Consider the following 55,380-nt stretch of genomic DNA (forward strand, 5'->3'; position numbering starts at 1 on the left):
TGGCGTGGTCATGGGGATCGGTCTCCTCGGCGAAAGTGGCGCCGCGAACACCTTGCAATTCCCACAACACATGCGGCATGGCCACACTTGGGAAGGCCAGGTTATTCCAACCCGTGGCCTTCGTGTCGTCAGCGTAATAGCTGCGCAGATAGGTGTAGAGATAGTCAGCGCCCGAACCCTTGGAGCCGTCGGCACGCGAGCGTGCGATAACGGTCAAATCAGGCGGGGCCGCGCCGAACCAATCCTTGGCCTGACGTGGATCCATGGCAATCTTCATGGTGTCACCGACCTTGTCGGTGGCAAACATCAGATTGTTCTTGATCTGCAGTTCGGTCAAACCGATGTCTCGCATGCGGTTGTAACGCATGAAAGCAGCAGAGTGGCAGTTCAGGCAGTAGTTGACGAACAGCTTGGCGCCATTCTGCAGCGCCGCCATATCCTGCATCTTTTCTCTAGGGAACTTGTCCCATTCGATGCCGCCCGCAGCAGCGAACGCGCCGGACACCAAGCCAAAGCAAGTCAGCAAAGTCGCGATGAGTTTTTTCATTCTTTGTACTCCGTGGCTCAGTGGGCGTGGAAGGTCACACGGTCAGGTACAGCCTTTGGCGTACCCAGCTTGCTCCACCAAGGCATCAAGAGGAAGAAGCCGAAGTAGTACAGCGTGCCAATCTGGGACACCAGCGTACCCATATCGGTAGGCGGCTGAATGCCCAGATAACCCAGGATCAAGAAGAGCACCACGAACACGGCGTAAACATACTTGTGCCAGTCAGGGCGATAGCGGATCGATTTGACCGGGCTGTGATCCAGCCAAGGCAGCACGAACAAAATCACGACCGCGCCGCCCATCACGACCACGCCCCAGAACTTGGCGTCGAACGTCTTCAGCAGCGCGGCTGCCACCAAGGCAGCAACCAAGACCACCACTTTGGCCTTGCCAGAGAAACTACCCTTCAAGACCGCCAAGATCGCCGACAGGCCAATGATGCCGACCAGCACGTTGATCAGCGTGTCATTGGTGGCACGCAGCATCGAGTAGAACGGCGTGAAATACCAGACCGGCGCAATGTGAGCCGGAGTCTTCAGCGGATCGGCTGGGATGAAGTTGTTGTACTCGAGGAAGTAGCCACCCATCTCAGGCGCGAAGAACACGATGGACGTGAATACGATCAAGAACAGGCTAAGGGCATAGATGTCATGCACGCTGTAGTACGGATGGAAAGGAATGCCATCCAGCGGGTGTCCATTGGCATCCTTGGGCGCCTTGGGGCCCTTGATTTCAACGCCGTCAGGGTTGTTCGAACCCACTTCGTGCAGCGCAATGATGTGCGCGACCACCAAGCCCAGCAGCACCAGCGGCACCGCAATCACGTGGAAGGCAAAGAAGCGATTCAGCGTCGCGTCACCCACCACAAAGTCACCGCGAATCAGCAAAGCCAGATCGGGGCCAATAAAGGGCACGGCAGCGAACAAGTTCACGATCACCTGCGCGCCCCAGTAGGACATCTGGCCCCACGGCAGCAGATAACCCATGAAGGCTTCGGCCATCAGGCACAAGAAGATGCCGCAACCGAAGATCCACACCAACTCGCGCGGCTTGCGGTAGGAGCCATAAATCAGGCCCCGGTACATATGCAAGTAGACGATGATGAAAAACGCCGAGGCACCGGTCGAGTGCATATAGCGGATCAACCAACCCCAAGGCACATCACGCATGATGTACTCGACCGAGGCGAACGCCAGCGCCGCGTCGGGCTTGTAATGCATCACCAGGAAAATACCTGAGACGATTTGAATCACCAGCACCACCAAGGCCAGCGAGCCGAAGATGTACCACCAGTTGAAGTTTTTCGGAGCGTAGTACTCCGACAAATGCTCTTTGTACAGCTTGCTCGCAGGGAAGCGGTTATCCACCCAAGTCAGGAGTTGCTCACCCATTGGTGCGCCTGCGGGAGCTTCTTTGAATTCAGCCATGTTGACCTCTGTCCTTTAGCCTAATGCGGCGATTACGCCGGCTTGTCTTCACCAATGATGATCTTGGTGTCGGACAGGTACATATGCGGAGGCACTTCGAGGTTATCGGGCGCCGGCTTGTTCTTGAACACGCGACCTGCCAAGTCAAAGGTCGAACCGTGGCATGGGCACAAAAAGCCACCGCGCCAGTCGTCCGGCAGCGAAGGCTGAGGGCCGGCCGTGAACTTCTCGCTGGGCGAGCAACCCAGGTGCGAGCAAATACCAACCGCCACCATGAACTCGGGCTTGATCGAACGAGCCTCGTTCCTGGCGTATTCCGGCGTCGGGAACGCAGTCCGTTTGGACATGGGATCGGCCAATTCGCCGTCATGCCCGCTCAGGGCGGCCACTTGCTCGGGCGTGCGGCGCACGATCCAAACAGGCTTGCCACGCCATTCGACGGTCAATTTCTCGCCCGGCTTGATGGCACTGATATCGACTTCCACCGCGGCTCCGGCGGCCTTAGCGCGCTCGGACGGGGCGAAAGAACTGACGAAAGGTACTGCGACGGCTACACCGCCAACGGCGCCGGCGCAACTTGTGGCTATTAGCCATGTACGCTTACCGTGGTCCACTTGCTGGTCACTCATGGGCATCCTCAAACGAGACTTCACTTCTGATCGGGGTCAACCCGAGATTCTAACGGACGGCATCGCCTATTCGCGGCGCCATCGTTACACCGATGTATTTTCACACGACAATGTCGGCGCTTTACGCAATCTAGGGCGGCCAATCATCATGCATACGACAAGCTGCTGAAGGAATGTCCGTCCAATTACTCATCGGCCCCAGGGGCCTTCATCGGAGCGATTTATGGGAATGTTGTCAGAATTCAGGGAATTTGCCGTCAAGGGCAATGTGGTTGATCTGGCTGTGGGCGTGATCATCGGTGGCGCGTTTGGCAAGATTGTCGACTCCATCGTCAAGGACTTGATCATGCCGGTCATTGGCCGCATCGTCGGCGGTTTGGATTTCTCGAACTACTTCATCACCCTGGGCAGTATTCCGGCCGATTACAAGGGCCCCGCCACCTACGAAGCCCTCAGCAAGGCCGGCGTACCCCTTTTCGCCTACGGCAGCTTCATCACCGTGCTGCTGAACTTCATCATTCTGGCCTTCATCATTTTCATGATGATTCGGCAAATCAATCGCCTCAAACGAGCCGAGCCAGCAGCGCCCGAAGCTGCTGCCGTCACACCCGAAGACATCGTCTTGCTGCGCGAAATTCGGGATTCCTTGAAGCGCTAAGCAGGGGTCACCATTGGCGGCCACATGTGTAAGTGAAAGTTTCAGCGCAATAAGGCGTTAGCTAATTGACACGTGGGGCCTGCCAACGCGCTGAACCAAGCCCCGGCGGGCGATATAAGCTCGATAATTGCTGCTATAGACTGTGGCAATCAAGCTACAAAGATCGCCCACCGACCCCATGAATGCGCCCGAACTCAGCCGACTGAACCCTCATCTGGAAGCCGCCGTCCAGCGCGTTCGCACGGCAGGTGACCAAGCGGCCGAACGCTGCGCGGAAGGTTTGGGACTGTCAGCTCTCTCTGCCGGGCAAGTGAAACGCCGCGAAGCACTGTTGGCGGCGCAGTATTTGTTCCGTAAACAGCAGGCCTTGTTTGGTCAGCAGTTCTACTTGTCGCTGCGCACGCAGTTGGACCAGGAGCAAACCGTCAAAGCGGGCGCTCGGCCTACTGGCAAGAAGGACTGGGGTGAGCTGTCCTTGATGGATGACGAGCAGGTCGACGCTCTGGTAGTGGGCGACCGCATCGGCCTGGCCATCGGGCATCAAAGCGAGTGGGAGTTGCGCGAGGTCGAGTCCTATATGGGAGGCCTGAGCATCGGAGAGCGCAATCCACTGCGCCCCGAATTGATCGGCCAGGCCTTGCTGACCGCCGTTCAGGCGGTCACCGACGAGGCCGACACCCGGCAAATCCTGATCGATGAATTGACCCGCGCCTTGGCACAGGAAATGCGCGTTTGCTACGCCGATATTGCCGAGTTGTTCCGCAACCGAGGCCTGCGCCCGCAAGACTTACGCGTTAGAGGCTCCGAGGCCAGCCCATCCAGCCGCGCGCATGGACTATCGGCGCACAGCCAAGCAGGCGCGCTGGACGAAGGGGTCAGCACCGGCGGCGGCAGATTTGGCAGCTCGGGACATGGCGGCGGGACTTTCGGTGGACATGGTGACGGTCACAGCAGAGGTCACAGCAGCGGCTACAACAGTGGTCATGGCAGCGGACATAGCACCGGCTTTGGCGGTGGCGGTGGCGGTGGCGGTGGCGGTCAGTTTGGCGGCGGGCCGCAAGGCTACACAGCCCAAGGCTCGGGCGGCCTGGGCGCCGTCGATGCTCAGCTGATGGACTTGTTGCGCCGCTTGGCCCAAGTGCCAGCCGGGCCAGCCGGCCCAGGTGGTGCAGGACCGGCCGGCTGGGCCACCACCGGCGACAACCCAGCGGGCGACGGCTACGCTCAGCCAGTCGATCTGGCCAACAGCGCTCGCTGGAGCGAAGACTTCAGCGCCTCCAGCTGGCAAGGCGCGGCACCACCCAATTTGATCCATCTGCACCGAGAGGAGCTGCGCGAAGCAGCCACCGGCCGCCTTGATCACATGGTGATCGACGTCGTCAGCAGTCTGTTTGATCAAGTGCTGTCCGACCCCAAAGTGCCGCCACAGATGGCGCGGCTGCTGGCCAGCCTGCAACTGCCGGTCTTGCGGGCAGCACTGGGTGATCAGACCTTCTTCTCGTCCCGCCGCCATCCGGTACGCCGCTTCATCAACCGCATGGCATCGCTCGCCTGTGCCTTCGACGACTTTAGCGAAGACCCCGGGCTGGCCTTCTTGGCCCATGTGCGGGAACTGGTGCAGGAAGTTGCTAACGGCGACTTCGACCGCATGGATGTTTACGAGAGCAAGCTCGATGCGCTCGAACAGTTCATTGCAGAGCAGGTCGGCAAGGCGCTTAGCTCACAAGGGGATGCCGCCGCCCTGCTGGCTCGTAAAGAAGTTGATCTGCGCCTGCAGCAGATGTATGCGAAGCAGCTGCAATCCGCCTTGACGCCAGTCGCCATGCCGGACTTCATCCGCGACTTTTTGTCGCAGGCCTGGAGTCAGGTCATTGTGCTGGTCAGCCGCGACAGCGCCAGCGCGCCGGAGCGCACGCAACGCATCAGGCAATTTGGCCGCGACTTGGTCATGAGTGTGCAGCCCAAGGCCGGCACGGCGCAAAGACAGCTCTTTTTAGGCGCCCTACCCAAGCTGATGCAAACCCTCAACGAAGGCCTGGATTTGATCGCCTGGCCCGAGCCTGCTCGCAACGCCTTTTTCGGTCAGTTGCTGCCCGCCCATGCCGAATCACTGAAGGGCCAGGCCCTCAGCGCGCTCGAAGCCAATTTGCTTTCCAAGCAACTCGACGGCGTTTTCGGCAGCGCGCCACCGGCCGAACAAGATTTAGGTGCCGATAGCGTGGGCGCAATGCCTCAAGATGCCGACCTGTCGGCGCGCTTGAGTGCCGCCGAGGCCACGTCGCTGGGCCTGATCAAAGAGTCCGGCGTTGATTGGTCGGGTGAAATCGACATCGATCTGAGCGCCGACGCGCCCTTGCAAGCCGTGGACATCAGCATCGAGGGCCTGCCAGCCTCTACTGATGCCCCCGAACCCAGCGAAGGCGAGTTGCTGATCGAACATCTGCAACTGGGCTTTGCCTATCAAATGCATACCGGCGACCGCTGGCACAAGGTAAGACTGGCCCATATCAGCGCCGGCCGCAGCTTCTTCATCTTCACACAAGGCGCCAAGCATCAGGAAACAGTCACCATGACGGCGCGCATGCTCAAACGTTTGTGCGAGGCTAAGCGCATGCGCGCGTTTGAAAACGCCTACCTGATGGAGCGGGCCATCTCCCGTGCGCGTAAACAGTTAGCAGCCATCAAGGTCTGAACCCGCGCCGGTCAGCGCGCAGCCCGTTCAGGGCAATAACTGGCAAGCCATGCGCAGCGCCGCCTTGAAGCTGGCGGGGTCGGCACGGCCGCTGCCGGCCAAATCAAAGGCGGTGCCATGATCCGGGCTGGTGCGCACAAAAGGCAGGCCCAAGGTCACATTGACGCCTTGCTCAACGCCCAGGTACTTGACCGGGATCAGCCCGTGGTCATGGGTCATGGCCACCACCACATCGAACTCGCCCGGGTGCGCGGCGCTGTGGCGTGCGCGCATGAACACGGTGTCGGGCGCGAACGGGCCAGTGGCGTCTAGACCCTCTGCACGCGCCCGCGCAATGGCCGGCGCAATATGCAGAATTTCTTCATCTCCGAACAAGCCCCCCTCACCCGCGTGAGGATTCAATCCGGCCACCGCAATGCGCGGCGCGGCGATGCCGAAACGCAGCAACGCCGCCTGCGCGATCCGCAAGGTTTCCAGCACGCGGTCGGCATTGATCAAGTCGATGGCGCGCCGCAGCGCGCAGTGAATCGTCACCAACACCACCCGCAACTCATCATTGGCCAACATCATGCGCACGGGCAGCGCTGCGCCGCCGCCGGCAGCCAGCGCCTGCAGCATCTCCGTGTGGCCCGGATAGCCTATGCCTGCCGCATGCAAGGCCTCCTTGTGGATGGGCGCCGTCACCAAGGCATCGGCCGAGCCCGCTTGTATGGCACCCACAGCCGCCTCGATGCACAGGGCAGCTGCCGCGCCCGCCTTCGCATCAATCTGCCCGATGGCGCAATCCAGCAGCCCCTGGGGCAAGCCCTCGGGCTGCCATACCGCCACACAGTTCGGCGGCAGATCGCCCAACTCTTGCAGTGAAGTCAGGCGCAGCAAAGGCCGCTGCACGCCCGCCCAAGTCATCGCGCGGCGCATCACTGCAACATCGCCGACCACACAGAGCTGCGCGACCATGCCCGGCTCCGGACGGCCCAGCGCCATGGCGACAATCTCCGGTCCAATGCCGCACAGATCACCCATGGTGACCAAGACCCGCTTATTCGCCTGTACCTTGCTCATGCCGGGTTCGCAATATCGATAAATTGCTGAGTCACGCCCAACTCGCTCGCCAGGTGAGCGGCCAGGGCCTGCACGCCATAGCGCTCGGTCGCATGATGACCGGCGGCTACAAAAGCCACCCCGGTCTCGGCCGCCAAATGGGCTTGCGGCTCGGAGATTTCACCGGTCACAAACACATCAACGCCGGCCGCGATGGCCGCCTCGAAATAGCTCTGCGCGCCACCCGAGCACCAGCCAAGCCGCCGCAAGGGGCGACCATCACCGGGAGCAGCCAGCACCGTCCGCCCCAACTGGCGCTCCAGATGCGAGCTCAATTCGAGCAGGCTTTGGGGTGCAGCGAGACTGCCCGCAAAACCCAAGTCTTGCTCGCCAAAACGCGCATCCGCTTGCCAATCCATCAGCCGTCCGAGTTGCGCGTTATTGCCGTATTCGGCGTGCGCATCCAGCGGCAAATGATAGGCAAACAAATTGACATCGGCTGCCAACAAGCGCGCCAGGCGCTGCTTCATCCAGCCGGTGACGCGACCATCCTGGCCGCGCCAGAACAAGCCATGGTGGACCAAAATCGCATCGGCGCCGGCGGCGATCGCGGCCTCGATCAGGCCCAGGCTGGCGGTGACCCCGCAGACGATGTGCCGAATCTCAGACCGGCCCTCGACCTGCAAGCCATTCGGCCCATAATCCTTGAACCGGTCGACCTCCAGCAGGCGTTTCAGATGGAGATCGATGACGTGGCGTTGAGGCATAGGGAGACTTTGAGAGTGCGTAAGCTTTGGTTGATTTTCGCTCAGACCACGACCGTGGCGATGGCCATTCTTTTTGTGCTGAGCACACTCAAGCCCGAATGGCTGCGCCCGGCCGCGAGCGCCAACTTGCCCGCCTTCAATCAAGCAGCCCTGTCCGCCGCCTACCCGCCCGCCACCGCAGCCAGCAGCGGCCAGCGCGCCGGCTACAGCATGGCCTCCCGGCGCGCCGCGCCCGCAGTCGTCAGCATCACGGCCAGCAAGGCGCCGCCGCGCAATAGCGAAGCCCAAGACCCCTGGTTCAGGTTCCACTTCGGTCAACGCGGTCGAGGCAAAGAGGCGATGCGCCCGCAAACTGGCCTGGGCTCGGGCGTGATCGTCTCGGCCGACGGTTATTTACTGACCAACAACCATGTAGTCGAGGGCGCGTCCGACATCGAGGTGATGTTGACCGATGGCCGCCAAGCGCGCGCCGCGCTGGTCGGCACCGACCCTGAAAGCGATCTGGCGGTGCTGAAGATCGAGCTCGAGCGCCTGCCCGTGATCCACCTTGGCACGGCCGACAGCCTTCAGGTCGGCGATGTGGTGCTGGCCATTGGCAACCCCTTCAATGTCGGGCAGACGGTGACTTCGGGCATCGTCAGCGCCCTTGGGCGCAGTCAGCTGGGCATCAACACCTTCGAGAATTTCATTCAAACCGATGCGGCCATCAACCCCGGCAACTCGGGTGGTGCGCTGGTCGATGTGGACGGCAATTTGGTCGGCATCAACACCGCCATCTACTCGCGCAACGGCGGCAGCCTCGGCATCGGTTTCGCCATTCCCATCAGCTCGGCGCGCCTGGTGATGGACGCCTTGCTGCGTGACGGTCAGGTCGCTCGGGGCTGGATAGGCGTGCAAACCCGTGAGCTCACGCCCGAGTTCGCCGAAGCCTTCAAGCTGCCGCTGGTGTCGGGCGTGCTGATCAGCGGCGTGCTGGCCAATGCACCGGCCGCCAAGGCCGGCGTCAAGCCAGGCGATGTGTTGACCAAGGTTGGAGGCACCGCCGTGCAAAGCCCGGCTCAATTGCTGGCGGCTGTGGCCGCGCTACCGCCCTTGAAGCCGGCGACGCTGGCGGTTCAGCGCGGCGAGCGGCAGATGGAGATCGAAGTGATGATCGGGCAGCGGCCCAAGCCACCGACGCAGGTTCAGCAGCTAGAGGGTCCGGGCGGCGAGCGCTGAGCGCAAGGACTCAGGTGCCTTCGTCCGGCGCCTTGGAGTATTGATTGAAATAGCCGGCCGCGAAGACGCCAAGCTCATACAAGATGCACATCGGTATCGCCAGCGCCAGCTGCGACACCACATCGGGCGGCGTGATGATGGCGGCAATCACGAAGGCCAGGACGATGAAGTAGCCGCGAAACTCGCGCAACTTCTCGACCGTCACCAAACCCATGCGGACCAGCAAGACCACCACCACCGGCACCTCGAATGCCGCGCCGAAGGCGATGAACATCGACATCACAAAGCTCAGATAGGCCTCGATATCGGGCGCTGCGGTGATGCTTTTGGGCGCAAAGCTCTGGATGAATTTGAAAACCTGCCCGAACACGAAGAAGTAGCAAAACGCCACGCCTATGAAGAACAGCACGGTGCTGGAAAACACCAAGGGCAGCACCAGACGTTTTTCATGCGAGTACAGGCCAGGCGCCACAAAAGCCCAGATTTGGTACAGCACGATAGGCAAGGCGATCAAAAAGGCCGCCATCAAGGTGATCTTCAAAGGCACCAAAAAAGGCGAAATCACATTCGTGGCGATCAGCGTCGAGCCGGCCGGCAACTGCGCGACCAGCGGCGCGGCCAGCATGTCGTACAGGGCCGAGGGACCGGGGAAAAAGGCCAAGACACCAAAGGCAATCGCCACGGCAATCGACGCCCGCACCAAGCGGTCACGCAGTTCGATCAGGTGGGAGACAAAGGGTTGTTCCGTGCCGGCGAGTTCATCGTCCGGTTTGCTGTCATTGCTCATGCGATGGGGTCGTCGTTATCTGGCTTGATTCAAGGTGGGGTCGAACGACGTAACGCGGCGCCTGCAGGGCGATAACGAGCAACCCGCGCGGCACCGGACTGCGCATGCCTGCGCACGCCGAGCTGCTGCTTGTACCACTGCGGCGTAGCTCCTCGCTTCAAGCGCCAGTTCTTCTTGGGCCGCTTGTAAGCCGTGGCGCCAAAGGAGTTACCCTCGTAAGCATGGCTGCCAAGGTCGCCTCCAATGCTGTTGTCGCCGAGATCGGACCAGGTCTGCGCGAACGCTTGATTGGCACCGTCCACCTCTTGCTGAACGGCCTGCCCCACATCGCGAGCGGCCGTTTCCATCTCGGTCTTCATTTTTTTGAGCTCTTCGAGCTCGATCGAGCGGCTCACCTCGGCCTTGACGTCAGACACATAGCGCTGTGCCTTCCCGATCAAATGCCCGACGGTACGCGCCACCCTTGGCAGGCGCTCGGGACCGATGACGATCAGAGCCACTGCGCCAATCAGCGCCAGCTTGTCAAATCCGAAGTCAATCATGCAGCGTCAGACCGGCAGTCCATCAAGACTTGGTCTTGGCCTCGACGTCAACCGTGTTGCTGTCGGCCGTCTTGTTGCTGGTGACTTGTTGCGCAGGGGCAGTCGACGTCGGGGCCGCGTCTGCGCCACCGTCCTTCATGCCATCTTTAAAGCCCTTGACGGCACCGCCCAGATCGCTGCCGATGTTCTTGAGCTTTTTGGTGCCAAACACCAACACCACAATCACCAGCACGATCAGCCAGTGCCAAATACTAAACGAACCCATTATTCAACTCCTACAGACAATCTTGGCATTCTAGTTGGGCCACATGACAAATCGCCCCAGGGTGACATATGACGATGTCACAGATCAAAGCTTGCTAAATGCTTGGTCAGCCTTTCAACCAAGGGCGCGGCCCACCCATCACATGCATATGCAGGTGGTAGACCTCTTGGCCGCCATCGGGGCCGGTGTTGATGACGGTGCGAAAGCCATTCGTCACGCCCAGTTCCCGCATCAGCTTGGGCGCCAGCACCGCCATATGGCCCAGCAATAGCTGATGCTCAGGCCCCAAATCGCTCATCATCGCGATGTGCTGCTTGGGCACGATCAGCACATGCACCGGCGCCCAAGGGTGGATGTCATGAAAGGCCAGCACCAACTCATCCTCGTAAGCCTTGCGGCTGGGGATCTGGCCGGCGATGATTTTGCAGAACAGGCAATTGGGGTCGTGTGGCATGGCAGGAGACTCGTTTTGGGGGTCAAACAATCACAGTGCTCAGATCAAGTCGGCATCGCCCGGCCGCCATTCATCGCTGTCCAGCCGCGCACGATGCGATACAGAAACCAGATCGACACCAGGGCCCAAGCTATCCAGCCCGGCACAAAAAGAAGCAAGAACAAGGGGCTGGTCAACGCATAGAGCACGCCCGCCCACCGCACACTGCGTAGGCGCCAGCTGAAATGCGAGGCCTGCCAACTGCCCTTTGCTTCATCGCGTTTGATCAGATCGATCAGCACAGCCACCAGCAACAAAAAGACGCTGGCCTGCACGCCGGGCAGCACCGCCCCCACCGCCACCACGGCATGCAGCAAGTAGCTCAGCACCCCCACGGTGTGCAGGCTGCGCTCGCGCGCGCCGTCCAAAACGACCGCGTTCTCCACCGACTCCTTGGCTTCAGTCATTCGGCTCTTCCTCTTGCGCCTTTGAGCGCTGGGCGAACTCTTGCAAGCCCGACAAACTCTCGCGACGGGCCAGTTCGGCCAGCACTTGCTCGGGCTTCAAACCAAAATGGCTCAGCGCGATGATGGAGTGAAACCACAAATCGGCCACTTCATAGAGCAGCTTTTGGGGGTCACCGTCCTTGGCCGCCATCACCGTTTCGGTCGCCTCCTCGCCGATTTTTTTCAAAATCGAATCCAAGCCCTTGTCGAACAGCTTGGCCACATAGCTGCTGGCGGGGTCGCCGCCATTGCCGGGCTTGCGTGATTCGATCACGGCGGCGATGCGGGCCAAGGTGTTGTCACTGCCGACGCGCTGAATATCATTCATTTGTAAATTTGCTCAGGGTTCTTCAGCACCGGCTCGACAGCCTGCCAGTTCGGCGCCGCGCCGCCCTGCTCCAGGCGTTGATAAAAACAGGAATGCCGTCCGGTGTGACAGGCAATGCCAGGTTGGTGGCCGTTCTGGGTGATTTTCAACAGCAGCACGTCGTTGTCGCAGTCGAGCCGCATCTCATGCACCGTCTGCGTGTGGCCGGACTCTTCGCCCTTGTGCCAGAGTTTGGCGCGCGAGCGGCTCCAATACACGGCCTCCCCGAGTTCCTGGGTGCGCGCCAGCGCGGCGCGGTTCATCCAGGCGAACATGACCACGTCCCCGCTCGCCCGCTCCTGCGCGATCACCGGCACTAGGCCGTCCGCATCCCACTTGATTTGATCCAACCAGTTCATGAGCTTCAGTGTAGTTGAGGGGTCAGCTCAGATGGGTCGCCCCCTCAAAGCCCCGCTCGCCGGCAAACCAATCCAGCACCGGAATCGTGCCCGGCAAGACCGGCTGCACCTGCACCGGCAGGCTTTGCCAAGCCATGGCCTGCTGCTCACGCATCTCGAACTCGCCTGTCCACTCGAACACCTTGCAAAAGTGCAACCGTACGCGCGCATGCGGGTAGTCCATCACCAGCTCTTGCCAGGGGTGGGCCGCACCGATCTCGATGCCGAGCTCCTCATGCAGCTCGCGGCGCAGCGCCTGCTCGACGGTTTCACCCGCTTCCAGCTTGCCACCGGGGAATTCCCAGAAACCGGCATAGACCTTGCCCACCGGCCGACTGGTCAACAAGAAGCGCCCTTCGCGGCCCTCAGCATCACGCTCGACCAGCACACCTACCGCCACCTCGACCGGCACACGCTCTGCAGCACTCGACTCAGCCATGATGATCCAAGCCTTCGCGCCCCGCCAAATCGCGGGCGAATTGGTAGGCCACCCGGCCCGAGCGCGAGCCGCGCTCCAGCGCCCAAACCAGCGCGGGCTGACGGGACGCTGCAATCGCCGGCTCGGGCACGCTGAAGTAACGCAACCATTGAGCGGCAATGGCCAGATATTCATCCTGGCTAAAGGAATAAAAGCTCAGCCACAGGCCGAAGCGCTCGGACAGCGAGATCTTCTCTTCGATCGCCTCGCCCGGATGCACCTCGCCGTCGAGCTGGTGGGTGTAGCTCAGGTTGTCCTTGATTTGCTCGGGCAAAAGGTGGCGGCGATTGCTGGTGGCGTAGATCAAGACGTTGTCGCTGGCTGCCGCCACCGACCCGTCCAACATCGACTTCAAGGCCTTGTAGCCGAGTTCGCCCTCGTCGAAGCTCAAGTCGTCACAGAAGATCACAAAGCGCTCGGGGCGCTCGGCCACCAAGTCCACCAGATCGGGCAGGTCCACCAAATCGGCCTTGTCGACCTCGATCAGACGCAGGCCCCGCGGCGCGAATTCATTCAGGCAAGCCTTGATCAACGAGCTTTTGCCGGTGCCGCGAGCGCCGGTCAACAACACATTATTGGCCAAGCGGCCGGACACAAACTGCTCGGTGTTTTGCAGCAAGCGCTGCTTTTGCGTGTCCACTTCCAAGAGCTCGCTCAGCCGGATGCTGGCCGCATGCCGCACCGGCTCCAGCACCGGCACACCGCGCCGGCGCCGGTAACGAAACGCCGCCGCTGCCTGCCAGTCGGGCGCGGTCAACGCAGGCGGCAGCAGGGTCTCAACGCGAGCCAGCAATGACTCGGCTCGTTGCAGAAAACCCTGCAGGGAAACTTGTATTGATTCGTCCATGGTCAGCGCGCTTTCAAGGGCTGGCCAGTGTAGCGGCGAGCCCCAGCGGGCCCGAGTTTCAGCTGAGCAGCATGCGCAGCGCCGAGTCCAACTGCTCGATCGGGCTGCGCTTGAAGCCACTGCGCGCATAGCGCTGCAGTCGTCCGATGATGAAGCTGACGAGTACCGAGGCTTGCGCGTTGGCGTCTACCGTCGGCGTGCTGGATCCCTTCGCTTCGGCCGCGTTGCGCAGCACTTGGCGCAGCGTTGACTCCACACGATCGAAAAACTGATTCATGCGCAGCACCAGGCGTTCGTTCTCATACACCAGGGCGTCGCCCACCATCACCCTGGTCATGCCGGGGTTGCGTTCGCCAAACTGCAAGAGCATGGAGACAATTTTTTGCGCCTGCAGCAGGCCCGACCCTTCGCGCTCGCTGATCTGATTCAGGAGGGTGAAGATGCTGCTTTCGATGAATTCGATCAGGCCCTCGAACATCTGAGCCTTGCTGGCGAAGTGACGGTACAAGGCCGCTTCGCTGACCTCAAGCTTGGCCGCCAAAGCTGCGGTGGTCACGCGATCAGCGCCCGGCTGCTCCAACATGCTGGCCAGCGTCTGCAGAATCTGCACCCGGCGCTCACCCGGCCGCGGCCGCTTTCGCGGTGCCGAAGCTGTGGCAGCGGCAGTGGGCAATGCGGAAGCGACAAGATTCAGTTTTGGCTCTGGAGCTGACATGGGCATAGCGGCTTGGGGTTGTTCGCAAAAATTGTCGCGTCACGAAAGCGCTCGGCCCATGACGGCAGCCGGCGGCCGATTCTGGCACAGCCGCGTGACACTCAATCCCGCAGCCAACCCAGGCGGCGCGCTTCATAGATCGCCTCCACCTTAGAGCGCACATGCAGTTTGCGATAAACCCGTTTGACGTAAGTCATCACCGTGTGCGGAGACACCGCCATAAAGCCGGCGATCTCATCAAAAGTGAAGCCCTTGGCGGCCAGATTCAAAACCTTTGATTCCTGCTCCGACAAGGCCACGGCATCTTCGTCCAAGGACGCCGCTGGCCCAGTACCACGATCCGCATGGGCGGTGGGCGCCAAGCGTTTGAGCAAACGCCGCGCAATCAGGGGGCTGATCGGGCTGCCGCCGCAGCGCAAGCTGCGCAATTGTTCAGGCAGATCGAGCGCCAGGCTGTCCTTGAGCAAATAGCCGCTGGCTCCGGCCTCGATACTGGCCAAGACATGCTGCTCATCGCCAAACACCGAGATCACCATCACCTCGCACTCGGGCCGCGTCTGCGCGGCATGGCGAATCAAATCGATGCCACTGCCGCCAGGCAGATCCAGATCGACCAGCAATACATCCGGCCGGTACTGGTCAAACATCTTGCGGCCCTGCGGCAGATCATGCGCCAGCCCCAGCAAGTTGATGTCGGCCACATGCGCCAGCGAAAGCGCGAAAGCCTCGCGAAAGCGGGCCTGATCTTCAACGACAAGCACGGAGAAAACACTCATGAGCGCTTCACGATTTGAGTTTGCAAACGAGTAAACGGACGTTGTACGGTACCGCAAGGTTAGGCGCAGCGCCTCGTCCATGCAGGCCTCAAACTGGGGGGATGGTCAGCAAGGCACCGAGCCGGTTAATGCGCCTATCCACATAGACCGGCCTGCGGCGCAAGCCCTTGTGCGCCTCCGGGCCGAGTGGATTGTTGCGGGAGCGATGCAGCCAGCGCTGCATCCAGACCGTGCGCATGCCCACCCGACGGGCGGCCTTTTGATGCACCAGCGTGTCTTCCACCAGCACACAGTCCCCTGCCCGAAGCTGCAGCCCAGCCAGCAAGTGGCGGAACATGCGCGCATCGGGCTTGGGGCGTAACTGGCCAAACATACGCATTTGCTCGAAGGCGATCACACCCTCAAAACAATGCGAAATTCCCAGCACGGCCAATACCCGTTCGGCATAGGCCAAAGGCGCATTGGTCAACAAGAATTTGCGCCCGGGCAGACGCTTGAGTGCCGCCAGATCATGAGCATGGCCGTGCAGCAAGGCGTCCACGCCCGGCAATTGATGGGTGTGGTGCAAAAAATGTGCCGGCTGCACGCCGTGGTGACGCACCAAACCCAATAGCGTCGCGCCGTAACGATGCCAGTACAACGCGCGCAGGCGGTTGGCCTCATCGCGCGGCACGCCGACATGGGTTTCGATGTAATCGGTCATCGCCACATTGAGCGCCCGGAAGACATGAGCGGACGCGTTATGCAGCGTGTTGTCGAGATCGAAGAACCAGACTGGGGTCATTGGAACCCCTCGCTCAAGGAGTACCTTGATCGGTCCCCCGAGGGGACGGCGATGCTTGCCGGTTCGACCGGCAAGCACATCGCCACGCGGGCCGGCTCGGCGGGCTGAGGCCGGACACGAACAGTCCCTGCGGACTGTTCGTGCCTGCCGAAGGCCAAGGGCCTCTGGCCCTTGGCGGCCCAGCGCTCAGCCCAAAATGCCGGAGACACTCGTAGTCTCAGTGAGACCGAATCATGGTTCCATAGGCTTGGTCACTCAATATCTCCAGCAACATCGCATGCGGCACGCGGCCGTCGATGATGTGGACCGCATTGACGCCGCTCCGGGCCGCTTCCAGTGCCGAGGCGATTTTGGGCAGCATGCCGCCCGACAGCGTGCCGTCGGCAAACAACTCGTCGATCTCACGCGCGCTCAGGTCGGTCAGCAAATTGCCGGCCTTGTCCAGCACGCCGGGCGTGTTGGTCAAGAGCACCAGCTTTTCCGCCTTGAGGATTTCGGCCAACTTGCCGGCCACCACATCGGCATTGATGTTGTAGCTCTCGTTGTGCTCGCCAAAACCGATCGGGCTGATGACGGGAATAAATTGGTCGTCCTGCAGCGCCTTGACCACGCTCGGGTCGATGCTGACGATGTCGCCGACCTGGCCGATATCGTGTTCTTTGGCCGGGTCATCCTTGTCCAGCATCTTGAGCTTCTTGGCGCGGATCATGCCGCCGTCGCGGCCCGTTAGGCCCACGGCCTTGCCGCCGGCCACATTGATCAGGCCGACGATGTCTTGCTGCACTTGGCCGGCCAAGACCCACTCCACCACTTCCATGGTTTCTTCGTCGGTGACGCGCATGCCTTGGATGAAATGGCCCTTCTTGCCGAGGCGAGTCAGGGCACCTTCGATCTGCGGGCCACCGCCATGTACGACCACCGGGTTCAGGCCGACCAACTTCAAAAGCACCACATCCTCGGCGAAGTCCTGCTGCAGGGCCGGGTCGGTCATCGCGTTGCCGCCGTATTTGATGACGATGGTCTTGCCATGAAATTTGCGGATATAGGGCAGCGCCTGCGAGAGGATCTCGGCCTTTTCGCGCGGAGCGATATGGGAGACATCGGTGCTGTGGGCCGAGCTGGCTTCGTTCTTCATGGCTGATCCAGACAAAAACAAGGGTGTGAAGTCACAAATTCTGGCGGGATTGTAGGGTGCGTCTGGCGCTGAAGCTCGGGCTTGCGGACACAATTCGAGCCGCTGCACAGGCGGCATTTCATCTGCCAAAGAAGGAAGAATTTTGATCGCGATTTTGCAAAGAGTGCGCCACGCCGAGGTCGAAGTCGCCGGGCAAATCATGGGGGCCATTGGCCCCGGCCTGCTGATGCTGGTCTGCGCCGAGCCGGGCGACAGCGAGGCGCAGGCCGAGAAACTGATCAACAAGGTTTTGAAGCTGCGCATCTTCGGCGATGCAGCCGGAAAAATGAATCTGAGCCTGCAGGACGTGGGGGGCGGCCTCTTGATCGTCTCTCAATTCACGCTGGCGGCCGACTGCAGCGGCGGCAATCGGCCCAGCTTCACCGGCGCAGCCAGGCCCGAAGCGGGCCAGCGCCTATATGACCATTGCCTCAACTATGCCCGCGGCCTGCACCCGGTGGTGGCCGGCGGTGAATTCGGCGCCGATATGCAAGTGAGCCTGCTGAACGACGGACCGGTGACGATTCCGCTGCGAGTCAATTAGCCAGCGTTTGTTGCCTGCTGGAGCCGCGCAATGCGCTGCTCCATCGGCGGGTGGCTGGAGAACAGCGCCATCAGGCCGCTGGGCCGTGCGCTGATACCCATCGCCTGCATGGACTTGGGCATCTCGCCGGGGTCCAGCCCACCCAGCCGGGCCAAGGCATTCATCATCGGCTGCTTACGGCCCATCAATTGCGCCGCACCGGCATCGGCCCTGAATTCACGCTGACGTGAGAACCAGGCGACGATCATTGCCGCCACCACGCCCAGCACGATGTCCATCACGATGGTGGTGATGAAGTAGCCCATGCCAGGCCCGTCGTTCTGATTGCGCAACACAAATTTATCGACCAGATAGCCAATCACGCGCGAGATGAAGACCACAAAGGTATTCATAACGCCTTGAATCAAGGCCATGGTGACCATATCGCCATTGGCCACATGGGCGATCTCATGGCCGAGAACGGCTTCCACCTCTTCTCGCGTCATCGACTGCAGCAGGCCGGTCGACACCGCCACCAAGGCCGAGTTCTTGAATGCGCCGGTCGCAAATGCATTCGGCGGGCCCTCGTAAATGCCCACCTCGGGCATCTTGATGCCGGCCTTGGCAGAGAAGCGCTCCACGGTCGTCACCAACCACATATGGGTCGTGTCGCCGGAGTCGTTGATGAGTTTGACGCCGGCGGTCCACTTGGCCATCGGCTTGCTGATCAGCAGCGAAATAAAGGCGCCGCCAAAACCCATCACCAGCGCGAAGCCCAAGAGGCTGGTGAGGTTGAGGCCGTTGGCCGTGAGGAAACGGTTCAGGCCCAAGAGGTGAACGGCCAAGCCCAACACCAGCATGACGCCAAGATTGGTCAACAAAAACAGGGCAATGCGTTTCATGAACGGCCTTTTTACAAAATTTCCGGCTTATTGCCGAGGGGACTTAAACACTTTCGGTGACAAACTGAGGCTCCGACTGCCATGGCCAAGGCAAGTCCCCCCGGGCCTCCCATGTTGAGGCCCGGGGGGACTTGAATAAAGCAGCCAATCCAAGAGCTTGCTTCCTCTTTTTACGAACAAGCCTCTTGTCAGCCGTGTTCAAACAGTCTGCGCAACCAAAGGCGTGCCTGCGCCGAGTTCCAAACAGCGGCCTTGCTGCCATTGCGCCTGCAACTGCTGCATCAGCACCTCGGTCTCTTGCCGCTGCGTCGCCAAGGTGTTCTGCATGGCATCGATTTCACTCAAACGCTCTTGCAAGCTTTGCATTACCAAATCATGCGGCATCTCGCGCCCTTGATGGCCGGCCAGGCGACGCAAAGTGTCCAGCGAAAAACCCAGGCGCTGCGCGGTCTGAATCACCAGCAAGCGCTGCAAGGTTTCTTCGTCATAACTGCGATAGCCATTGGCGCCGCGCTTGGCCGGCGGCAACAAACCGCTGGATTCATAGAACCGAATCGCCGACGTGGCCATCCCGGTGCGCTGCGCCAAATCTCCAATCTTCATTACATTTAGCCCCTGCCCGAACGTTCAAAAAAAATTGCTTGACCTTCAAGTCGGCTTGAAGCTTAGCATGGCGACCATGAACACAAACCTCACCATCAACGGCCAGCGCCACAGCTTGGATATTGAACCCGAGACCCCGCTGCTGTGGGTGCTGCGCGACGAGTTGGGCCTGACTGGAACCAAGTTCGGCTGCGGCGTCGCCAGCTGCGGTGCCTGCACGGTCGAGGTAGACGGCGTAGCAACCCGCTCTTGTGTAATGCCCATCATGGCGCTGGAAGGCAAGAGCATACGAACCATCGAGGCCGAACCCGACCGCATCACCGCCGCCTTGCAAGCGGCCTGGATTGAACAGCAAGTCCCCCAATGCGGCTACTGTCAGAGCGGCATGATCATGGCTGCAGCCAGCTTGCTGCGAGCTAAACCCCGGCCTACAGACGCCGACATCGACGCCAACATCAGCAATATCTGCCGCTGCGGCACCTACCAGCGCATTCGAGCGGGCATACATCTCGCCGCAGCTCAGCTGAACGGAGCTTCAGCATGAAGCGCCGTGGTTTTTTGATCGCCGGCGGCCTGCTGGGCGGCGGCGTTTTGTTGGGCGTGAGCCTGACGACACCGCCCTCGGCCCGCTCGCGCCTGGGCGACAAGCACAGTTTCCCCACCAGCGGCGAGCAAGTCGCGCTGAACGGCTGGGTCAAGATCATGCCGGACGGTCGCGTCATCGTCGCCTCGCCGCGCGCCGAGATGGGCCAAGGCGTGCACACCGCTTTGGCGATGCTGGTCGCCGAGGAGATGGACGCCGACTGGGCCAGCGTCAGCACCGAGCAGGCGCCTGTCGCCCAAATCTATGCCAACACCGCGCTGCTGCTCAATGTGCTGCCCTTCGCCAGCGATGATGACAGCCTGCTGGCTCGCATCGCGCGTCGCTCCGTACAAAAAGTCGGTTATGCGCTGAGTCTGCAAGTCACCGGTGGCTCCTCCAGCGTACGCGATGCCTGGGCCCCGATGCGCTTGGCCGGCGCGACGGCCAGAGCGATGCTGGTCGACGCCGCCGCGCAAGCCTGGGGCGTGGCAGCCGAGACTTGCAGCGTGCGGGCCGGCGTGGTCAGCCATCCGCCCAGCGGCCGCAGCATCGGCTTTGGCGAGTTGGCGGCTGCCACAGCAAAAATTGCACCGCGCAGCGATGTGAAGCTCAAAGACCCCAGCGAATTCCGCCTGATCGGCAAGCCCACCGCGCGCACCGACATCCCGGCCAAGGTCAATGGCAGTGCCGAGTTCGGCATCGACGTCAAACCCGTTGGCCTGCTGTTTGCCGCGATTCGCCAATGCCCGGTCTTGGGCGGCAAGGTCTTGCGCTTTGATGCGAGTGCGGCCAAGGCCGCGCGCGGCGTAGCGGACGCTTTTGTGATTCAAGACCAAGCCGTGGTCGTCGTGGCCGACCGCTATTGGCGCGCCAAGTCCGCGCTGGAGGCTCAGAACGTCGAATGGGACGAAGGCCCCAACGCCAAGCTAGCCTCGGCGCAGATCAGCGCTCAGTTGCAAGCCGCATTGACCGGCAGTGACACTGGCAGCGGTTTTCGCAGCCAAGGCGATGCCGACAAGGCCTTGAGCCAAGCCTCGCGCAAATTGGAGGCGACTTACTCGGCGCCATTCTTGGCCCATGCGGCGATGGAGCCGATCAACTGCACCGCCCAGTTCAAGGACGGGCATTTGACCGTCTGGTGCGGCACCCAAGTCGCGTCGCTGGCACGTTGGCGCGCCGCCAAGATTGCCGGCCTGGACAGCGAACAGGTGACGCTGCATGTGCCGCTCTTGGGCGGCGGCTTCGGCCGCCGGCTGGAGCTCGACATGATCGAGCAGGCGGTGCTGATCGCGATGCGAACAAAGGGTCAGCCGGTCAAGCTGATCTGGTCGCGTGAAGAAGACATGCAGCACGATATGTACCGCCCAGCCGCGATGGCCAGCTTCGCCGCCGCGCTGGACGAGCAGGGCCAAGCCCTTGCCTGGCTGAATCGGGTAGCTGCGCCCTCGATAGGCCTGTCCACCACCGAACGTCTGCTACCCGCCTTTGCCGCGGACTCGCCGGACAAAAACCAGATCGAAGGCGCGTTTGACCTGCCCTACGCAATTCCTCACTTGAGCGTGCGCCAACTGCGCGTGAAGACCCCTGTGCCGGTGGGCTCCTGGCGCAGCGTCGGCCACTCCTACAACGCCTTCTTCACCGAAGGCTTCATCGATGAGCTGGCCCATGCGGCCGGCAAGGGCCCGCTTGAATACCGCCGCGTCCTGCTGGCCGAAAAGCCCCGCCACCGCGCGGTGCTGGAGTTAGCTGCCGCCAAGGCCGGCTGGGGCCAAGCCTTGCCCGCCGGCCGAGCACTCGGCATTGCCGTGCATGAAAGCTTTGGATCCTGGTGCGCCCAGGTCGCCGAAGTGTCCGTGCAAGACGGCCAGCCGCGCGTGCACCGGTTCGTCTGCGCGATCGACTGCGGCGTGGTCGTCAACCCCGACACGGTGGAGGCGCAGATGCAAAGTGCGATCGTCTACGGCCTGTCGGCCGCCTTGTTCGGCGAGATCACCATCAAGAACGGCCGCATCGAGCAGAGCAACTTCCCCAGCTATGAAGTTATTCGGATAGCGCAGATGCCGGTGATCGAGGTCCACATCATGCCGAGCAGCGCGCCTCCGGGCGGCGTCGGCGAGCCGGGCACCCCGCCTATCGCTCCGGCAGTCGCGAACGCCTTGTTCGCGCTGACCGGCCAGCGCCTGCGCCGGCTGCCGCTGAAGCTCTAAGAGGCCGTATGGCCTGTCAGTTGGAGTTTTCGCTGGTGATTTGCCAATCGCCGGCTTTGCCCTTGATCAGCGCCAAGGTCTTGTCGTTCTTCATTTTCAAGGCGTCGGCGCGGTAGTCTTGCTTGAAGCTCGCGGTGGCGGTGTTGCCCTCAAGCTTGACCTGCACATCGCTGAGCACCACCGAAATTTCCTTCTTGCTGGAAATACGCGCAACCCGGTCCGCTTCCCAGGCCTTGCGGCTGGCGGCCTTGCCCTTGAAATCGGGGGCGTAGGCGGCGAAATAGGCAAACATATCGCGCTTGCTCCAGGCCGCAGCCCAGGCGTCAACCGCTGTTCGAACTGCTTGGCTGTCGCTGGCCGAGGTGTCGACCTTGGCCGTAGCGGCCGCTGCCGCCGGCTTGGCCGCTGCAGCAAGGGCAGGAGCAGGGGCTGTGGCGGGTTGGGCCGCTTTGCTTGTGCTACTGGCGTTGGTCGTGCTGGGCGTGTTGGCAGCAACCTTGGCGGGCTGACCCGACAGGCTGGACAGCACGGCCGAAGTGAGCGGATCAGCAGGCTTCGCAGATTCAGCGCTGGCTTTTGCCGCCACTGCCGCAGCAGCAGGTGCAGCAGGGCTCTTGGCAGGAGCAGGGGCAGGCGCCGCAGCGACGGCTGCAGGGCTAGGTGCGGGAGTCGGTTTTGCCGCTGGCGGGCTGGTACGAGCCGGCGCGCCGGGCTCGAAGACATTCTGGACTGCCGCGATTTTCAGCGGCAGTGCCAGGTCATTCTTGTCCAGTGACAGCGATTTGGCATAGGCTTTTTCGGCCAGGCGCGCATGGATGTCGCCCAGGTTTTGATAGGCGGTGGCGTAGTCGGGGTTGGCCCTGACCGCTTGCTCCAACGATTGCCTGGCCTTTTCATAGTCGCCCTGGTTGGCGTAGAGCACGGCCAGATTGTTGTAAGGGCCAGGCATCTCCGGGTTGCTCGCGACCAACTTCTTGAACACCTCGATCGCCTCGGGGTTGCGCCCCAGCAGGGACAGGGCGATTCCGCGCTGCAAGCGCAGGCGCGCGTCGCCAGGTTTAGCCTTGAGCAAGTCGTCCGCCTTCTTCAAACCCTCGGCAACCTTGCCGCCGGCCAACATCGCCTGCACATCGGCCACATCATCGGCACGCGCCGAAGCCGACATGCCCAGAGCCAAAGCGCAAGCGAGGCAGATCGGCCCCAAGCTAGGCCAAGACAATGACTTTGGTGCGATCCGAGCTGTTGACATGTGCGTGGCCTTGAATAGAAAGAAAGTGCGAGAAATGGGATGACTTGGCGCGCCACCTTGACGGCGGCGAGCCGCACTATAACGAAGCCGAAAGCCTGCCGAGCGGGGCAAGTGCTGCCAGCCCAAGCAGATTAGGCATAAATGCGCGCATCCTCAATAACCCGCCCATCGTTGGGCAGGCTGCCGAGCGCCAGCAACTGCACTTCGGCACGCAGCTTGGTGACTTCGCGCACCACTGCGGCGATGCGTTCACACAGGCCCTCCTCATCGGCGCCGGCCGCAGACTCGATTCTCAAGCTCATGCGGTCTTGCGCCATCTCACCCTCGACAAGCAAGCGCGCACGCCCCAGGGCAGGAAAGCGCTGCATGATTTCGGCCACCTGGGCCGCGTGCACAAACATGCCGCGCACCTTGACCGACTGATCGGCGCGGCCCATCCAGCCTCGGATGCGGGTGTTGCTGCGCCCGGTTGGGCACAGGCCCGGCAGCACCGCGGACAGGTCCCCGGTACCAAAACGTATCAAGGGGTAGTCGGGATTCAAGCTGGTCAACACCAACTCGCCCACCTCCCCGTCCGGCAAGGGCTCGCCCGTGCCCGGCCTCACGATCTCGACAATCAAGCCCTCGGCCAGCACCAAGCCCTCGCGCGCAGCGGTTTCATAGGCAATCAAACCCAGATCGGCGCTGGCGAGGCATTGAAAAGCAGCCACCCCGCGCTCGGCAAACCAATCGCGCAGCGAGGGCGGCAGCGCCTCGCCGCTGAGCAGCGCGGTCTTCAAGGCGCCGACATCCAAGCCCATGGCGGCCGCCTTCTCCAGCAGGATGCGCAGAAAGCTCGGCGTGCCAGCAAAGGCTTTTGGCCGCAAATCGGCAATGGCCTGCAGTTGCAACTCGGTATTGCCAACGCCACCCGGGAAGACGGTGCAGCCCAGCGCGTGCGCGCCGCCCTCCATCATTGAGCCGGCTGGCGTCAGGTGGTAGCTGAAGCTGTTGTGCAGCAAGTCACCGCTGCGCAAGCCGGCCGCAAACAGCGCCCGCGCGGCGCGCCAATAGTCGCTGGCCTCGCCTTCAGGCTCATAGACGCCGCCGGGCGACTGGAAGACCCGCCGGGCGCCGCGCCGCAGCCCCCAAGCAATCGTTGCATAGCCTCCAAATGGATCGCTTGCGCGCAGGCGCTGCTGCCGCGCTAACAGCTCGGCCTTGCGGGTAACGGGCAGCTGCGCCAGCGCTGCCCGGCTGTTGATGCCGCGCGCGTCCAGACCGGCAAACAGCTCCGAATATGCACCCGCCTGGGCCTGGGCATGCGCGATCTGCTGCGGCAGCGCCGCCATCAGGGCGCGCTCGCGCTCGGCCGGATCAAGGCACTCCTTGGCGTCGAAGAACAGGCCCGACTGCACGCTGCTCATGGGGTTTCGTCCGTCCAGCGCGCCAGGCGGCGCTTGATTTCGTCTTGCAGCGCCCGCGCCTCGCTGCTGTTCTTGCAGTCCCGCAAGTCCCAGTCCGGGCTGCGCGCCGGACGCTTGGCCAAGCGGGCATGCAGGATCGAGTCAGCCACGCTCAGCTCCAGCACGACCTGACCCTGCAGGCTGAACTGGTTGTTGCGCTCGCTCAGCGAGCGGCTGTCGCGCAGCGCTCGCTTGAGTTGTTGCAGCGCCTCGTCCGGCTTGAAGGCCGGTGGGGCAAAAAATTGTTCGTCGTTCATACAGTCCAGTCCCTACCTTGCCTGCTGCCCAGCCGTGCCTCAGGCCAACCAGCGCTTGCGGCGCTTATAGCTTTTGACATCCTTGAAGCTCTTCCTATCTCCGCCGCCCATGCCCAGGTAGAACTCCTTGACGTCCTCGTTCTCGCTCAACAGCGAGGCTGCGCCGTCCATCACCACGCGGCCGTTCTCCAGGATGTAACCATAGTCGGCATAACGCAAAGCCATATGAGTGTTTTGCTCGGCCAATAAAAATGTCACGCCCTCGCGCTGGTTGAGGTCTTTGACGATCTCGAACACCTCCAGGGCAATCTGCGGGGCCAGCCCCATAGAAGGCTCGTCAAGCAAGACCATCTTGGGCTTGGCCATCAAAGCGCGGCCAATTGCGCACATCTGCTGCTCGCCGCCCGAGGTGTAAGCGGCTTGGGTGGCCCGGCGGTCTCTCAGCCTTGGAAAGTAGTTGTAGACCTTCTCCAAGGTCGCCGCCACCGCCGCCTTGCCGTCGCGGCGGGTGTAGGCGCCGGTCAGCAGGTTTTCCTCGATGCTGAGGTGGGCAAAGCAGTGGCGCCCCTCCATCACCTGGATCACGCCGCGCCCGACCAAGTCGGCCGTCGAGAGCTTGTCGATGCGCTCGCCACGCAGCTCGATAGACCCTTTGGTGACGGCGCCGCGCTCGCCGGCCAGCAAATTGGAGACGGCCCGCAGCGTCGTGGTTTTGCCGGCGCCGTTGCCACCCAGCAAAGCCACGACCGAGCCTTCTCTGACCTGCAGCGACACGCCCTTGAGCACCAAGATCACATGGTTGTAGATGACCTCGATGCCGTTAACGTTCAGCAAGATGTCCGAATTGCTCACGCTAAGCCCCCGTTCGCTATCAAGACTGGCAGTCTTCGGGTGTTCTGCGCGTGAGCTTTTTGTCCGCCGCGTATTTGTCGGCGGTCGCCCTGACCATGGGCTTGATCAGGCTGTCGTCGGCCTGATACCAGTCGGAGCTGAATTTCCATTGCTTGCCGTCCCAGCTGTGCACGCGCGCCCAGCTTGAACCCATGTGATCGACACAAGAGGTCGACACCGGCCGCATCACACCGGCCAGGCCCAGTGCGTCGAGCTTTTTCTGGTCCAGGGCCAGATTCTCCAGGCCCCAACGGACCTGCTCGCCGTCCATATGCTTGCCCTTGCCGAAGCGTTCTTGCGCACGCTTGACGCCCTCCACGCCAAGCATCGCCGACAGCAGGCCACGCATATAGAGCACCTGCCCGACTTCCTCCTTAGGCCCTGTGCCCTGCCCCTTGGCGTGCAGCTCCTTGAGCACATCCTGCACAACCTTGGCATTCGGCTCGGCGCCATGCTGGATGGTGACCGCGCTATAGCCCTTGGCGCCGTCACCGACATCCTTGACATCGGGCTCGGCGCCGGCCCACCAGACGCCATACATCTTCTCGCGCGGGTAGCCGGTCGCCTGCGCCTCCTTCAAGGCGGTCGAGTTCATCACGCCCCAGCCCCACAGCAAGGTGTAGTCGGGCTTGCTCTGGCGCACCTGCAGCCAAGTGGCTTTTTGCTCAACCCCGGGTGCGGTCACGGGCAGCAGTTGCAGCTCGAAACCATGCATCTTGGCGCGCTCCTGCAGCAGCGGGATAGGCTCTTTGCCGTAGGGGCTGTCGTGATAGACCAGTGCGATCTTCTTGCCCTTGAGCTTGTCCCAGCCGCCTTCCTTCTTGGCGATGTGCTGCAGCAGCACATCGGCCGCCACCCAGTAGGTGCCCAAGAGCGGGAAGTTCCATTTGAAAACGCCGCCATCGGCCGACTCGCTGCGGCCATAGCCGGCGGTGATCAAGGGGATTTTGTCGCCGGGCGCTTTCTCGGTCAGCGCGAAAGTGGCGCCAGTGGAGAGCGGCTGGAACAAGGTAGCACCCTTGCCCTTCAAGCGCTCATAGCATTCGACCGAGCGGTCGGTGGCGTAGCCGGTTTCGCATTCCTCAAACGTGATCTTGACGCCGTTCATGCCGCCGCGCGCATTGACCAGCTTCAGATAGTCCACATAGCCGTTGGCCCAAGGCGTGCCATTGGGCGCGTAGGCGCCGGTGCGGTAGACCAGCACCGGGAAAAATTGCTCGGTGGCGGCCAAGGCAGGCAGGCCAAGCAGCAAGCTGGTAACAAAAGCAATCGATTTCAGTTTCATGTTTTTCGTCTCCGTGATTACAAGGGCTGATCAATGAAAATTCAATGCGGCATCAATGAGGAATCAATGAGGAAAGGGCCACAGGCGCAACTTCTCTTTGGCGGTGGACCACAGGCGCGCGATACCGTGTGGTTCAACAATCAGGAAGAACACAATCAATGCGCCGAAGATCATGAACTCCAGATGAGAGGCGGTCTCGGTCTGCATCGGGATGCCGAACCAATGCGGGATCTGCCCCAAGACGATGGGCAAGATGATGATGAAGGCGGCGCCAAAAAAGCTGCCCATCACCGAACCCAGGCCGCCAATGATGACCATGAACAAGAGCTGAAACGAGCGGTCGATCGAGAATGCCGCCGGCTCCCAGCTGCTCAGGTGCACAAAGCCCCACAAGGCGCCAGCCACGCCGACGATGAAGCTGCTGACGGCGAAGGCGCTCAGCTTGGCGTACACAGGCCGTATGCCGATCACCGCGGCGGCCACGTCCATATCGCGCATCGCCATCCATTCCCGGCCAATCGCGGACCGCACCAGGTTCTTGGTCAAGAGCGCAAAGACCAGCACAAAGCCCAGACAGAACAAATACTTTTGCACCGGCGACTCGATGCTACAACCCAGCAATTGCAGGCCGGACACCGACACATTGCCGGACGGCGAGTCATTCGTGAACCACTTGATGCGCAAAAACGCCCAGTCGCAAAAAAACTGCGCCGCCAGCGTTGCCACCGCCAGATACAGGCCTTTGATGCGCAGCGAGGGAATGCCGAACAGCACGCCGACCAAGGTGGAACACAGCCCGCCCAGGAGCAGCGAAGCAATCAAGGGCATGCCCTCGATGCGCACATGAAAGTTATAGGCCGCATAAGCCCCGACCGCCATGAAGGCGCCGGTGCCCAAGGAGATTTGCCCGCAATAGCCAACCAGCACATTCAGCCCCAAGGCCGCCAGCGACAGAATCAAAAAAGGAATCAAGATGGCGCGGAACAAATACTCGGACGCAAACAGCGGCACACCAACGAGGGCGATCAGCAAGAGCAAGGCCATAGCGATCTGGTCCTGCCGAATCGGGAAGATCTGGCCGTCGGCGCGATAGCTGGTTTTGAACTGGCCGTTTTCTCTGTAGAACATGTATTTATTTAACCTCGATGATCTTCTGACTCCGGCCGCTCACTGCGTTCGCTTAACTTTGCCGCGCAAAGTTAGCCTGCGCCGAAAGATCATTGACCGCGCTACACGCGGTCAATGATCTTCTCGCCGAACATCCCCTGTGGCCTGAACAGCAAGAACAGCAGCGCCAGCACATAGGCAAACCAGATCTCGATGCCGCCGCCCAGCAGCGGGCCGATATAGACCTCGCTCAGCTTCTCGCCCACCCCGATCACCAAGCCGCCGATGATGGCGCCGGGCACCGAGGTCAGCCCGCCCAGAATCACCACCGGCAAGGCCTTCAGCGCCACCAGCGAGAGCGAAAACTGCACGCCTAGCTTACTGCCCCAGATGACCCCGGCCACCAGGGCCACAAAGCCGGCCACGCTCCAGACGATGACCCAGATGGTGGACAGCGGAATGCCTATCGACTGCGCCGCCTGATGATCATCGGCCACCGCGCGCAAGGCGCGGCCGGTCGCCGTCTTCTGGAAAAACAGCGCCAGCAGGGCCACCATCAAGGCAGCGATCAAGGCGGCATAAAGATCTTCCTTATTGACCAGCAGCCCGCCCTCGAAAGTCTTCTCAAACAAGAAAATCGGGTCCTTGGGCATGCCGACATCGATCTTGTAGATATCCGAGCCAAACAACGATTGACCCAGGCCTTCGAGGAAATAGGTCACCCCCAAGGTCGCCATCAAGAGCGTGATGCCCTCTTGATTGACCAGATGGCGCAGTACCAGGCGCTCAATGCCCCAGGCCAAGCCAATCATCAGCAGGAAGGCCAGGCCAAAAGCCAGCGCATTGACAGCAACGGGGTGGCTGAGGCCCGTGAGCCCGGGAACCCATTCGGCAAAACGCGCCATCGCCAGGGCGGCGAACAGCACCATCGCCCCTTGGGCGAAATTGAACACGCCGCTGGCCTTGTAGATCAAGACAAAACCCAAGGCGATCAGCGAATAAAGCATGCCGGTCATCAGGCCGCCGAAGAGTATTTCAAGAAATGCACCCATCGGTCGCTTTCAGTGGCTGGTGCCGAGATAGGCACTGATGACGTCTTCATTACGTCTTACTTCAGCGGGCGTGCCGTCGCCAATCTTCTTGCCGTAATCCAAGACCACGACACGGTCAGAAATGTCCATCACCACGCCCATATCGTGCTCGATCAACACAATCGTGCAGCCGAACTCGTCATTGACGTCGAGGATGAAGCGGCACATATCCTGCTTCTCCTCGACATTCATGCCAGCCATAGGCTCGTCCAAGAGCAAAACCTGCGGCTCCATCGCCAAGGCACGCCCCAGGTCGACACGTTTTTGCAGGCCGTAAGAGAGCCGCCCAACAGGCGTCTTGCGGTAGGCCTGAATCTCCAGAAAGTCGATGATGCGTTCGACCTTTTCGCGCTGCTCGTTCTCCTCGCGCTCGGCCGCCCCCCATCTGAGCGCCTGCCAGAGCAGATTGCGCTTCATGTGCAGGCTGCGCCCGGTCATGATGTTGTCCAGCACGCTCATGCCCTTGAACAGGGCCAGATTCTGAAAGGTGCGCGCCACGCCCATCTCGGCCACCTGGCGTGAATTCATATGCTTGAAATGCTGGCCGCGCAAGGTAATTTCGCCTTGCTGCGGCTGATAGACGCCGTTGATGCAGTTCAGCATCGAGCTTTTTCCCGCGCCGTTGGGGCCGATGATGGCGCGGATTTCATGCTCGCGCACATCAAAGCTGATGTCGGTAAGCGCCTTCACGCCGCCGAAGGCGAGCGAGATGTTCTTGACCTCGAGGATGATGTCGCCGATCTTCTTGCTGCTCATATCAACGTCCGCCGGGCCGCCCCAAGGGCGTTGAGCGCCCCCTCGGGAGGCTGAGAAGCGGCGAAGCCGCAAACGTGGGGGCAAACATTCAGGCGGCCCTCCCGACCGAGGCGAATGTCTTCGCATCGACGATCTTCAAATCGGCCGATATCGAGCCACTGCGCCCATCCTCAAACTTGACTGCGGTCTCAATGAACTGCGATCGGCGTCCGTCATACAGCGCCGAAATCAAAACCGCATATTTCTCGGCAATCGCGCTGCGCTTGACCTTGCGGGTGCGGGTCAACTCGCCGTCATCGGCATCCAGCTCCTTGTGCAAAATCAGCAAGCGCGCTATTTGGCTGCCGGCCAAGGCGACGTCCTCGGCCAAATCGGCATTGACCTGCTCCACGCAGCCTCTGATCAACTCATAGACCTCGGGTTTTTGCGCCAGATCGGTGTAGCCGGCATAGGCCAGATTGCGCCGCTCGGCCCAGTTGCCGACCGCCTCGAAGTCGATATTGATAAAGGCGCAGACGCTGGCACGCTGGTCTCCAAAGGCCACCGCCTCCTTGATGAAGGGGAAGAACTTCAGCTTGTTCTCCACATATTTGGGCGCAAACAGGGCGCCGTCAAACGGGCCACCGGCCATGCGACCGACATCTTTGGCGCGGTCAATGATCTTCAGATGGCCATGGCCGTCGATGAAGCCGGCGTCACCGGTGTGATACCAGCCCTCGGGCGTCAAGGCCTCGGCCGTGGCGGCCGGATTTTTGTAATAGCCGCTGAACAGGCCGGCCGACTTGACCAGGATCTCGCCGCCCTCGGCGACCTTGATTTCAACCCCATCGATAGGCACGCCGACCGTGTCGGCGCGGGCCTGATGATCGGGCTGCAGGCAGACGAAAACCGCCGTCTCGGTCGAACCGTAGAGTTGCTTCAAATTGATGCCGATGGCACGGTAGAAGCTGAACAAGTCCGGCCCTATCGCCTCGCCGGCCGTATAGGCCACCCGCACCCGTGAGAAACCCAGGCTGTTGCGCAGCGGGCCGTAAATGGCCAGATTGCCCAATGCGTATTTGCAGCGATCCACGAGACCTACGGCCTGGCCGTCCATCAAGCTGGGGCCAACCCGCCGCGCCAGGCGCATGCAGCGCTCGAACAAATAGCGTTTGAGCCGGCTCGCGTCTTCCATCCTGATCGATACGCTGGTCAAGAGGCCCTCGAAGACGCGCGGCGGCGCGAAGTAGTAGCTCGGGCCGATTTCCTTCAGGTCTATGGTCACCGTGCTAGCCGACTCGGGCGCATTGACCACATAGCCGCAGACCAACCACTGCGCGTAGCTGAAGATGTTTTGGCCTATCCAGGCCGGCGGCAAATAGGCCAGGACCTCTTCGCTTGATGTCAGTTTGTCAAAGCGCGCGCCGGCCTGTGCCCGGTCGATCAGGCTCAGATGGGTGTGGACGACGCCCTTGGGGTTGCCGGTTGTGCCCGAAGTAAAGAACATCGCGGCGCTGTCGCCGGGCTGCGTGGCCGCCACCTGCTCGGCAAAGAAGTTGGGACGCTCTTTGGCATGTTCGCGGCCGGCCGCACAAAGCTGATCCAAGGACGCCAGGCCGGGCTCCACATAGCTGCGCAGGCCGCGCGGCTTGTCGTACCAGATGCAACGCAGCTGCGGGCATTGTTCGCGCAGCTCCAGCATCTTGTCGACCTGCTCCTGGTCCTCGACCACGGCATAAGCAATTTCGGCGTTAGCCAACGGGAACACAAATTCGGCGGCGACCGCGTCGGAGTACAGCGGCACCGGGATCGCCCCCAGGACTTGCGCGGCCAAGACGACTGCGGACAAGCGCGGCCGGTTCTCGCCCACCAGCGCAATATGGTCGCCCCGGCGCAAGCCGGCCGCCGCCAGACCATGCGCCAACTCAGCGACCAAGGCCTCAAGCTGACGCCAGCTGAGCGTTTGCCAGATGCCGTACTCCTTCTCGCGCAGCGCCGGCGCTTGCGGGCGCTGCGCGGCATGCTCGATCAAGAGCCGGGGGAAAGTCGTCGCCACGGTGCTGGGCCTCCTTGTGAAACGGGGCGCCCAAGTTTGGGGCGCTGTGTTCATCAATCAGGCACTATCCTAGTTCGCTGCGGGCACAGCTTTGCCTCTACAGAGCAAGGGACTTCCCTGCCGCGTAGTTTCCCTAATCCCTTTGCGCCTCTGGGTGCTTGACAAGCATTCCCCCTGCGCTGGCGCAAGCGCCCTGGCGCGCAATCGATGAAAATCCGCAGCTTGCCGCCAGCGCGTTCACCCCGAGCCGCTGCCGCATCGATTGAAAGTCACCATGCCCCACCTGACCCTCGAATACACCAGCAACCTCCCCCTGTTCAAGGCCGCTGACGCGCTATTGGCGCTCAACAAGCTGCTGCTGAACAGTGGCGAATTCGAGGCGCTAGACATCAAGAGTCGAGCCATTCGCCTGGACACCTATTTGGTCGGCACGCATGTCAGCAACCACCCAGACAACGAGGCCTTTGTGCATGTCAAGCTGGCCTTGCTGAGCGGGCGCTCGGCGCAGCTCAAGCAAACCCTCTCGGCCGGCCTGCTGCAGGTCTTGGAACAAGCCTGTGCTTGGCCCAAGACCCAGTCGGTGCAGCTCTGCGTGGAGCTGCAAGACATTGAGCGCGCGAGTTATGCAAAGTCCACCGGCCTGGGGGCGGCCGAGCTTTAAGCAGGCGCGGGGCTGAGAGCCTCGCCTCGGCCCCGCTCAAGCACCAAACGGTGTGGGCTGGGGCTGCACCTTGGGCAGGCCGGCAAAGCGCGCGGCGCTGAGTTCGTAGACCAGGCTGGGTGGCTGGCCCGGCACATCGGCCAGCGCGCTTTTCAACAGCATGCCCAGGCGCTCCAGCGTCTTGCGCGAGGGCGTGTTGGCCGGCAACACGACGGCCAGCACATGGGCTTGCTGGAGGGCGTCAAAACTCAGGCTCAAGGCCTTCAAGGCCATCTCGGAGGCGAAGCCCTGGCCCCAAGCTTGCGGGCGGAAGCGGAAATACAGATAGGGGCCGTTGACGCCATCGACCGTCTTGTGCATCACGCCACCAAAGCCGAGCACGACATCGGGCTGCTCGCGCGCGCTGATCACCCAATAGCCAAAACCATTCGCCTGCCAATGATCAAGCCAGCCCTGCAACAAAACCTGCGCTTCGTCGCGCCCCACCAAGGTGGCGCTGGCGCTGCAGCGGGTGCAGACCGGATCGGCGTGCAACTCGAACACGGCCTCCAGATCGTCGGCCCTTGGCGGGCGCAGCAAGAGGCGCGAAGTGGCGGCGGCCCCGAAGGCGGCAAAAGCCACTGCTGGCGCCGAGGCCGCCTCAAAATCTTCTGTCAACGCCATCTAAGCTCGCCTTCGAATCAACGACCAGGAATGAAGAACTGGTGAAAACCCTAAGATTACCCCAGCCCAAGACTTCCGCGCCCCGGATCGCCGGATTTACCCCCCTCATCTGCAGGGTGGCTGCGGCATGGACACAACAATGCACCAAGGGCGACAGACCCGCCTCTGTCACCCGAAACCCGGCGCTGCTACCGACCCCGCCGCGCAGGCATGACGAAAGCCTGCACGGCACGGGCACTGCACAATGGCGGCCGTTGCCGGCCGCAAGCTGGCCCCCACATCATCAAAACCGCCACAAGCGAAGAGACAGTCCATGAAATTAAGCGCTATTGCCCTGGCCTCCGCCACCCTGCTGCTGCTCAGCAACGCACAAGCAGCCAGCACCCCCAGCAAGCCCGTCACCAGCAGCGCCAAGGCGCCCAGCACAGCCAGTGCGCAGCAGTGGGACTTGACCCAGCTCTACGCCGACGACGCCACATGGGAGGCCGAGCGCCAGGCCATCGCAGCCGAGTTCCCCAAGCTCAAGGCGCTGGCCGGCACGCTGGGCGAAAGCGCACAGAGCCTGCTCAAGGGCCTGGATTTGATGTCAGCGATGCAACGCCGTCTGTCACGCCTGCAGTCCTACGCCAGCATGAAGGCCGACGAGGACACCCAAATCACCGCCAATCAAGCGCGCAGCCAACTCGGCGACCAGATCTACAACCAGTATGGCGAGGCCGTCTCCTTCGTCAACGCCGAGGTGGCCGCGATGGGCCGCGCCAAGGTCGAGGGCTTCATTGCTGCCGAGCCAGGCCTGGCCAAGCACCGGCAGTCGCTGCAAACCATCTTGCGCATGGCCGAGCACACCTTGAGCCCCAAGGAGGAAGCACTGCTGGCCGCTGCCAGCGAAACGCTGCAGCAGCCGGGCCAGATCTACACCTTGCTGACCAATGCCGATCTGCCTTGGCCCAAGATCAAGATCCGTGGCAAAGACGTGGCGCTGGATCAGGAACAGTACACCGCTTACCGCTCCGACCCGGACCCGAAGGTGCGCAAGCAGGTCTTCGACGCCTTCTGGCCGGTCTACAAAAACTATGAGCGCACGCTGGGCGCCGTCTATGCAGCCAATTTGCGCGGCACGGTCTTCAACGCCAAGGCTCGCAACTACCCCAGCAGCGTGGCGATGGCGCAGGCCGAGTACAACATTCCCGAAGCCGTCTACCTGACCCTGGTGCAAGAGGCCAATGCTGGCCTACCCACCTTGCACCGTTACCTCAAGCTGCGCAGCAAGGTCTTGAGCCTCAAACAAGCCGGCTACCAGGACATGTATGTACCGCTGGCCAAGCCCGCCGGGGCCTACACCCAGGCCGAGGCCGAGGCTTTGACCTTGGCCGCGCTGAAGCCGCTGGGCGAGGACTACACGCAAAAACTCGGCGCCGCGTTCAAGCAAAACTGGATGCACTCGCTGCCACAGCGCGGCAAGCGCTCGGGCGCCTATATGAACGGCGCCGCCTACGATGTGCACCCCTATCTCTTGATGAGCTACAACGGCGACTACAACAGCGTCTCGACGCTGGCGCATGAGTGGGGCCACGCGATGCACACGGTCTACTCGAACTCGCAGCCCTATGAAACTTCGGGTTACGCGACCTTCATCGCCGAGATCCCGTCCACCGCCAATGAGCTGCTGCTGGCCGATTACATGGTGGCCAACGCCAAGACCCGCGACGAGAAGATCTTTGCGCTCAGCCAGCAACTCGAGAACCTGCGCGCCACCTTCTTCCGCCAGGCCATGTTTGCCGAGTTCGAACTGGCCGCCCATGCAGCGGTCGAAAAGGGCGAGCCCGTCACCGGCGAGAGCCTCAGCAAGATTTACCTGGATCTGCTCAAGCGCTACCACGGTGACGCCCAGGGCGTGGTCAAGATCGACGATATCTATGGCATCGAGTGGGCCTATATCCCGCACTTTTACCGTGATTTCTATGTCTACCAATACGCCACCTGCATCAGCGCCGGGGCCTTCTTTGCGGAAGGCATTGCCAAGGGAGACACCGCCATGCTGGAGCGTTACTTCACCCTGCTCAAGGCCGGCAAATCCGCCGACCCCTATCCGCTGACCCGCGCGGCCGGCCTGGACTTGGCCACGCCGGAACCTTACCGTGCGCTGGTGCGGCGCATGAACCTCGCGATGGATCAGCTGGAAGGTTTGCTGGCGACCAAGTCCTGAGCGCTCACAGGCGCAGGAAACGAGGCGGGCGACAAGCACAAAAGCGTCGCCCGCCTCTAGGAGCGCCCTGCCGAACGGTTTGACGAACTGCTATCCTTTCGCTCAGGGTGATAGGGTGCTCACCTCTAAGAATTTCTCGCATCCAACATTTGTTGCGTGAGCATGGCAGACCAAACCGACAGGACGGCCGAAGTTCTCTCTATGGGCAACAGTCCCGACATCGCTGCGACCCTCTCCCGCCTCGATTTCTACCTCGACAGCAGCGACCGCGCGCAAGTGGCGCGCTTGCTGCAGGACTTGCGGCTGCGCAATGACCTGAGCCCGGGCGATTTGATCAGCCTGAGCAGCCGTGAACTGCGCAACAGCATGCCGCACGGCGTCACACAAGACATGGTCGATCAAGCATTTGCCTTGGTGGACCGCGCCGAGCAGCTGTGCCTGACACAAGCTGAACAACGGCCGCTGGCCGATGCGCTGACCTGTCTCGCCCGCTTTCAGAGCAAATCACATCTGAGCGCGCTGGCGCTGGCCTCGCTGGGCCGAGCCGAAGCCATTTTTGAAGCGCTGCAGGATGCGGAGAACCTGTTTCGCTGCCTCAATCTGGCGGCCAAGATCCTGCATGACACCGAGATGTACCAGCAGGCCGTCGACAAGCTGGAACCCTGGGCGCATGACGCGCAGCGCCTGGCTGCATTAAGCACCGAGCAACGCTACAGCCTGCTGGTCAATTTGGCGGCCGCCTATTCCTTTTTGGACCGACCGCTTGACGCCACCTACTGGCAGGAAATCCTCTATGCGGAGGCGCTGACGCTGGCCCAGCCGGCCCGGCTGTTCCGCGACGCGGTCAATCTGGCCAACCAGCGCCTGTGGGTCGGGCGTCTGGATGAAGCGCGGCAACTGCTGGCGGTGGCCGAAGCCACGCACAACGCTCACCCCATCAACAAAGAACAAGAAACCTTCCTTTTGCAAAACCACGCCCTGGTCGCCTGGAAATCGGGCCAGCATGCGCAGGCGATTGAGCTATTCCGGCAGGCCAGAGACTCGGCCCGCAGTCATTCGCAATGGCCCATCCTGGGGCGCGCCTTGCGCCGCCGGGCCGAATGCGCTGAGGAAGCAGGCCTGTGGGAAGAAGCCCTGGCCGCCCGCAAAGAGCAGATGGAGTTGCAACAGTCACAACTGGCCGCCATGCGGCTGAACAATAGCAACAGCCTGCTGGGCATGTTGGGCCACGCCCGCACCCAGGCTCAGAACGAATACCTGCGCAAACAGGGCAATCAGTTGGAGTTGGAACTGGCCGAGCGCAACCACGAACTCAAACGCAGCCTGCTGCGCCTGCAAGACGAGATCGAAATACGCCGCCAAGCCGAAGCAGAGCTGAAAGCCGCGCGCGACGCGCTGGAGCTCAAAGTCGAGGAACGCAGCCGAGAATTGGAGCATGCGATGCGCTTGCTGCTGGAGCGCGAAAAACAGGCTGCGCTGAGCTATCTGGTGGCCGGCGTGGCGCATGAGCTCAATACGCCCATCGGTAACGCGATCCTGGCCACCAGCACCATGAGCGACAGCCTGAGAGCGAATGTGCAGGCTTTTGATGAGAACCGCATGCGCCGCCAAGACTTGACGCAGATGCACCGGGCCATGGGAGAAGGCCTGGACATTGCCGGGCGCAGCTTGCACCGGGCGGGCGACTTGATCCAGCGCTTCAAGGCGCTGGCGATCGAACAATCGAGCCAGCAAGTGCTGACATTCAATCCGCTGCAGGTGATTGAAAACACGCTGGCTGTGATGGCGCCGGCCCTGCGCGCCGGCCAGGTTGAGGTCGATGCCCAGGGTTTGCAAGCCGTGAGCTTGTGCAGTGACCCCGGCGCGCTCGGCCAAGTACTGGCTCAGCTGATCGAAAACAGCCTGCTGCACGGATTTCAGGATCAAGCGCCACCGTGCCGCTTGACCCTTTCCTGCACCGTTGATAATGGAAATTATGTCTTGCGCATCGAGGACAATGGCCGCGGCATAGCAGCCGAGCATCTCGACCATGTGTTCGACCCCTTCTTCACCACGCGGCTCGGCCAGGGTTCTTCAGGCCTGGGGCTGCATGCGGCATACCGCTTGGTCACGCAGAGCTTGGGCGGCGAGATCAAGATTCTCAGCAGCGCCGGAGCAGGTTGTCGGGTCGAGCTAAAACTGCCCCTCCATATCCATCATCCCGCCGGCTGACTCCTGCCGCTGAGACACCGCCTGGCGTCACCAGGACAGCGCGCACGCCAAGCAAGGCCCTGGCCGACCCTGGATATGAGGCACTCCTGCCGCCGCTCTTGCCAGCGGAGGGCATGGCCGTATACTGTACAAAAATACAGTAAATTGATTACCCCCAAACCATGTTCGCCCCCGCCCCCCAAAGCTCGGCGCTGCCTGACGATGTTGGCGCCGCAGCAGCTTCAGCCGCCGCCAACAGCGCTCGCCTGGATGCTTTGCTGCGGGCGCAGGTCTGGCGCGCCAGCAGCTTGGGCTCCAGCCGCAGTGCCTGCGTCGGCAGCGGCTTTGCCGCGCTGGACGCCGAGCTGCCGGGTGGCGGCTGGCCAAGCCAGAGCCTGAGCGAGATCCTCTGCGACAGCGTGGCCACGCTGGAATGGCGGCTGCTGGCGCCAACGCTGCGCTTGCTGCTTGGAAGCCCAGCCAGCCAGGCCTTGCCTAGCGCAACGAGCAGGCTTAGTCGTGCATCAAGCCGGCCCAAGGCCCTTCGCCCCGAGCGCCCGCTCTTGTTAATCAACCCGCCGCTCACGCCCCATCTGCCCGGTTTGCAGCGCGCCGGGCTGCCGCCCCACCGGCTGATCTGGATCGCCCCCGAAACACCGGCCCAGCAGCTCTGGACGCTGGAGCAGGCGATCAAGGCCAATGCCAGCGCCGCCATCCTGGCCTGGTTGCCACGCGCCGCGCCCGAGCAAATCCGCCGCCTGCAAAGCTGCGCTCAAGTGATGGATGCGCCGATTTTTCTGTTCCGCCCGCTGGCCGTGCAAACGCAGCCCTCGGCCGCGCCGCTGCGTCTGTGTGTCAGCACCGGCTCGGGCTGGACGCTGCAAGTGCATGTCCTCAAACGCCGCGGCCCGCGCCACGAGGGGCTGTTGAGCCTGCCGGCCATGCCGGCCGATCTGGCGCAGGTGCTGACACCGCAGATGCTGAGCCGGGCCCAGCCACAGATTCAGCTGCCCAATACCGTGGAGGCTCGCCATGCATTGGCTCGCCCTGCTCCCCAGCCCGCCATCAGCCACCGATGAGCCGCCGTCCTGCAGCGCTGACCCCGAACAAACCCAGCAAGCGCTGGCTTGGTGGGCGCTGCAGTTCAGCCCCAAGGTCGCTAGGCTCGAAGAAGCGGTGGTGCTCGAAGTGCAAGCCTGCCTGCGGCTGTTTGGCGGCGCCGAGGCCTTGCACCAGCGGGTACGGCGCAGCGCCGCCCAGGCCGGCCTGAGCCTGCAAGCCCTCGCCTGGGCGCCGACCAGCCTGGCCGCACTGGCGCTGGCACGCGCGGCCGTCAGCGACGGTCTGAGCCGGCCCATCGCAGAAATCCTTGATGGCCTGCCCTTGCACTGTCTGAGCGCGGTGCAGGCGCAGGCAGCCATGCTGGCGCGGCTGGGCTGCCGCACGCTCGGCGATGTGCGGCGGCTGCCGCGTGCGGGCCTGAGCCGACGCTTCGGCAAGGCCTTGCTGCAGACGCTGGATCAGGCGCTGAGCCTGCAGCCCGAGGCGCACGCTTGGTTGCAGGCACCGGCCGAATTCGAGGCCCGACTGGAGCTGCCGCAGCGGGTCGAGAATGCGCAGCTCTTGCTTCAGTATGTGCGCCATCTGCTTTTGCAGTTATGCGCCTGGTTGGCAGGTCGCCATGCCGGCATCCAGGTGCTGACCCTGCACTGGGAGCATGACGCGATGCGGGCTCGCGGCGTGGGCAGCGGCGGCTCGCTACAGATCCACACCAGCCACTGCACGCGCGACTTCGGTCACCTCTCGCGGCTCTTGGGCGAGCATCTGGCGCAGCTGACGCTGGCCGCGCCGGCCGGTGAGATTCGCCTGCAAGCGGGCGAAGTCCTGCCCTTGATCGAGGCCAGCGCCAGCCTGCTGCCGGCCGCACCCGATCAAGCGCTGGAACCGCTGGCGCAATTGCTGGAACGCATCTCCGTGCGTTTAAGCCCCGAGCGGGTGCGCTGCGGCCATTTGCAAGAGGACCACCGGCTGGAAGCGATGCAACATTGGCAGGCCTGGGCGAGCAGCGGCGCAGCACCCAGATCGGCCGTGCGTGGGCCAAGCTACCCGCAACCGAGTTGGTTGCTCAGCAGCCCACTGCGCCTGAGCGTGCATCAGGACCGCCCCCAGTACCAGCAAGCACCACTGCAGCTACTGGCCGGGCCGCAGCGCATCGAGGGCGGCTGGTGGCAGCTTGATGCAAGCTTGCCGAATGGCCATGCTCAGGTGCAGCGCGACTACTTTCTCGCGCTGAGCGCCGGCCACCTCGTGCTGTGGGTGTTTCAGCAGCGCTTGTCCGAGTTCGAACATGGCTGGTTTTTGCATGGGGTGTTTGCCTGATGAGCGTGATCAGCGCCTATGCCGAGCTTCATGCCCTGAGCAACTACTCCTTTCTGCGCGGCGCCTCGACGCCGGCCGAGCTGGTGGAGCGCGCGCATGCGCAGGGCTATGCCGCCTTGGCCTTAACCGATGAATGCTCGCTGGCCGGTGTGGTGCGGGCGCATGTGGCTGCCAAATCCTGCGGTTTGAAGTTGATCATTGGCGCCGAATTCCTTGTGCAAGATGAGACGGAACAGCCGCTGTTCAAGCTGCTGGTACTGGCACGCCATCTGAACGGCTACGGCAATCTCTGCCAGTTCATCACCGAACTGCGCCGCGCGGCCGACAAGGGCACGTATTGTTTACGCTGGTCACAACTGCAAGAACAGCTGCCGGCCTTGGCCGATTGCCTGTTCATCGCCCTGCTGCCGCGCACGGCCAGCGACGCAGAGCTCTTGGCCCCGGCGCGCTGGCTGCTGCAGCAGGTGCCGGGCCGCGCCTGGCTGGGTGTCGAGTTGCTGCGCGAGCTGGGTGACGAGATGTGGTTGCAGCGCCTGCGCGCCTTGTCAGCGCTGACCGCCCTGCCCCTGGTCGCTTGCGGTGATGTACATATGCATAGGCGCTCACGCAAACCGCTGCAGGATGTGATGACCGCCACCCGCCTGAACAAACCGATCGCCGACTGCGGCTTTGAGCTGCAGCCTAACGCCGAGCGTCATCTGCGCAGCCGCCTGCGCCTGGCCCAGCTCTACCCGGCCGAGCTGCTGGCCGAAACGCTGGTGGTGGCGGGGCTGTGCGATTTTTCGCTCGACGAGATCCGCTACCAATACCCCAGCGAGGTGATCCCTGCCGGCAGCACGCCGACGGCCCATCTGCGCGCGCTGACCGAGGCCGGGGTGGTGCGGCGCTGGCCCGGCGGCATAAGGACCAAGCTGCGCAGCCAGATTGAGCATGAGCTGAGCTTGATCCATGAACTGGGCTACGAGCATTACTTCCTCACCGTGGCCGATATCGTGCGCTTCGCGCGCGGCCGCGAGATTCTCTGCCAGGGGCGCGGCTCGGCCGCCAACAGCATCGTCTGTTATTGCCTGTTCATCACCGAGGTGGACCCGGCGCGCTCCAGCATGCTGTTCGAGCGCTTCATCAGCCGCGAGCGCAATGAGCCGCCCGATATCGATGTGGACTTCGAGCATGAGCGCCGCGAGGAAGTAATCCAGTACCTGTACCGCAAATACGGCCGCGAACGTGCCGCGCTGACCGCCGTGGTCATCAGCTACCGGCCGCGCAGCGCGATCCGCGACGTCGGCCGCGCTTTGAATATGGACGAAGCCTTGGTCGAAAAGCTCGCTAAGGACCACAGCGGCTGGAGCGAAGAGAGCCTGCCGGACGAGCGCCTGCAAGCTTTGCAGATCGAGCTGGGGCTGGACCCGAATGACCTCAAACTGCGCCAGCTGGTGCGCCTGAGCCGCCAACTGATGGGCATGCCGCGCCACCTCAGCCAGCATCCCGGTGGCTTTGTATTGACCGAGGGGCCGCTGAGCCGCCTGGTGCCGATCGAGAACGCCAGCATGGCCGAGCGCACCGTGATCCAGTGGGACAAGGACGATATCGACGCGCTCGGCCTGATGAAGGTCGATGTGCTGGCGCTGGGCATGCTGAGCGCGCTGCGCCGCAGCTTCGACCTCATCAGCAGCTTGCGCGGCAAACCTTTCGGCATCAAAGATGTGCCCGAGGGTGACCAGCCCACCTACGACATGATTTGCAAGGCCGACACCATCGGCGTGTTCCAGATCGAATCGCGCGCGCAGATGTCCATGCTGCCGCGCCTTAAACCCCGCTGCTTTTACGATTTGGTGATCGAGGTCGCGCTGGTGCGCCCGGGGCCGATTGCCGGCGGCATGGTCCACCCCTACCTGAAGAACCGAGCGCTGCCGCCCGAACAGATCAAATACCCCAAGGACGAGTTGCGCGCGGCGCTAGAGCGCACCTGCGGCATCCCGATTTTTCAAGAGCAGGTGATGCAGGTGGCGATGATCGCGGCCGGCTTCTCGCCCGGCGAGGCCGATCAGCTGCGGCGCGCGATGGCGGCCTGGAAGCGGCCTGGTGATCTGGCCCGTTTCCACGAGAAGATCCTCACAGGCATGCGCGAACGCGGCTACCAGGACGAGTTTGCCGAGGCGATATTTCGCCAGATCAAGGGCTTTGCGTCCTATGGATTTCCGGAGTCGCATGCGGCCAGCTTTGCGCTGCTGACCTATGTGTCCTGCTGGGTCAAACGGCATGAGCCGGCCGCTTTTTTGTGCGCGCTCTTGAACTCGCAGCCGCTGGGTTTTTACACACCCAGCCAGCTGGTGCAGGATGCGCGCCGGCACCAGATTGAGGTGCGCGCGGCCGACGTCAACGAGAGCGAGCAGATGAGCAGCTTGGAAACTCTTGAAGGCAGCCAGCAGCCGGCGGTGCGCCTGGGTTTGCATTTGATCTCGGGCCTCAGCAAGGCCGCAGCAGCACGGATTGAGGCCGAGCGCCGCAAGGCCGGCCCCTTCAACGACGCGCAAGACCTGGCCCTGCGCGCCGAGTTGGACCAGCAAGACATGCAGCAACTCGCCGCCGCCGATGCGCTGATGTCGCTGGCCGGCCAGCGCCGCCAGCAGGTCTGGCAGGCCTCGGCCCTGCGCGCCCAGCCGCGGCTGCTGCAGGGCGCCTTCAGCGCAGATGAAGAGTTAGACCTACCGGCAGCGCCCGAGGGCGAGGAAGTGATCTGGGACTATGCCGCCTTGGGCCTGACCTTGCGCAGCCACCCGCTCAAGTTGCTCCGCCCGCGCCTAGCCAAACTCGGGCTGAAAAGCTCCGAGCAACTACAGCATTGGCCGAATGGCCGCAAGGCACACACCTGCGGCATCGTCACCGTGCGCCAGCGCCCGCAGACGGCCCATGGCACGCTCTTCATCAGCCTGGAAGACGAAAGCGGCAGCGTGCAGGTGATCGTCTGGCCCGACATCTATGCCGAGCACCGCATCGTCGTGCGCGCCGCCCGGCTCTTGGCCGTGCACGGCGTCTGGCAGCATGAAAACGGCGTGAGAAATCTGATCGCTCGCAGCTTCGATGATTTGACGCCGCTGCTCGGACGCTTGGGGTTGGAGCGGAGCCGGGATTTCAAGTGAGGCGACCCGGAGCCCGCGCGAATTGATGACCGGCAAAGTGAACGGAGCTGACCTTGGTTCTTGCTCGTGAGGCCCGGCCTGAGGTTCGCATAACTTCTTATTTTCAGAAGTAAACATCAATAAAACACCGGTTTTTCCTTCATGTATCGGACCCATACTCCAAGACAGGCCTGAACCTCAATGCTTCGCTCAACGGATCAGACCACCCCACCTCGCCACTCATAAAGGACAAACACCATGCGTTCCTACCCTCGCAACAGCGCGGAAGCCGCCGCCCGCATCGTGGCCCTCGTGCTGATCGCCGATGGCAACGTCAGCCTATCGGAGTTCAATGCACTGCAGCAACTCGACGCCGCAGGGCAGTTGGGCCTGGCGCCAGGCGGTTTGGGGCCTATCGTGCAGTCGCTCTGCGAGGATTTGTTGGTGAATGCATATGGCTCGGCCTCGATGATGTCCAGCGTCGACGAGCAAAGCATGGCCGCGCTGATGGCCGAAGTTGATGAGCCCTTGCTGCAGCGCAAGGTGCTGACCTTGGCCCTGGCGGCGGCGCGGGCCGATGCTCACCTTGCCGAGGGCGAGACCCTGGTTCTGGAAGCGGCCTGCCGGCATTGGCAGATCCACCTGGGGGACGCGCAAGCTGCCTAAAGCCCCGCCGTCACAAGTATTCCAAGAACTCAATCGACCCAAAATACTATGCTTTACGCCATCAGCTGGTTTGCCGTTCTCAGCCTCATTGGGCTCTGGTCTTTCGCCGCCTGGGCCTTCCATGCACTGACCCAATGGGGCTTGAGCACCAGCGGCGACTGGTCGGGCGCCACGGCGCCTGAAGGCTTCAATTTGCAAGAAATCCTAGGCCCATGGCTGCCGCCCGACTTGGCGCAAGCACTGACGGCGCTGCTGGCCAGCCTGAAGCCGCTGTTTGAATCGCTGCTGAGCTTCGCGCCGGCCTTGGGCAGTGGGCTGAGCTTTTTGGTCTGGCTGGTCTGGGGTCTGGGCTGTTTCTTGCTGCTTATCGTCGGCGCTGCACTCCATGCCATGATCGCCGTGATGCGCCGCCGCACGACTATTGGCAACACCTGACCCCTAAAAAAGCACGCCATGATCTACGCCCTTCTCAAGACACTGCACCTGCTCGCCATCATCGTCTGGCTGGGCGGCATGTGCTTCAGCTACTTTTTCTTGCGCCCGGCCGCCGCGCAGCTCGAAGCGCCGGTGCGCGTGCGCCTGATGCACGCCGTCATGGGCCGTTTTTTCAAAGCCACGTTTTGGGCTTCACTTTTGGTGCTGGGCAGCGGCGTGTGGATGCTGGGCCGCGTGGCCAAACAAGTGGTGCAGTCGGGCGGCGTCTTTCAGATGCCGCTGGCCTGGACCGTGATGGCCGTGCTGGGCTGCGTGATGGTGGCGATCTTTATGCACATCAAGTTTGCGCTTTACAAAAAGCTCTCGCGCAGCGTCGGCGCCGAGGACTGGGCTGCCGGCGGCCAGGCCTTGGCCCAAATCCGCAACTGGCTGGCCTTCAACCTCGGTTTGGGCACGCTGGTGGTCACCATCGTCACTTTGCTGCGCTGAACTGCTTGAGTACAAAGCGCCAAACCATGCGCGAAGCATCGGGCCCAAGCGGGTCACTGAAGGCCTGCGATTTGGCGCCGCCGCTCCAGGCATGGGCCAAACGATCGACCTCCACCCAGCTCACCACGGTGCGGGCGCCGAGCTTGTAGTCGGTCGTCGTCATCGCATAACGCTGGCCGCGTTGGCTGCGGCGCGCTGGGCCGGCTTTCACATCAACATCGCCAGCAGCGGCGGCGGCACCGGCAACGGCACTCAGCCGCGCTGCCGCGCACCAGAGCTGCACGGCAGCCTGCGCATTGTCGGGCGACACGACACTGTCTTGGCGGCCATGGATCAGCAGCAGAGGCGGCCACGCCACGCCGCCCCTGCCGCCAGGCTTTGGCTCTGCCTTGGCATTTGCATGGCCTAGCTTGCGCCGGCCATGCATTGCACCCAGGGCCGTCAAGCTTGAATGCGCCTCGCCCGGCGGCACCCCCGAATGCATCACCACCGCCTTGAAGCGCTCGGGGTGCTGCGTTGCCAACAAGGCCGCCATGCTGGCGCCGGCCGACATGCCGGCCACGGCCACGCGCTCAGGGTCCACCGGATAGAGCAGGCAGACCTGATCAATCGCCCGCATGATCAGCGCCACTTCCGCCTGCGCCTTGCCGGAGCGGGTCGCAAACCAGTTCCAGCAGCCTTGCGGATTGGCAACGAGATCTTGCTCGGGGTACAGCAGCAAACAGCGCTCGCGCGCCGCCAGCGCATTCATGCGCGAACTCTGCGCAAAGGAGCTGGCCGATTGGCCGCAACCATGCAGCATCACCAACAAAGGCAAGCGCTCCCCCGGCAGCACGCCGGGGGGCCGGTAAACCCGAAACTGGCGGGCGCCGCCTGCTCCCATGCTGACGCCGGGCAGCCAATCACCCGGGCCGCCTGGCGCAAGCGCACGTTTTGCGTGGGCCACCTGCACGCTCTTGATCGAATGCTTAAGCGCCTTCGCGCCCGCCTGCATCTGGCTGCGCGCCGCCTGCCCGAAGCTGCGTTGCAGGCTGCGGGCCCATACCGACATCAGACTTTTTCTCGCCATCACCCCGCCCTGCTGAACGATTGAAAACTCTGTGCAGGCTCCCTACGCCCATTCTCCTCAGCCATGTGACCGGCTCAAGTCAAAGCCAGCCGGTGCCATCAATCAGGCGCCCCGGAAGGTTTGTCGCCAGGCCGTCGGCGACACGCCAAACGTGGCCCGGAAATGCGTCCGCAGCGACACCGCTGAGCCAAAACCTGCCAACTCGGCGATCTGCTCGACCGATTGATCGCCCCCCTCCAGCAGCACTTGGCTGCGCGCCAGGCGCTCACTGAGCAACCAGGCACCGACGGTCGTGCCGGTGAGCTGGCGAAAGTGCCGCGTGAAGCTACGACGGCTCATGGCCACACTATCGGCCAAGCTGTCCAGGCTGTGTGCCTGCCCCAGATCGGCGCGCACACGCTCGATCACTGCGGCCAAGCGGGTATCACGCGCCGTCTCCGGCAAGGGCTGCTCGATGAACTGCGCCTGCCCGCCCTGCCGATGCGGCGGCACCACCAGGCGCCGCGCCACGCTATTGGCCGGCCCGGCCCCATATTGGCGCCGCAGCAAATGCAGGCAAGCATCAATGCCGGCGGCAGTGCCGGCCGAGGTCAAGACATCGCCTTCGTCGATATAGAGCACGTCGGCGTCCACCTCGACCTGTGGATAGCGCGCCGCGAAGTCCTGTGCATAGGCCCAATGCGTGGTGGCGCGCCGCCCATCCAGCAAGCCTGCCTCGGCCAACACATAAGCACCCAGGCACAGACCCACCAGCTGCGCGCCGGCCTGGTGTGCCCGGCACAGGGCGTCGAGCAGCGCCTGCGGCGGGCGCTCCTGCGGGTTGCGCCAGCTCGGCACGATGACGGTGCGCGCGCCCTTCAGAGCTTCCAGACCGGCGTTCAAGCTCAGACCAAAGCCGGCCGTCGTCATCAAGTTGCCCGGCTCGGCGGCGCAGACCCGCAGCTCAAACGGCGGCGCGCCCGGATGCGACTCGCCAAACACAGCGCAGGGCACGGCCAGGTGAAAGGGGCTGATCTGATCAAAGGCCAGAACGGCAATCGGGTGGGTCTTCTTCATCGCCCCGAGGGTACAGGAGTTTGGCCCAACTCTATCGATGAATGGCTTGCAGGCCACTGGCTCCAAGGCCTGTCGATTGAAACAATCTGCCCAACGATTCACCACCCCAACCGAGACCACTCCCCATGAAACATGCGCAAGCCCTGATCGTCATCGACGTCCAAATGGACTATTTCCCCGGCGGCAACTACCCGCTGCACCATGCCGAGGGCGTGCTGACGCAGGTCGAAGCGGCCATCCACAAAGCGCGGGCGGCGCAGATACCGGTGATCCTGGTGCAGCACATTGCCGATCCGGCCAAGGGCCCGTCCCCGTTCTTCAATGCCGACAGTGCCGGCGTTGCGACCCACCCGCGCGTGCTGGCCGCCGCAGCGCAGGCGCCGCTGGTGATCAAGCGCTTTGCCGACGCCTTTGACGACACCACCTTGACGCAGACACTGAACGAATTGGGCGTTAGCGAGCTACTGATCTGCGGCATGATGACGCAAAACTGCGTCACCCATACCGCCATTTCCAAGGCGGCCGAGCGCTACGCCAAGGTCAGCATACTTTCAGACTGCTGCACCACCGTCACCGAGATGCTGCACCTGATCGCACTCAGCGCAGTGTCCCGACGCGTCAATGTGCTGCCCCTGGCCGAGGCGCTCTAAAACCTGCGTCACCGGCGGCATGCCAACTCCGTCACGGGTCGGCAAGGCGCAGCAAAGCGGGCAACAAAGAAGCCGCGCCAACAAAGCCGGCGGCTTGCCGCCTATGTCACGAATCAGGCGCCTGCGTGACCGCTGGGGCCTGTTCAGCGACCGATGCTGCTTTGAGAATTGCGTCAACGGGCCAAGTGTTGGCCCCGCAACAAGCCAGCCGAGGTATTGCCATGTTCACAGCCAGCGCCAAAACTCTGACCCGCAGCCTGCTCTTGGCTGCTGCGGCCTTGGCCTGCGCCGCGCCGACGCTGGCCGCACCACAAGCGCTGGGCGACGAGGAAATGCGCTCGGTCAATGGCGGCGCGCAAGCCGGCCCTCTGCTCGCCGCATCACTGGGCATGTCGCTGCCGGGTCTGCTGGACCTGCTGGGCAGCGACAAGCTGGCGGCCACCAAATCCAAACTCTCGCCGGCCGAATTTGCCGCCGCCATCCAGGCCGCAGGCTTGACCGCCGCCTTGCAAAGCGGCTACGACGGCCAAGGCGGCAGTCAGGTTTCCATGGGTGCTGCCAAATTGAACATGCAAGCCGGCCTGGCCGATCTCTTGAGCGCCGGCGCTGGCTCTTACAACGCCGGCAACTCGATGGGATCGATTGCCATTAGCAATCTGGATGCCGGTGGGACCCGCTTGCTGGTCTGGCATCACTGACAGCAGCGGCGGCCACGCCGCCCTGCCAAATCAGAAATGAATCCCCTTCATCATCTGCTGCATCGCGATCGCCTCGGGTGAGAGCTGCGATTTGCCGCTCTTGCCCAGCTTGTCGCCCTTGGACGCATCGCTGTCCGGGAACATGCGGAAGGTCGTGTTCATGACGATCTGCGCGACGCGCGGCATCGCCGCATGCAGCAACTCGCCCGTGATACCTAACCTCGTCGCCACCCGCACCGGTTTCGAGATGCAGGCCTGTGCCACCATATCGGCCGCTTCTTCGGGCGCCAGCGTCGGCACGTTTTTGTAGATCTGCGTCGGCGCAATCATCGGTGTGCGCACCAAGGGCATATTGATGGTGGTGAAGGTGACACCCTGGTCGGCAAACTCCGACGAGGCGCAGCGCGTCCAGGCATCCAGCGCGGCCTTGCTGGCCACATAGGCCGAGAAGCGCGGCGCATTGGTCAAGACGCCAATGCTGGAGATATTGACCACATGGCCCTTGCGCTTGGCCACCATGCCGGGCAGCAGGCCCATGGTCACACGCAAGCAGCCAAAATAGTTCAGCTGCATGGTGCGCTCGAAGTCATGGAAGCGGTCGTAGCTACCCTCGATGGCGCGGCGGATCGAGCGGCCGGCGTTGTTGATCAAATAGTCAACGCCGCCGAAGGTCTCGGTCAGCCAGGCGACCATCGCCTTGCAGCTCTCCTCGTTGGAGATGTCGGCCGAGTAACTGTGTATCTTGGCGTCAGCACCGGCGGCGGCGCGGATCTCGGCGACTGCCTCGGCCAGCTTCACTTCATCGCGAGCGCAGATCACCGTGATCGCACCGGCTTCGGCAAACTTGATCGCCGAGGCCAGGCCGATGCCGCTCGAACCCCCGGTGACCAAGACCACCTTGCCGCCGCAAGCACCGCGCAGGCTACGATCGATGAAGAGATCGGGGTCGAGGTGGCGTTCCCAGAAGTCCCACAGTCGCCAAGCGTAGTCATGCAGATTCGGACAGGCGATACCACTACCCTTGAGCGCAGCGGCCGTTTCGCGGCAATCGAAGCGGGTCGGGTAGTTGATGAAGGTGAACATATCGTCCGGCAGACCCAGATCCTTCATCACCGCATTGCGAATGCGCCGCACGGGTGCCAGCGCCATCAAGCCCTTTTTGACGCTCTTGGGGATAAAACCCAACAGTGCGGCGTTGATGAACAGATTCATCTTCGGCGCATGCGCGGCCTTGGAGAAGATGTCCAGCACATCGCCAACGCGGTAGCCCACCGGGTCGACCAAATGGAAGCAGCGCCCCGTTGCGCGGGTCTGATGGCTGATGTGATCGAGCGCGTCAACGACAAAGTCGACCGGCACGATATTGACCCGCCCGCCTTCCAGACCGATCGACGGCAGCCAAGGCGGCAAGATCTGGCGCAGGCGCTGAATTGGCTTGAAAAAATAGTAAGGGCCGTCGACCTTGTCCATCTCGCCGGTCTTGGAGTCACCGACCACCATGGCCGGGCGATAGACCGTCCAGGCTCGCTTGCACTCCTGCCGGACGATCTTCTCGCTCTCATGCTTGGTGTTGAAGTAGGGGTGATCCAGCCCCTCGGCCTCGTCGAACATATCCTCGCGGAACACGCCTTCGTACAAGCCGGCGGCTGCGATGGATGAGACATGATGCACATGCCCGGCCTCGATAGCGGCCGCAAACTCGACCATGCTGCGCGTGCCGTCCACGTTAGCGGCCATCTGCGAGGCCTCATCGGCCTTCAAGTCATAGACGGCGGCGAGGTGGTAGACATGGTCGATCTGACCCTTCAAGGCCTTGAGGTCGGCCGCCGACACGCCGAGCTTTTTGCCGGTTAGGTCGCCAAACACCGGCAGCGCACGAGCCTTGCCGGACTTGGCCAGACCCCAGAACTCCAGCAACTCGGGCAGCTTGTCACGGCTTTCCTCACGCATCAGGAAATGAACCGTGCTGCCGCGCCGCGCCAACAGTTTCTTGACCAAGCGCTTGCCAATGAAGCCGGTCGCGCCGGTGACGAAATACTGCATGTTTGTCTCCTTTGTCTAGCTCGGATTCTTGACCATCTGGAAGGGCTTGCTGATGCGCGATTACCCGCAGTTCGCGCGACCGATCTGGTGAGAACTCACTAGGAACCCTGTACACATCGGCGCTTATGGCATTTATAGTGAAAGGCATCCCAGCGCGATCCGTGCAAACACACCACCACCAAGGACGAACGACATGGTCAAGAAGCTTCAGAAGATGGCAGCCAAGAAGAACACCGCTTCCAGCGCGGGCTTTGCCTCGGCGCTGCCGGCCGGCCTGCTGGACAGCCAGCTTGCCCAAGGCATCAAGGACTCCGCACAACATATCTGGGCCGCCGGACTCGGCGCCTTCGCCAAGGCGCAGGGGGAAGGTGGCAAGGTCTTTGAAGCGCTGGTCAAGGAAGGCCTGCACCTGCAGAAAAAGACTCAGTCTGCGGCCGAAGAAAAGCTCGGCGCCATGGCCAGCAAGGTCACCGATATGGCCGGCGGCGTGGGCAATAAGGCAGGTCAGCATTGGGACAAGCTGGAATCCATCTTCGAAGAACGCGTCGCCCGCGCCCTGAACCGCCTGGGCGTGCCCTCGGCCAAGGATGTGGCCGAGTTGATCGCCAGCATCGACGCGCTGAACGCGGCTGTGGGCATCAAGGCCCCGGCGAAAAAGGCCGCCAAGGCAGCAGCAAAGGCAGCTGACAAGCCGACAGCGAAGCCAGCAGCAAAGCCGGCGGCTAAAAAGGTCGCGGCCAAAGCACCCGCCAAAGCTCCGGTTAAAGCACCCGTTAAAGCTGCCGTCAAAGCAGCTTCTGCAAAAGCCGCTCCCGCCAAGACAGCCGTGAAAGCCGCAGCCAAATCCGCTGTGAAGGCCGCCCCGAAAGCAGCCGCCAAGCCAAGCGCCAAGCCTGCAACGAAAGCGGTGCCAACGCCGTTCAAGAAGGCCGCCACCAAGAAAGAAGCCGCTCCCGCAGCAGCCGTCAGCGAAGTGGCGCAGACCGTCGCAGCGGCCGTCGAGTCCTGAGCTCGGCCACGCGCCTGAGTCTGGCCAGCCTGGGTCCATCGCTTGAAACCTGAGGACAAAACGGCTCCACGAATTGGCTTGGCGCTGGCAGGCGGTGGGCCTTTGGGGGCCATCTACGAAATCGGCGCGCTGTGTGCACTGGAAGAGGCGATTGACGGCCTCTCCTTCACCGAATGTGACGGCTTTATCGGCGTCAGTGCGGGCGGCTTTATCGCCGCCGGCCTGGCCAACGGTATAAGCCCGCGCGACTTGTGCGCCGCCTTCATCGAAAACCGCGACTACTCGCCCGACAGTTTCGACCCGGCCGAGTTGCTGCGGCCAGCCTGGGCCGAATACCGCTCACGCCTGAAGCTGTTGCCCAAGCTGCTGTTTCGCGCAAGCTGGGCCGCCTTGGTACAGGGCCGCTCGGTGCTGGGTTCTTTCGAACGCCTGGGTGCGGCCTTGCCGACCGGACTGCTGTCCGGAGAAATCCTGGCCGCGCAACTGAAGCTGCTGTTCAGCCGCCCCGGCCGCAGCAATGACTTCCGCCAGCTGAAAAAGCGCCTGGTGCTGGTGGCCACCGATCTGGACAGCGGTGAGGCCACGCCTTTTGGCCTACCCGGCTGGGATCACATTCCGATCTCGCAGGCCGTGCAAGCCAGCGCTGCTTTGCCGGGGCTGTTCCCACCGGTATCCATCGAAGGTCGGCATTATGTGGACGGCGCGCTGAAGAAGACCTTGCATGCGTCGGTACTCTTGCAAGAAGGCCTGGATCTGCTGATTTGCCTGAATCCGCTGGTGCCCTATGAGTCTGACCCGGCCGACTCGACACGCACCAAACGTGCGCGTATCCCGCACCTGGTCGACGGCGGCCTGCCCTTGGTGCTAAGCCAGACCTTCCGCTCGCTGATCCACTCGCGGCTGGAACTGGGCTTCAAGCGCTACGAACACAGCCATCCGGAAACCGACATCTTGCTGTTCGAGCCCGATCACCGCGACGCCGAAATGTTCCTGGCCAACACCTTCAGCTACTCGCAGCGTCATCATCTGGCCGAGCATGCCTACCAAAGCACCCGTGCTGCGCTGAAGCAGCGCGCGCCGCATTTGGGCAAACAACTGGCGCGCCATGGCTTGCGGCTGAACACCGAAGTTCTGGATGACCCCAGCCTGCGCCTGCTGGGCGAGCCGGGTGAGCACCGGATGGCGGCCGCGCTGCGCGATTTGCGCCGCACGCTAAAAACACTGCAGAGCAAGCACAGCCCTACATCGTGAACCCGTTCACGTTTGGCGATTCGACCCCCTGTGAACACGGGGATGCGCAGGCCCGATCAAGCCGCCAGAATTGCATCCAGGCAATGAGAAACAAGCTCTGAGAGGCGTGAACGGGGTAGAGGCCAGCAGCGTCAAGCTAGTGCTCAGAACTGAAAAGGGGAACCCGCAAGGGCTCCCCTTTTTTTCTTCACCAAACGCGCGGCATCAAGCCAAGTAGCGGGCCTGCAAATGGGCCTTGAAATGCGCCGGGTTGAGCGTTTCACCGCTGGCGGCCTTGACCAAGTCGGGCGTTTCCAAGCGGCTGCCCTGCAGCCAGATATTGCTGCGCAACCAGTCGAACACCGGCGCCAGATTGCCGGCGGCAATGTCGGCGTCAAGCGTCGGGCGGCTGCGGCGAATGGCGGCGAACCACTGGGCCGCATACATCGCGCCCAAGGTGTAGCAAGGGAAATAGCCGAACAGGCCGCAACCCCAGTGCACGTCCTGCATGCAGCCGTCCTTGTAGTTGCCGCGCGTGTCCACGCCCAGCAGCTCCATCATCTTGGCATCCCACAGCGCGGGGATGTCCTCGCACTCGATCTGCCCTTCGATCAAGGCGCGCTCGATCTCATAGCGCAGGATCACATGGGCCGGGTAGGTCACTTCGTCGGCATCGACGCGGATGAAAGCAGGGTGGACGCGTGTCAGCAGGCGATTCAAGTTAGCCGGCTCAAAGGCGGCCTGCGCGCCGAAATGCTTGCTCACCAAGGGGCTCAGCAATTGGGCAAAGGCCGGATGGCTGCCGAGCTGCATCTCGAAGCTCAGCGACTGGCTCTCGTGCAAGCCCATCGAACGCGCATTGGCCAGCGGCTGACCCAGCCATTCGCGCGGCAAATTCTGCTCGTAGCGGGCATGGCCGGTTTCATGAATGACGCCCATCAGGCTGGGCAAAAAGTCATCCTCACGGTAGCGCGTGGTGATGCGCACATCCTCGGGCACGCCACCGCAAAACGGGTGGGCGCTCTCGTCCAGGCGACCGGCCTCGAAGTCAAAGCCGACCAACTGCATGGCCGCCAGGCCCAGCGCGCGCTGGGCTTCTTTGGCGAAAGGACCTTGTGGGCGAAGCGTGGTCTCCTGGGCCTGCTTGGCCTGCACATCCTTGATCAACTGCGGCAGCCAGCTGCGCAGATCACCAAAAACCCGGTCCACTTCGGCCGCGCGCATGCCCGGCTCATATTGATCCATCAAGGCGTCGTACAGGCCTAGGCCACTGCTCTCGGACAGGCAGCGCGCTTCTTCGCGCGCCAGCTTGACGCATTCGCGCAGCAGCGGCAGGTAGCCGGCCCAGTCATTGGCGGGGCGCTGGGTGCGCCAGGCATGTTCGCAGCGCGAGTTGGCCAGCGACTTGGCTTCGACCAGGCTTTGCGGCAAGGCGTTCGATGACATCCAGACACGGCGCATTTCGCGCAAATTGGCGCGCTGATCCGCGGTCAAGGGCTCGCCCGCTGCGGCGTCCAGCAGCCCCTTGAGCTGTGGCTCGGTCGCCAGTTGATGCAGCATGCCGCCCATCTCGGCCAGCGCCAGCGAGCGCGCTTCATTGCCCTTGGACGGCATATTGGCGGACTGGTCCCATTGCGCCATGGACTGCAGGTGCGCCAAGCGGTGCAAGCGTTGATGGCGCTGGTAAAGGTCGTTGTAAGCGGGTGTGCTCATAGTGGGGTCAATGGCCGGTAGGCATCAAAGGGCTGGGAGGTTGGAGCCGACATTGTCCACGCTGGACGGCCCAGCTCGGCCGTCCCAAAACTCATACCGACCCCGGGAATACCCATAGCAAGGCCGCCGTCATCAAGACATAGCGGATGAACTTGCCCACGGCCATATAGGCCACACAGGGCCAAAAAGGCAGGCGCAACCAGCCAGCCAGCGCACACATGGGGTCGCCGACCACCGGCAGCCAACTCAGCAAGCAAGTCTTGGCGCCGAACCGAGAAAACCAGGCCAAAACCCTGGGGTTCGGAGGCTTGCGATGGGTGGCGCGCTCATAGGCTGCCTCGGCGCCATAGCCCATCCACCAACTGATCGCGCCGCCCATGGTGTTGCCCGCCGTCGCCACCAAAATCGCCGGCCAGAAAAAGGCCGGGTCGGCCTTGATCACCAAAAACACCGCCGGCTCCGAACCCAGGGGCAGCAAGGTGGCCGAGACCAAGGCAATCAAAAACACGCTGATCAAGCCCACTTCCGGCACGGCCAAGAGCACAAACAAACTGCGTAACAATGATTCCAAATGGGCTTCCATGGCCCTCATTATGGGCAGGGCTGTCGCCGCAGGCTCGGTGGGCGGCAGATAGCGCTGGGCGAGCTGGCTACCCAGCCTTGCCCCGAGCAGGTATAATTTTGCCTCTTTTTTAGGCAAAGCCCTCCCCTCCCCCATGTCCGCCAAGCAACCGGTCCTGCAGATCGGTCCCCATCTCCTGCCGAACAATCTGTTCGTGGCGCCCATGGCCGGCGTCACCGACAGGCCGTTCCGCCAGCTCTGCAAACGCATGGGTGCAGGCTACGCCGTGAGCGAAATGGTGACCTCGCGCAAGGACTTGTGGAGCAGCCTGAAGACTTCGCGACGCGCCAACCACGAAGGCGAGGCCGGCCCTATCGCCGTGCAGATTGCCGGCACCGACGCGGCCATGATGGCCGAGGCCACGCGCTACAACATTGAGCGCGGCGCGCAGATCATCGACATCAATATGGGCTGCCCGGCCAAGAAGGTGTGCAATAAATGGGCCGGCTCGGCCCTGATGCAAGACGAGGCGCTGGCGCTGGAGATCATTGAGGCGG

The 55,380-nt window shown here is 62.5% G+C and carries 55 protein-coding genes (2 of these 55 running past the window's edge); 20 read left to right on the forward strand and 35 right to left on the reverse strand.

Going from position 1 to position 55,380, the window contains the following annotated elements; translation table 11 throughout:
- The 3 genes in view from LNV08_RS14955 to petA are tightly spaced (at most 32 nt apart) and all read right to left on the reverse strand, a layout consistent with a single transcriptional unit that may run on beyond the window.
- Window positions 1-547, reverse strand: partial view of a cytochrome c1 gene (locus tag LNV08_RS14955; RefSeq protein WP_263534521.1) — the 5' portion only. It extends 224 nt beyond the left edge of the window; only the first 547 of its 771 coding nucleotides appear in the window; the start codon lies at window positions 545-547; the stop codon falls past the left edge of the window.
- 17 nt (window positions 548-564) lie between these two features.
- On the reverse strand, window positions 565-1,974 hold the full coding sequence (locus LNV08_RS14960; RefSeq protein ID WP_263534522.1) for a cytochrome b: 1,410 nt from the start codon (window positions 1,972-1,974) through the stop codon (window positions 565-567).
- A gap of 32 nt (window positions 1,975-2,006) precedes the next feature.
- Window positions 2,007-2,603, reverse strand: a complete 597-nt coding sequence (gene petA / locus LNV08_RS14965) for a ubiquinol-cytochrome c reductase iron-sulfur subunit (protein ID WP_263534523.1) — start codon at window positions 2,601-2,603, stop codon at window positions 2,007-2,009.
- Between the two features lie 223 nt (window positions 2,604-2,826).
- On the opposite strand from petA, the gene mscL reads away from it, so the two are divergent.
- Both mscL and LNV08_RS14975 read left to right on the forward strand, forming a co-directional pair.
- Window positions 2,827-3,261 (forward strand): large conductance mechanosensitive channel protein MscL, encoded by a 435-nt coding sequence (mscL, locus tag LNV08_RS14970; protein ID WP_263534524.1) that lies wholly within the window; start codon window positions 2,827-2,829, stop codon window positions 3,259-3,261.
- A 178-nt stretch (window positions 3,262-3,439) separates the two neighbouring features.
- Entirely contained in the window at window positions 3,440-5,953 is a 2,514-nt protein-coding gene (locus LNV08_RS14975; RefSeq protein ID WP_263534525.1) for a DUF1631 domain-containing protein, read from the forward strand.
- A 27-nt stretch (window positions 5,954-5,980) separates the two neighbouring features.
- Here LNV08_RS14975 and pdxA read toward each other — a convergent pair whose 3' ends face one another.
- On the reverse strand, window positions 5,981-7,015 hold the full coding sequence (gene pdxA / locus LNV08_RS14980) for a 4-hydroxythreonine-4-phosphate dehydrogenase PdxA (protein ID WP_263534526.1): 1,035 nt from the start codon (window positions 7,013-7,015) through the stop codon (window positions 5,981-5,983).
- Window positions 7,012-7,761, reverse strand: coding sequence for a Nif3-like dinuclear metal center hexameric protein (locus LNV08_RS14985; RefSeq protein WP_263534527.1), 750 nt, complete (start codon window positions 7,759-7,761; stop codon window positions 7,012-7,014). The genes pdxA and LNV08_RS14985 overlap by 4 nt, the downstream gene beginning before the upstream one ends.
- Before the next feature lie 15 nt (window positions 7,762-7,776).
- On the opposite strand from LNV08_RS14985, the gene LNV08_RS14990 reads away from it, so the two are divergent.
- Complete coding sequence (locus LNV08_RS14990) at window positions 7,777-8,979, forward strand: trypsin-like peptidase domain-containing protein (protein ID WP_263534528.1); 1,203 nt, start codon at window positions 7,777-7,779, stop codon at window positions 8,977-8,979.
- 10 nt (window positions 8,980-8,989) lie between these two features.
- On the opposite strand, the gene tatC is transcribed toward LNV08_RS14990, so the two are convergent.
- From tatC to argB, 13 genes are all read right to left on the reverse strand, one after another.
- Window positions 8,990-9,766: a twin-arginine translocase subunit TatC gene (tatC, locus tag LNV08_RS14995; protein ID WP_263534529.1), complete on the reverse strand. Its 777-nt coding sequence runs from the start codon at window positions 9,764-9,766 to the stop codon at window positions 8,990-8,992.
- Between the two features lie 29 nt (window positions 9,767-9,795).
- Window positions 9,796-10,308 (reverse strand): Sec-independent protein translocase protein TatB, encoded by a 513-nt coding sequence (gene tatB / locus LNV08_RS15000; protein ID WP_263534530.1) that lies wholly within the window; start codon window positions 10,306-10,308, stop codon window positions 9,796-9,798.
- A gap of 22 nt (window positions 10,309-10,330) precedes the next feature.
- Window positions 10,331-10,573, reverse strand: coding sequence for a Sec-independent protein translocase subunit TatA (tatA, locus tag LNV08_RS15005; protein WP_263534531.1), 243 nt, complete (start codon window positions 10,571-10,573; stop codon window positions 10,331-10,333).
- A 106-nt stretch (window positions 10,574-10,679) separates the two neighbouring features.
- The gene (locus LNV08_RS15010; protein WP_263534532.1) at window positions 10,680-11,027 is read right to left on the reverse strand and encodes a histidine triad nucleotide-binding protein; all 348 of its coding nucleotides are present in this window, start codon (window positions 11,025-11,027) and stop codon (window positions 10,680-10,682) included.
- Window positions 11,028-11,071: 44 nt separating this feature from the next.
- Entirely contained in the window at window positions 11,072-11,473 is a 402-nt protein-coding gene (locus LNV08_RS15015) for a DUF4870 family protein (RefSeq protein ID WP_263534533.1), read from the reverse strand.
- On the reverse strand, window positions 11,466-11,840 hold the full coding sequence (locus LNV08_RS15020) for a phosphoribosyl-ATP diphosphatase (protein ID WP_263534534.1): 375 nt from the start codon (window positions 11,838-11,840) through the stop codon (window positions 11,466-11,468). The genes LNV08_RS15015 and LNV08_RS15020 overlap by 8 nt, the downstream gene beginning before the upstream one ends.
- Window positions 11,837-12,247 carry a phosphoribosyl-AMP cyclohydrolase gene (gene hisI / locus LNV08_RS15025; RefSeq protein WP_263534773.1) on the reverse strand — a complete coding sequence of 137 codons (411 nt, stop codon included), beginning with the start codon at window positions 12,245-12,247 and terminating at the stop codon, window positions 11,837-11,839. The genes LNV08_RS15020 and hisI overlap by 4 nt, the downstream gene beginning before the upstream one ends.
- Window positions 12,248-12,260: 13 nt before the next feature.
- Window positions 12,261-12,716 carry an NUDIX domain-containing protein gene (locus tag LNV08_RS15030; RefSeq protein WP_263534535.1) on the reverse strand — a complete coding sequence of 152 codons (456 nt, stop codon included), beginning with the start codon at window positions 12,714-12,716 and terminating at the stop codon, window positions 12,261-12,263.
- Window positions 12,709-13,602: an ATP-binding protein gene (locus LNV08_RS15035; protein ID WP_263534536.1), complete on the reverse strand. Its 894-nt coding sequence runs from the start codon at window positions 13,600-13,602 to the stop codon at window positions 12,709-12,711. Before LNV08_RS15035 ends, LNV08_RS15030 begins: the two co-directional genes overlap by 8 nt.
- A gap of 58 nt (window positions 13,603-13,660) precedes the next feature.
- Window positions 13,661-14,323 carry a nucleoid occlusion factor SlmA gene (slmA, locus tag LNV08_RS15040; protein ID WP_414858750.1) on the reverse strand — a complete coding sequence of 221 codons (663 nt, stop codon included), beginning with the start codon at window positions 14,321-14,323 and terminating at the stop codon, window positions 13,661-13,663.
- Window positions 14,324-14,418: 95 nt separating this feature from the next.
- Window positions 14,419-15,093 (reverse strand): response regulator, encoded by a 675-nt coding sequence (locus LNV08_RS15045; protein WP_263534538.1) that lies wholly within the window; start codon window positions 15,091-15,093, stop codon window positions 14,419-14,421.
- Window positions 15,094-15,181: 88 nt separating this feature from the next.
- Window positions 15,182-15,877 carry a pyrimidine 5'-nucleotidase gene (locus LNV08_RS15050; protein WP_263534539.1) on the reverse strand — a complete coding sequence of 232 codons (696 nt, stop codon included), beginning with the start codon at window positions 15,875-15,877 and terminating at the stop codon, window positions 15,182-15,184.
- A gap of 217 nt (window positions 15,878-16,094) precedes the next feature.
- Complete coding sequence (gene argB, locus LNV08_RS15055) at window positions 16,095-17,012, reverse strand: acetylglutamate kinase (RefSeq protein ID WP_263534540.1); 918 nt, start codon at window positions 17,010-17,012, stop codon at window positions 16,095-16,097.
- A 142-nt stretch (window positions 17,013-17,154) separates the two neighbouring features.
- Between argB and dtd the strand changes: the two genes are divergently transcribed.
- Window positions 17,155-17,595 (forward strand): D-aminoacyl-tRNA deacylase, encoded by a 441-nt coding sequence (gene dtd, locus LNV08_RS15060; protein ID WP_263534541.1) that lies wholly within the window; start codon window positions 17,155-17,157, stop codon window positions 17,593-17,595.
- Here dtd and htpX read toward each other — a convergent pair.
- Window positions 17,592-18,476, reverse strand: a complete 885-nt coding sequence (gene htpX, locus LNV08_RS15065; protein WP_263534542.1) for a protease HtpX — start codon at window positions 18,474-18,476, stop codon at window positions 17,592-17,594. The genes dtd and htpX overlap by 4 nt on opposite strands.
- A 198-nt stretch (window positions 18,477-18,674) precedes the next feature.
- Window positions 18,675-19,079: a MerR family transcriptional regulator gene (locus LNV08_RS15070; RefSeq protein WP_263534543.1), complete on the reverse strand. Its 405-nt coding sequence runs from the start codon at window positions 19,077-19,079 to the stop codon at window positions 18,675-18,677.
- A gap of 76 nt (window positions 19,080-19,155) precedes the next feature.
- Here LNV08_RS15070 and LNV08_RS15075 point away from each other — a divergent pair, with 76 nt between their 5' ends.
- Both LNV08_RS15075 and LNV08_RS15080 read left to right on the forward strand, forming a co-directional pair.
- Entirely contained in the window at window positions 19,156-19,623 is a 468-nt protein-coding gene (locus LNV08_RS15075) for a (2Fe-2S)-binding protein (protein ID WP_263534544.1), read from the forward strand.
- The gene (locus LNV08_RS15080) at window positions 19,620-21,869 is read left to right on the forward strand and encodes a xanthine dehydrogenase family protein molybdopterin-binding subunit (protein WP_263534545.1); all 2,250 of its coding nucleotides are present in this window, start codon (window positions 19,620-19,622) and stop codon (window positions 21,867-21,869) included. Before LNV08_RS15075 ends, LNV08_RS15080 begins: the two co-directional genes overlap by 4 nt.
- Before the next feature lie 16 nt (window positions 21,870-21,885).
- Here the strand turns inward: LNV08_RS15080 and LNV08_RS15085 are convergent, their stop codons facing one another.
- The 9 genes from LNV08_RS15085 to LNV08_RS15125 all read right to left on the reverse strand — a co-directional run bounded on the left by LNV08_RS15085 (window position 21,886) and on the right by LNV08_RS15125 (window position 31,985).
- Entirely contained in the window at window positions 21,886-23,034 is a 1,149-nt protein-coding gene (locus LNV08_RS15085) for a YybH family protein (RefSeq protein WP_263534546.1), read from the reverse strand.
- A gap of 215 nt (window positions 23,035-23,249) precedes the next feature.
- Entirely contained in the window at window positions 23,250-24,524 is a 1,275-nt protein-coding gene (locus LNV08_RS15090) for a phenylacetate--CoA ligase family protein (protein ID WP_263534547.1), read from the reverse strand.
- Window positions 24,521-24,820, reverse strand: coding sequence for a hypothetical protein (locus tag LNV08_RS15095; RefSeq protein WP_263534548.1), 300 nt, complete (start codon window positions 24,818-24,820; stop codon window positions 24,521-24,523). Before LNV08_RS15095 ends, LNV08_RS15090 begins: the two co-directional genes overlap by 4 nt.
- Window positions 24,821-24,859: 39 nt before the next feature.
- A complete protein-coding gene (locus LNV08_RS15100; RefSeq protein WP_263534549.1) occupies window positions 24,860-25,672 on the reverse strand; it encodes an ABC transporter ATP-binding protein in 813 nt (270 codons plus the stop codon).
- A 19-nt stretch (window positions 25,673-25,691) separates the two neighbouring features.
- Window positions 25,692-26,996, reverse strand: a complete 1,305-nt coding sequence (locus LNV08_RS15105; RefSeq protein ID WP_263534550.1) for an ABC transporter substrate-binding protein — start codon at window positions 26,994-26,996, stop codon at window positions 25,692-25,694.
- A gap of 63 nt (window positions 26,997-27,059) precedes the next feature.
- The gene (locus LNV08_RS15110) at window positions 27,060-28,124 is read right to left on the reverse strand and encodes a branched-chain amino acid ABC transporter permease (RefSeq protein WP_263534551.1); all 1,065 of its coding nucleotides are present in this window, start codon (window positions 28,122-28,124) and stop codon (window positions 27,060-27,062) included.
- Window positions 28,125-28,225: 101 nt separating this feature from the next.
- The gene (locus tag LNV08_RS15115) at window positions 28,226-29,155 is read right to left on the reverse strand and encodes a branched-chain amino acid ABC transporter permease (protein WP_263534552.1); all 930 of its coding nucleotides are present in this window, start codon (window positions 29,153-29,155) and stop codon (window positions 28,226-28,228) included.
- A 9-nt stretch (window positions 29,156-29,164) separates the two neighbouring features.
- Window positions 29,165-29,950: an ABC transporter ATP-binding protein gene (locus LNV08_RS15120; RefSeq protein WP_263534553.1), complete on the reverse strand. Its 786-nt coding sequence runs from the start codon at window positions 29,948-29,950 to the stop codon at window positions 29,165-29,167.
- 88 nt (window positions 29,951-30,038) lie between these two features.
- Entirely contained in the window at window positions 30,039-31,985 is a 1,947-nt protein-coding gene (locus LNV08_RS15125; RefSeq protein WP_263534554.1) for an AMP-dependent synthetase/ligase, read from the reverse strand.
- Window positions 31,986-32,259: 274 nt separating this feature from the next.
- Here LNV08_RS15125 and LNV08_RS15130 point away from each other — a divergent pair, with 274 nt between their 5' ends.
- Complete coding sequence (locus LNV08_RS15130) at window positions 32,260-32,646, forward strand: 5-carboxymethyl-2-hydroxymuconate Delta-isomerase (RefSeq protein ID WP_263534555.1); 387 nt, start codon at window positions 32,260-32,262, stop codon at window positions 32,644-32,646.
- A 36-nt stretch (window positions 32,647-32,682) separates the two neighbouring features.
- Here the strand turns inward: LNV08_RS15130 and LNV08_RS15135 are convergent, their stop codons facing one another.
- Window positions 32,683-33,309 (reverse strand): GNAT family N-acetyltransferase, encoded by a 627-nt coding sequence (locus tag LNV08_RS15135; RefSeq protein WP_263534556.1) that lies wholly within the window; start codon window positions 33,307-33,309, stop codon window positions 32,683-32,685.
- Between the two features lie 313 nt (window positions 33,310-33,622).
- On the opposite strand from LNV08_RS15135, the gene pepF reads away from it, so the two are divergent.
- From pepF to LNV08_RS15175, 8 genes are all read left to right on the forward strand, one after another.
- Window positions 33,623-35,515 carry an oligoendopeptidase F gene (gene pepF, locus LNV08_RS15140; RefSeq protein WP_263534557.1) on the forward strand — a complete coding sequence of 631 codons (1,893 nt, stop codon included), beginning with the start codon at window positions 33,623-33,625 and terminating at the stop codon, window positions 35,513-35,515.
- 201 nt (window positions 35,516-35,716) lie between these two features.
- Window positions 35,717-37,726, forward strand: a complete 2,010-nt coding sequence (locus LNV08_RS15145) for an ATP-binding protein (protein WP_263534558.1) — start codon at window positions 35,717-35,719, stop codon at window positions 37,724-37,726.
- 161 nt (window positions 37,727-37,887) lie between these two features.
- On the forward strand, window positions 37,888-38,784 hold the full coding sequence (locus LNV08_RS15150; RefSeq protein ID WP_263534559.1) for a recombinase RecA: 897 nt from the start codon (window positions 37,888-37,890) through the stop codon (window positions 38,782-38,784).
- Window positions 38,738-40,084 carry a Y-family DNA polymerase gene (locus LNV08_RS15155; protein ID WP_263534560.1) on the forward strand — a complete coding sequence of 449 codons (1,347 nt, stop codon included), beginning with the start codon at window positions 38,738-38,740 and terminating at the stop codon, window positions 40,082-40,084. Before LNV08_RS15150 ends, LNV08_RS15155 begins: the two co-directional genes overlap by 47 nt.
- Window positions 40,084-43,224: an error-prone DNA polymerase gene (locus tag LNV08_RS15160; protein WP_263534561.1), complete on the forward strand. Its 3,141-nt coding sequence runs from the start codon at window positions 40,084-40,086 to the stop codon at window positions 43,222-43,224. Before LNV08_RS15155 ends, LNV08_RS15160 begins: the two co-directional genes overlap by 1 nt.
- Window positions 43,225-43,461: 237 nt before the next feature.
- Window positions 43,462-43,869 carry a TerB family tellurite resistance protein gene (locus LNV08_RS15165; protein ID WP_263534562.1) on the forward strand — a complete coding sequence of 136 codons (408 nt, stop codon included), beginning with the start codon at window positions 43,462-43,464 and terminating at the stop codon, window positions 43,867-43,869.
- A 48-nt stretch (window positions 43,870-43,917) separates the two neighbouring features.
- Window positions 43,918-44,304, forward strand: coding sequence for a hypothetical protein (locus LNV08_RS15170; RefSeq protein ID WP_263534563.1), 387 nt, complete (start codon window positions 43,918-43,920; stop codon window positions 44,302-44,304).
- An 18-nt stretch (window positions 44,305-44,322) separates the two neighbouring features.
- Window positions 44,323-44,793: a CopD family protein gene (locus LNV08_RS15175; protein WP_263534564.1), complete on the forward strand. Its 471-nt coding sequence runs from the start codon at window positions 44,323-44,325 to the stop codon at window positions 44,791-44,793.
- Here the strand turns inward: LNV08_RS15175 and LNV08_RS15180 are convergent.
- Both LNV08_RS15180 and LNV08_RS15185 read right to left on the reverse strand, forming a co-directional pair.
- The gene (locus tag LNV08_RS15180; RefSeq protein ID WP_263534565.1) at window positions 44,777-45,862 is read right to left on the reverse strand and encodes an alpha/beta hydrolase family esterase; all 1,086 of its coding nucleotides are present in this window, start codon (window positions 45,860-45,862) and stop codon (window positions 44,777-44,779) included. The two genes, LNV08_RS15175 and LNV08_RS15180, sit on opposite strands and share 17 nt — an antisense overlap.
- 102 nt (window positions 45,863-45,964) lie before the next feature.
- Window positions 45,965-46,918, reverse strand: a complete 954-nt coding sequence (locus LNV08_RS15185; RefSeq protein ID WP_263534566.1) for a helix-turn-helix domain-containing protein — start codon at window positions 46,916-46,918, stop codon at window positions 45,965-45,967.
- A 125-nt stretch (window positions 46,919-47,043) separates the two neighbouring features.
- Here LNV08_RS15185 and LNV08_RS15190 point away from each other — a divergent pair, with 125 nt between their 5' ends.
- Both LNV08_RS15190 and LNV08_RS15195 read left to right on the forward strand, forming a co-directional pair.
- Window positions 47,044-47,568, forward strand: a complete 525-nt coding sequence (locus LNV08_RS15190) for an isochorismatase family protein (protein WP_263534567.1) — start codon at window positions 47,044-47,046, stop codon at window positions 47,566-47,568.
- 221 nt (window positions 47,569-47,789) lie between these two features.
- The gene (locus tag LNV08_RS15195; protein WP_263534568.1) at window positions 47,790-48,266 is read left to right on the forward strand and encodes a hypothetical protein; all 477 of its coding nucleotides are present in this window, start codon (window positions 47,790-47,792) and stop codon (window positions 48,264-48,266) included.
- A 30-nt stretch (window positions 48,267-48,296) separates the two neighbouring features.
- Here LNV08_RS15195 and LNV08_RS15200 read toward each other — a convergent pair whose 3' ends face one another.
- Window positions 48,297-50,309 (reverse strand): SDR family oxidoreductase, encoded by a 2,013-nt coding sequence (locus LNV08_RS15200; protein WP_263534569.1) that lies wholly within the window; start codon window positions 50,307-50,309, stop codon window positions 48,297-48,299.
- A 193-nt stretch (window positions 50,310-50,502) separates the two neighbouring features.
- Between LNV08_RS15200 and LNV08_RS15205 the strand changes: the two genes are divergently transcribed.
- Together LNV08_RS15205 and LNV08_RS15210 are read left to right on the forward strand one after the other, a co-directional pair.
- Window positions 50,503-51,318: a phasin family protein gene (locus LNV08_RS15205; protein ID WP_318014129.1), complete on the forward strand. Its 816-nt coding sequence runs from the start codon at window positions 50,503-50,505 to the stop codon at window positions 51,316-51,318.
- Between the two features lie 78 nt (window positions 51,319-51,396).
- Window positions 51,397-52,569: a patatin-like phospholipase family protein gene (locus tag LNV08_RS15210; protein ID WP_263534570.1), complete on the forward strand. Its 1,173-nt coding sequence runs from the start codon at window positions 51,397-51,399 to the stop codon at window positions 52,567-52,569.
- Window positions 52,570-52,773: 204 nt separating this feature from the next.
- On the opposite strand, the gene LNV08_RS15215 is transcribed toward LNV08_RS15210, so the two are convergent.
- A complete protein-coding gene (locus LNV08_RS15215; protein WP_263534571.1) occupies window positions 52,774-54,261 on the reverse strand; it encodes a carboxypeptidase M32 in 1,488 nt (495 codons plus the stop codon).
- Window positions 54,262-54,352: 91 nt separating this feature from the next.
- On the reverse strand, window positions 54,353-54,844 hold the full coding sequence (locus tag LNV08_RS15220) for a YqaA family protein (RefSeq protein ID WP_263534572.1): 492 nt from the start codon (window positions 54,842-54,844) through the stop codon (window positions 54,353-54,355).
- Between the two features lie 133 nt (window positions 54,845-54,977).
- Between LNV08_RS15220 and dusB the strand changes: the two genes are divergently transcribed.
- Window positions 54,978-55,380 carry the start of a tRNA dihydrouridine synthase DusB gene (gene dusB, locus LNV08_RS15225; protein WP_263534573.1) on the forward strand. 668 nt of this gene lie beyond the right edge of the window, so the window shows 403 of its 1,071 coding nt (coding positions 1-403); the start codon lies at window positions 54,978-54,980; its stop codon lies beyond the right edge, outside the window.

Source organism: Paucibacter sp. TC2R-5, from assembly GCF_025717605.1.
GTDB lineage: Bacteria > Pseudomonadota > Gammaproteobacteria > Burkholderiales > Burkholderiaceae_C > Paucibacter_A > Paucibacter_A albus.

Bases quoted from the DNA above. Each gene is read 5' to 3' on its own strand.
- LNV08_RS14960 (WP_263534522.1), bottom strand. From the start codon at position 1,974: ATGGCTGAATTCAAAGAAGCTCCCGCAGGCGCACCAATGGGTGAGCAA.
- petA (WP_263534523.1), bottom strand. From the start codon at position 2,603: ATGAGTGACCAGCAAGTGGACCACGGTAAGCGTACATGGCTAATAGCC.
- mscL (WP_263534524.1), top strand. From the start codon at position 2,827: ATGGGAATGTTGTCAGAATTCAGGGAATTTGCCGTCAAGGGCAATGTG.
- LNV08_RS14975 (WP_263534525.1), top strand. From the start codon at position 3,440: ATGAATGCGCCCGAACTCAGCCGACTGAACCCTCATCTGGAAGCCGCC.
- pdxA (WP_263534526.1), bottom strand. From the start codon at position 7,015: ATGAGCAAGGTACAGGCGAATAAGCGGGTCTTGGTCACCATGGGTGAT.
- LNV08_RS14985 (WP_263534527.1), bottom strand. From the start codon at position 7,761: ATGCCTCAACGCCACGTCATCGATCTCCATCTGAAACGCCTGCTGGAG.
- tatC (WP_263534529.1), bottom strand. From the start codon at position 9,766: ATGAGCAATGACAGCAAACCGGACGATGAACTCGCCGGCACGGAACAA.
- tatB (WP_263534530.1), bottom strand. From the start codon at position 10,308: ATGATTGACTTCGGATTTGACAAGCTGGCGCTGATTGGCGCAGTGGCT.
- tatA (WP_263534531.1), bottom strand. From the start codon at position 10,573: ATGGGTTCGTTTAGTATTTGGCACTGGCTGATCGTGCTGGTGATTGTG.
- LNV08_RS15010 (WP_263534532.1), bottom strand. From the start codon at position 11,027: ATGCCACACGACCCCAATTGCCTGTTCTGCAAAATCATCGCCGGCCAG.
- LNV08_RS15015 (WP_263534533.1), bottom strand. From the start codon at position 11,473: ATGACTGAAGCCAAGGAGTCGGTGGAGAACGCGGTCGTTTTGGACGGC.
- LNV08_RS15020 (WP_263534534.1), bottom strand. From the start codon at position 11,840: ATGAATGATATTCAGCGCGTCGGCAGTGACAACACCTTGGCCCGCATC.
- LNV08_RS15030 (WP_263534535.1), bottom strand. From the start codon at position 12,716: ATGGCTGAGTCGAGTGCTGCAGAGCGTGTGCCGGTCGAGGTGGCGGTA.
- LNV08_RS15035 (WP_263534536.1), bottom strand. From the start codon at position 13,602: ATGGACGAATCAATACAAGTTTCCCTGCAGGGTTTTCTGCAACGAGCC.
- slmA (WP_414858750.1), bottom strand. From the start codon at position 14,323: ATGCCCATGTCAGCTCCAGAGCCAAAACTGAATCTTGTCGCTTCCGCA.
- LNV08_RS15045 (WP_263534538.1), bottom strand. From the start codon at position 15,093: ATGAGTGTTTTCTCCGTGCTTGTCGTTGAAGATCAGGCCCGCTTTCGC.
- LNV08_RS15050 (WP_263534539.1), bottom strand. From the start codon at position 15,877: ATGACCCCAGTCTGGTTCTTCGATCTCGACAACACGCTGCATAACGCG.
- argB (WP_263534540.1), bottom strand. From the start codon at position 17,012: ATGAAGAACGAAGCCAGCTCGGCCCACAGCACCGATGTCTCCCATATC.
- htpX (WP_263534542.1), bottom strand. From the start codon at position 18,476: ATGAAACGCATTGCCCTGTTTTTGTTGACCAATCTTGGCGTCATGCTG.
- LNV08_RS15070 (WP_263534543.1), bottom strand. From the start codon at position 19,079: ATGAAGATTGGAGATTTGGCGCAGCGCACCGGGATGGCCACGTCGGCG.
- LNV08_RS15075 (WP_263534544.1), top strand. From the start codon at position 19,156: ATGAACACAAACCTCACCATCAACGGCCAGCGCCACAGCTTGGATATT.
- LNV08_RS15080 (WP_263534545.1), top strand. From the start codon at position 19,620: ATGAAGCGCCGTGGTTTTTTGATCGCCGGCGGCCTGCTGGGCGGCGGC.
- LNV08_RS15085 (WP_263534546.1), bottom strand. From the start codon at position 23,034: ATGTCGGCTTCGGCGCGTGCCGATGATGTGGCCGATGTGCAGGCGATG.
- LNV08_RS15090 (WP_263534547.1), bottom strand. From the start codon at position 24,524: ATGAGCAGCGTGCAGTCGGGCCTGTTCTTCGACGCCAAGGAGTGCCTT.
- LNV08_RS15095 (WP_263534548.1), bottom strand. From the start codon at position 24,820: ATGAACGACGAACAATTTTTTGCCCCACCGGCCTTCAAGCCGGACGAG.
- LNV08_RS15105 (WP_263534550.1), bottom strand. From the start codon at position 26,996: ATGAAACTGAAATCGATTGCTTTTGTTACCAGCTTGCTGCTTGGCCTG.
- LNV08_RS15110 (WP_263534551.1), bottom strand. From the start codon at position 28,124: ATGTTCTACAGAGAAAACGGCCAGTTCAAAACCAGCTATCGCGCCGAC.
- LNV08_RS15115 (WP_263534552.1), bottom strand. From the start codon at position 29,155: ATGGGTGCATTTCTTGAAATACTCTTCGGCGGCCTGATGACCGGCATG.
- LNV08_RS15120 (WP_263534553.1), bottom strand. From the start codon at position 29,950: ATGAGCAGCAAGAAGATCGGCGACATCATCCTCGAGGTCAAGAACATC.
- LNV08_RS15130 (WP_263534555.1), top strand. From the start codon at position 32,260: ATGCCCCACCTGACCCTCGAATACACCAGCAACCTCCCCCTGTTCAAG.
- LNV08_RS15135 (WP_263534556.1), bottom strand. From the start codon at position 33,309: ATGGCGTTGACAGAAGATTTTGAGGCGGCCTCGGCGCCAGCAGTGGCT.
- pepF (WP_263534557.1), top strand. From the start codon at position 33,623: ATGAAATTAAGCGCTATTGCCCTGGCCTCCGCCACCCTGCTGCTGCTC.
- LNV08_RS15145 (WP_263534558.1), top strand. From the start codon at position 35,717: ATGGGCAACAGTCCCGACATCGCTGCGACCCTCTCCCGCCTCGATTTC.
- LNV08_RS15150 (WP_263534559.1), top strand. From the start codon at position 37,888: ATGTTCGCCCCCGCCCCCCAAAGCTCGGCGCTGCCTGACGATGTTGGC.
- LNV08_RS15155 (WP_263534560.1), top strand. From the start codon at position 38,738: ATGCATTGGCTCGCCCTGCTCCCCAGCCCGCCATCAGCCACCGATGAG.
- LNV08_RS15160 (WP_263534561.1), top strand. From the start codon at position 40,084: ATGAGCGTGATCAGCGCCTATGCCGAGCTTCATGCCCTGAGCAACTAC.
- LNV08_RS15165 (WP_263534562.1), top strand. From the start codon at position 43,462: ATGCGTTCCTACCCTCGCAACAGCGCGGAAGCCGCCGCCCGCATCGTG.
- LNV08_RS15170 (WP_263534563.1), top strand. From the start codon at position 43,918: ATGCTTTACGCCATCAGCTGGTTTGCCGTTCTCAGCCTCATTGGGCTC.
- LNV08_RS15175 (WP_263534564.1), top strand. From the start codon at position 44,323: ATGATCTACGCCCTTCTCAAGACACTGCACCTGCTCGCCATCATCGTC.
- LNV08_RS15180 (WP_263534565.1), bottom strand. From the start codon at position 45,862: ATGGCGAGAAAAAGTCTGATGTCGGTATGGGCCCGCAGCCTGCAACGC.
- LNV08_RS15185 (WP_263534566.1), bottom strand. From the start codon at position 46,918: ATGAAGAAGACCCACCCGATTGCCGTTCTGGCCTTTGATCAGATCAGC.
- LNV08_RS15190 (WP_263534567.1), top strand. From the start codon at position 47,044: ATGAAACATGCGCAAGCCCTGATCGTCATCGACGTCCAAATGGACTAT.
- LNV08_RS15195 (WP_263534568.1), top strand. From the start codon at position 47,790: ATGTTCACAGCCAGCGCCAAAACTCTGACCCGCAGCCTGCTCTTGGCT.
- LNV08_RS15200 (WP_263534569.1), bottom strand. From the start codon at position 50,309: ATGCAGTATTTCGTCACCGGCGCGACCGGCTTCATTGGCAAGCGCTTG.
- LNV08_RS15205 (WP_318014129.1), top strand. From the start codon at position 50,503: ATGGTCAAGAAGCTTCAGAAGATGGCAGCCAAGAAGAACACCGCTTCC.
- LNV08_RS15215 (WP_263534571.1), bottom strand. From the start codon at position 54,261: ATGAGCACACCCGCTTACAACGACCTTTACCAGCGCCATCAACGCTTG.
- LNV08_RS15220 (WP_263534572.1), bottom strand. From the start codon at position 54,844: ATGGAAGCCCATTTGGAATCATTGTTACGCAGTTTGTTTGTGCTCTTG.